Source organism: Nodosilinea sp. FACHB-131, from assembly GCF_014695395.1.
GTDB lineage: Bacteria > Cyanobacteriota > Cyanobacteriia > Phormidesmidales > Phormidesmidaceae > Nodosilinea.
Genome location: NZ_JACJOF010000041.1, coordinates 1 through 56,798 on the forward strand (window position 1 = coordinate 1; position 56,798 = coordinate 56,798).

Below are 56,798 nucleotides of genomic sequence, written 5' to 3' on the forward strand. Positions count from 1 at the left end.
GGTTACATGCTGATGAGCCAGGTTAGGCTCTTGCCCCCAGAGCAGGGCGGCACTATTCCCGCGATCGCCCTAACGGCTTATGCTGGAGAGCTTAATCAGCAGCAGGCGCTAGCTGCTGGTTTTCAGCGGCACGTCACCAAGCCGGTTGAGCCTCAAAATCTGATTAGGGCCATTACGTCACTTAGGCCCCTTCTCCGAGCACATCTATAGGGTCAATCAGTTGAATCAGGAGTGTTACACAGCTGACTAAAATCCATGTTTCCCTTAAAAGCGTTCACGGTTTCTCTTTGAGTGCGTTAGGAACCTCTTCTATCAACTTCGCTTGAGGGAGCATAATTAAAGGGATTGTAATGAGAACAGAGCAATACCAAAGCGAGCACAAGTTGAGGTTTGTGTTCAATGGCCTTAAACGAGTTGAGGGTAGGGTGGGTTGATTAGTTGTCTGCGTGCCTAGCTAGCCTATCTGTCTCACGCGCAGCTATTCGATCAAGCTTTGCTGAGCCAAATTTTGCTGACTGGCCATCGCATTTGCCCGAGGCTAAGCTTGTGTCGATTTTGCGGCGGCATTATGCCGACCCTCATCGTTCGGGGCGAGGGCGTCTAAGTCAGCTTTGCGCTTTGCGCCTGCCTCCAGTGCTGCTGCCTCGCGGTCTACGTTTTCATACTATGCAGCCCCAAGTGCTTTAATACCGTCGGCCAGCTCTGCCAGCGTGGGCTGAGAATGCTTGCGTGTGGTGATGGATCCACATGCCTATGATCTTGCGAATGCGTCTTCAATGCGCTCTATGGGTGGCCTTGGGGAAAGAGAAAAGCCCGCCTGCTCGGTTGTGGGCTGTGAGCAAATTTACTTGCCTCTATGGCAGCCAAAGCGAGAAATTATGAGTCGCGGGTGTAGCCCTTTGGTATATGTACTTTTTTGATGCCGACGATGTAGCGACTGAATGAGTTGATGGCTCGGTGACATATATCGGGTAAGGCACTGGCTGATGACTTGGGCATTAACAGAGTGTAAATGAAAGTGACGATCGCAGAACTTACAAACAGAGCTTTTAGAAAGAGGTAATTGTCATGGCTTGGAAAAAGTTGAGCGATATTAGCGTAGGAGATGCTTTTGTAATGCCAAAAGGCGAATTTTACAATCACCTTTTAATTGCTGTTCATGACAACGGCGATTGGACAGTAAGGTCGAAGACCTTGCAAGGCAACCAGCAGGAAAGTTTGTGGAAAGCGGAAGAGCTTACGAGCGATGAGTGGTTTTGGGTTGAGAGAATAGGTTGAGTCGAGGGAGACATTTACCGCCTAGGCTATTTGGCCCATCCCCCGCTGCCGATCCCACTAAGCGGGGCACCATAAGCGCACAGCGGCGATCGCATGTTTGCGTAGATGCAAGTCTCAACCCCCACCGGCACCGCTGGCCGGTGGGGGTTTTGTTTCGAGTGTCGATTAGCTATTCACCCAGCCCAGGTCGTGGGCCTTGATCATAGGGTCGCTATGGGCCACAAGCCACCCTTCCGTTTCCCAGCCAATCAACTTGGACTCTTCACCACTAGCCTGGTCAAACAACGCCTCTAGCTCTTCCAGTTCCGCAAGGTTGCCTGTGCTAGTCGTGATAATATCAATGGCTCTTTGGTGTAGGGCGCCGACTCCTATGCGTGGTTCTTCAGACTAGGTAATCATGGCGGTGATTTGAGGATTGGGCGAATCTCAACAGGCACTATCCCACCGCCCATCCCTCAGTTTTTTCTGCCTTCATGCGATCGTATTGGGATGACATGACTAGGCCATCTAGTTCTCTCATCAACGCTTCAGCAGTACCCGTGTCCCCATCATTCGCAGCTTGAGTGTAGGCGTCTAGCAAAATGCGAAATTCGTTGATTATCATTTGCCACCCTTCTTAGTACAGCGTCAGGTTGATTTCTCCGACTATGGGGTAACACTCGTAATTATTGAGCAGCCACGACCAAACGGCAGATTTTCTGGGGCACTAAAGCAGACTCAACTGCCGCACCTTGGGATAACCCACTTCGACCGGCACCGCTGGCGATCGCCTTCCTAACCTGGGGCACCATAGGCCGACAGCGGCGATTGCCATATCACAATAGATAGCACTCTAAGAGTGAACCCCCACCGGCACCGCTGGCCCGTGGGGGTTTTGTTTTGGGCGGCGGCTGAATTAGATAACAATTAGTACATTTATGCCTGCTTGGCCGCTTAAGGCCCAAGCTAAAAGCAGCAGGGGGCATTGTTGTAGAAGAGAGTTAAGCATGGAGATTGTTGCCAATGGCGCGATCGCGGCGGCGTATTTCATCATTCCCCTAACGCTGTTGCCGCTGCTGCTCAAGGCCAAGCGCGATATTTGGCTCAACCTGCTGCTGATGATGATGTTCATCTTTAGCTGCGGCATCGGCCACACCCTCAGCGCCATGAACCTGCACAACGCCCTCTGGCACTGGGTAACGGCGGGCATCTCGTGGGCGGCGGTAGTGGCCTTACTGCGAAGCCAAACCCGCCTGCGCTACCTGGGCGAAACGTTTAGCTTGCTAGAGGCCACCTGGGAGCAGGCCCTCACCGGCAAGCTGCTGTTCGAGCGCACAGGCGACGACCTCAAGGTGCTCAAGCTCAACCCCGCCGCCACGACAATCACCAAAAACTTGCTCCAGCCAGGTGAGCGCCTCTGCGAAAAAATGCCTATTCATCGGCAGCAGGTCTACCCCTATCGGGTGTCGCTCATCGACCTTTACCTGGCAGCCCTTGAGTCGGGTGAGCCCAAACGGCTGGAATACCAGTACAAAGGCGAAATTTCGGGCTGGTACATGACCCTAGTGACCCCACTCTCCCCAGAGTTGCTCTACATGACCTTTACGGAGGTGAGCGGTGTGATCCACGACCCGCTCACGGGCCTTTACAACCGCCGCGTGCTGGAGATGGAGATAGAAGCTTGGGAGGTGTGCCTCTTCATCGACCTCGATCGCTTCAAGCTGATCAACGACCAGCGGGGTCACTACCTGGGCGATGAGCTGCTCAAGGCCGTGGCTACGGTATTGCAAGACCATGCGCAAACCCACAACGGCATTGCGGTGCGCAACGGCGGCGACAAATTTTTGCTGCTGCTGCCCGCCCCCAACGCCGACTCTACCGAACCCTGTCCCATCCCGGCTGCGATCGCCGAAGACGTGCTGAGCGATGTTCTCGCCATTGAGGTTGAAGGAGCCAGCATTAGTGTCTCTATTGGCGTTGCCAGCGGCACCATCAACGCCTTTGACGTTGATGCCCCGATTAACCGACTGCTGCAAGCCGCCGAGACCGCTATGCGCGAGGCCAAACGCAACCGGCGCTCGAACTTGCCTCAGCACCGTATACAGGTGTGGAATAGCACCCTGGCTCGACGACGGCTGCGCCAAATGACCCTAGAAGCGTACCTAGAACAGCGCAGCAGTGAGCTGGAGTTTTGGCTCGCCTACCAACCCATCTGCCACATGCAAACTGGCGCCATTGTCGGGGCCGAAGCCCTAATTCGATGGGATTCGCCCCATCTGGGTTCGGTAGCGCCGTCGGAGTTTATTCCGGTGGCCGAGGCAACGGGGCTGGTACACCGGATTAGCGACTGGGTGCTTTGCCACGCCCTAGAGCAGCTAGCCCAGTGGCAAGAGATCTCGACTGAGTTCAATCTTTCCATCAATATCAGCCCCCTAGAGCTGGAAGACGACGACTTTTTAGACCGCATCATGCAGCGGGTAGCGGGGGCAGGTATTGCCAGCAACCGCTTTGGTATTGAAATCACCGAGCGGGGCATCTACAGCAACCTGGAGCGCTACCTGCAAAGCCTGCAAGAGCTGCGCGCTATGTCGCTGCGGCTCAAGGTCGACGACTTTGGCACGGGGCAATCGGGTCTGGCCCAGCTCTTGCAGTTTCGCTTTGATGAAGTCAAAGTCGATCGCTACTTTATTCCCGCCAACGCTCAAAATTTAGAAAAAGTGGCGATCTGTCGGGCGATCGCTAACCTGGCGGAGGGCGTTAACTTTGACCTGGTGGCCGAGGGCATTGAGCATGCCGAGCAGCGCAATCTCATGCTGGGGCTGAACTATAACTACGGTCAGGGCTATCTCTTCTCGAGGCCAATGACGGCGCAGAACCTGACGACGCTGCTACGGGAGGGGACGTGTTTGGCTGCAGGGGGTCAAGTGAGTAGGTGAGTTGACATCGATAAGCCGAGTGCTCAATGGCCTTAACCTACTAAGGCTTGTGGGTTGGATAGTTGTCTGCGTGCGCAATCAGCCAATCTGGCTTACCCCACGCCTGTACTCACGAAAGAGCTGCCGCGAGATTGTGATGCTGCTTTGCGGCGCGGGGCAACTAGACTGGGCCATTAAGCGGCTTGATCAGGTGCGTACCATAGTAAAAATGTGGCAAAACTTTCTAGCTATCCACCCGGATCCGGATAATATACGGAAAGTTTCCAGCAATTTGGCGAATTGAGGCAGATATCCCGAAGGTTTATACCTATCCACCTTGATAGGGGCAACATGTGGAAACTATCTCTCTAATAAGATTGTTAGGCGTCGCGAGGCGGGCCGTTGCCCCCCGAACTGTACCTCGCCTTCGATAGCTTCCTCGGCCCCACGGATGCCAGCTTCTTCTGGCCGCTATTCGGCGATGACGGTCCGGTCGAAATGAACTAGTTCTTTCGCGGAGACGATCTGTTCTCCAAGAGCTGGTTTCGGAGTGCCTGTTCTTTGGAGATAATAGCTGTGGGCCTCAGTATATCTCCTTGGATAGAGAGAAGAATCTATACCAGGTGGTATAGCTATGAATGCAATTTAATAGTAGGTTTCTATGCCTGCAATTGAGCAGTCAGGACTGGCAGCCTTGGTACGAGAAACGCGACAGCGGCTTGACCTCTCACAAGTCAAATTTGCTGAAAAGCTGGGAGTTTCCTTTCAAAGTGTGAATCGTTGGGAAAACGGACGCACAAAGCCGATGCCAATTGCATTGAAGCAGATCGAATTGCTACTGCAGCAGATGGGGGAACAGGGCACAGACCTGCTGGCTCAATACTTTAGGAAACCGCAGCAATGACAAGTTCAGTGCAGCGTAAGTCTGCCAACTCCATTTTTGCGAACGGTGGCGAAATGGGTGAGTTGATGAGATCGCTCGATTGGTCGCAAACACCCGTTGGGTCAGCGCAGTCTTGGTCACAAAGCCTCAAATCACTGGTCAAGACCTTACTCACCTCGCGCTATCCCATGGTGCTGACTTGGGGAGCCGAGTTCACGCAGTTTTACAACGATGCTTACTCCCAGGTAATTGGGGATAAGCATCCAGCTGCCTTAGGAACGGACATCCGGGAAACACTGGCAGAAGCCTGGGATACGCTCGGACCCATGATTCAACGGGTCATGGCAACAGGGGTCGCAAACTGGACTCCAGCACTGCCGCTGGTTCTAGAACGCGCCGGGTATCGAGAAGAGTCTTACTTTAGCGTCTCCCATGCCCCTGCTGAAGATGATGAGGGGCAGATTGTGGGCATGCTGGCGGTTTGTAGCGAGGTGACGCAGCAAGTTTTAGGAGAACGGCGACTCCGCCTGTTGCGAGATCTGGCTGCCCAAGCGGGTGAAACACGCAGTGTGCAGGACACGTGCCAGGATTTGATGACGGCGATCGCGGCGCATGCCTTAGACGTTCCGTTTGCACTCCTTTATCTAAGAGAGTCGGAGGGTAGGACGCTCACCCTACAAGGGACAGTAGGTTTAACAGTAGACGACCAGCTTTGTCCCCATTCGATCGATTTAGCGACTGATTCAGCAACCCGTCACCCACTTTGGTCGTTTGCGCCAGCAGCGGCTGGTGAGACTGTTCTAGTGGAAGCATTGGATCACCACATGACAGTACCCGGAGGTCCGTGGAATGAGCCAGTTCACACCGCTCTGATGATGCCGATTGCCTCCTCAAGTCAAACTGCGCCGTTAGGGGTTTTGGTGGCTGGCGTGAATCCCAATCGGGCGCTCGATGAGGGCTACCGCTCATTCTATGAGTTGTTAGTTGGACAGGTTTCCGTATCGATCCGCAATGCCCAGGCGTATGAGGAAGAGCGCCGTCGTGCCGAAATGTTAGCCGAACTTGATCGGGCAAAGACCGCCTTTTTTTCTAACGTCAGCCACGAGTTTCGTACCCCTTTAACGTTGATGCTCAATCCTCTAGAGGAGGTGCTGCAAAGTAACCAGTTGCCACCTGCTGAACGAGAGCAAATTACGCTCGCCCAGCGCAACGCCCAGCGGCTACTCAAGCTCGTCAATACACTGCTTGACTTCTCGCGGATCGAAGCCGGACGCGCACAGACACGTTTTGAACCCACAGATCTCGCCACTTATACCGTTGAATTAACCAGTTTATTTCAGTCTGCAATTGAGCAAGCAGGACTGCGATTGATCCTGGATTGCCCCGCTTTGCCCCAACCCGTAGCTGTGGATCGCGATATGTGGGAGAAGATTGTGCTGAATCTACTCTCGAATGCGGTTAAGTTCACTTTTGAGGGAGAAATTACGGTTTCACTGCATGCAGTGGGCGATCAGGTGGAACTGGTCGTGCGCGACACAGGCCTGGGCATTCCTGAAGCCGAGCTGCCCCGATTATTTGAGCGATTTCATCGAGTTGAAGGGGCCCGGGGACGTACGTTTGAGGGCACTGGGATTGGGCTATCGCTGGTGCAAGAACTGGTGCATTTGCACCAAGGCACGATCGCAGTTAAGAGCACCCTGGGTCAGGGCAGCACGTTTCGAGTCCAGTTACCAATCAATTCAACGCTTGTTGTGCCCACACAGAGCGTTGGCGCAGCCTCAGCTTTAGAGATTCACTATCCCGACACTCAAGCTCAACCGACGGATGGTGCAACACCCTATGTGCAAGAGGCATCCAGCTGGTTGCGCGGGAACGATAGAGTAGATGCGCCTTCCTCCCCCCTCTCCCCCTCTTCCTCGGCTTCCTCACCCGCTCGCATCTTTCTCATCGATGACAATGCTGATATGCGAAATTATCTGCACCGCGTCTTGGGCGAGTTTTATCAGGTTGAGGTGTTCACCGACGGATTAGCCGGACTTAACGCTGCCCTCGCTTCAACTCCCGATTTAGTCCTCAGCGATGTGATGATGCCCGGGATGGACGGGTTCGAGTTGCTTAAGCAATTGCGACACAACCCACAAACCCGCGAAATTCCAATTCTGTTGCTGTCTGCCCGTGCTGGAGAAGAAGCGGCAGTCGAAGGGTTAAGTGCCGGAGCTGATGACTACCTAGTCAAACCCTTTAGCGCCCGCGAACTGTTGGCACGAGTCGCTGCAAATGTGGAACTGGGGCGAGCGCGTCAGGCTGCGGCTCGTCACCGCTTCGACCGGGTATTGTCTTCTATCTCTGATTTTATTTACACCTTTGATTTGGCAGGGCGGTTTACGTATGCCAACCAACCGCTGCTTGACCTCTGGCAAAAACCATTGGCAGACATTGTCGGTAAGACCTTTTCTGACCTGGATTATCCACCCGAATTAGCCGATCGCCTTCAGCAGCAAATTCAACAGGTCATCACCACACGCCAATCGCTCACAGACGAAACATCCTACACCAGTGCTTCGGGTACAAGGGTCTATGAATACATTTTCGTGCCACTCTTAGATGCAGGTGGCGCAGTCGAAGCTGTGGCAGGTACGGGGCGTGACATTAGCGATCGCAAACAAGCTGAAGCCATCATCACCACTGACCTTGAAAATACTCGGCTCTTGCGCGACTTGAGCGCACGACTGATCGTTGAAGACAATATTCAGGTGCTTTACGACGAAATTATGGCGGCTGCCATCACGCTGACACGCGCTGATGCCGGTACCGTTCAGCTCATAGACAACGCGACGCAAGAGCTAGTGTTGCTTGCATCACAGGGCTTTGACCAAACAGTAACTGACCATTTTGATCGAGTGAATGCCAGTTCAAACACCTCCTGTGGCCTTGCCTTGCTCGGGGGTACCCGCGCCTTCATTGATTTTGATATGCCAGAGTGCGCCGACCCCTGTGGTGCTTTACGGGTACATGTCAACGCGGGCTATTGCTCTGCCCAGTCCACGCCACTGCTCTCCCGTTCCGGCAGACCAATTGGTATGGTTTCCACCCACTGGCGCCAGCACCACCGTCCGACTGCACGAGAACTCCGTTTTCTGGATCTGTTAGCGCGTCAAGCTGCCGATCTGCTTGAACAGCGCCAGACTGAAGCGGAACGCGGACAAGTTTTAGAACGCGAACAGGCCGCACGCAAAGAAGCAGAACGAGCGAACCGCATCAAAGATGAATTTCTCGCCGTGCTGTCCCACGAGTTGCGCTCACCTCTGAATCCGATCTTGGGTTGGACCCAGTTGCTGCAAACCGGCAAACTCACTCCCGCCCGTCAAATGGAGGCCTTAGCCACGATCGAGCGTAACGCCAAACTACAATCACAATTGATTGAGGACTTGCTCGACATCTCCCGCATCATGCAGGGCAAGCTCACGTTAACAGCGGCTCCAATTAATTTGGCCTTTGTCATTGCTGCTGCCGTTGAGACTGTGCAGTTAGCGGCAACGGCAAAAAATATTCAAATCACGCTTGATCTTGACCCAAACGTTGCTCCGGTTTCGGGCGATGCGGCCCGGCTGCAACAAGTCGTCTGGAATCTGCTCACCAATGCGGTCAAGTTCACAGACTATGGCGGGCAGGTGACGGTCCAGCTGAGGCAAGTTACTGCCGAAGGCAGTTTGAGCCGTGCGATGGCCCAAATTCGAGTCATCGATACGGGAAAGGGGATCAGTCCGCAATTTCTGCCCCATGTGTTTGAGTATTTTCGGCAAGAAGATGGTTCTACGACGCGCAAATTTGGCGGTCTAGGGTTAGGTCTAGCGATCGTGCGGCAAATTGTGGAACTCCACGGCGGTACAGTAGCGGCCGAGAGCAGCGGTGAGCATCAAGGTGCAACCTTTATCGTGCGGCTACCAGCCCTGCAGCAGGCAACGCCAAACCTCCCTAAACAAAACCAGCCTCAATCCGCTTCAGAAACACGGTTAGACAACGTGCAAATTTTGCTCGTTGAGGACGATACCGATACACGTGAGTTTCAGACTTTCCTGCTAGAGCAGCACGGGGCAACCGTAACAGCTGTTGCTTCAGGTGTAGAAGCATTGCGAGCCTTGGAGCAATTTATTCCAGATGTCATGGTCAGCGATATTGGTATGGCAGAGATGGATGGCTACGGGCTAATGCAGCAGATTCGCTCGCGTCTACCCGCTCAGGGCGGGACGGTGCCAGCGATCGCGCTCACGGCCTATGCCGCCGATATTGACCAAAGAAGAGCCCTCGAAGTTGGCTTTCAAACCCACTTGACGAAACCGTTGGAACCAGAACGATTTGTCAGCGAGATTGTAACCCTGCTCAAGCCCAAGCGAGTGTAGAAACTGTGCCTCGTCACAAGCGGTGCCACTTTGGCTCGCTCTACTAGCTCGAGCTGCGAGTGTCAAGTAAAGACAGGGTAGTCTCGGCTAGTTGCCTGCGCGCATAACTAATCCACAGGGGGGCTGACATAGCTGAGTGCAATGTCGACAAATTTTGGAACGTTTCACGAAAGAGCTGCCGCGAGCTCGTGATGCTGCTCTGCGGCGCGGGGCAACTATCCTGGGCCACAGAGCAGCCTGATCGAGGTTCCTCCCAGGTGTCGGGGTCTTAGCTTTCCTTCCATTAGACCGAAATAGTCCCGGGTTGATGTGAAGGTAAAGATAATTGGTGCGATCGCGGCTGGATTTGAAGGGCTGGCTATACTGAATTTTTTCTGCCTAATCACCCTTATGAGGCAATTAGGCAGACGATTTTCCATCTAATTCCCCCTGGAGGCGGATTAGGCTGACAATTTTCCACCTAATCACCCCTGTAGGGATATTAGACAAGAATTTTCTCTCTAATAATGAGTTAGGCGTATTTTCTAATTATTCTTTAACTAAGCCCTAATTAAAATTATGCAGATTCATGATTACGTAAAACGGGGAGATTTCACAGGAGTAGCGCAGCAGATAGCTAGCGGCGTTGATGTTAATGCTGTAGAAGCATATTCTTTGCAGACCCCATTAATGTGTGCAGTAGCTAGTGCAGATGCAGACATCCATATGGTTCTATTTCTTGTAGATAGCGGTGCTGATGTCAACGCAGTTGGGGGGGAATCTCAAGATACAGTGCTTAGCTTAGCACTGTATGCAGGAAACTTAGATAAGATTCGGTTCCTTCTAGATGTTAGCTCAAACATTCACTACCAAAGACCAGGTGGCTATGATGCGCTGATTGATACTATGCATGGTCGAGACATCTCAAACGATGAGAACTTAATACCAGTTTTAAATTTGTTAATTGAGAGAGGTGCCAAAGTCAGTGGTGTCAGCAGTTATGGAGAGTCTGCACTTGGAGGTGCCTCAGGAGCAGGGAGATTTGATGCTGTCAAGGTTTTACTAGCAGCAGGTGCGGATCCTACTCAACTAGAATGGACTAAGTTAATGTATGAAATTGCCCTAGGAAGTTTAGACGGAGTAAAGGCGTTAATTGCTCAAGGTGCTGATCTTTGCGCGCGTGACTATTGGGACAGAACACCTTGGCTCTTAAGCCTTCAAGTAGGCGACTTGAAGAAAGCAAAGTTTCTCCTTCTGTCAGGAGCAGATCGAAGCGATCGGGGACCTTGTGGGAAAGCACCACTGATGTACCCTATCACACATAATAGAGCCAACATCCTAGAATGGTTGATTGAAGAAGGATTTGATATTGAAGCTACGGATGACTTTGGTACTACCCCTCTCATGGTGGCAGCAGAATGCAATGCTACTGACTGTGTAGATATCCTTCTCAAGAATGGTGCAAATCCATCTCGTGTCAACAACAAAGGTGAAGCAGCAATTAAGTTGGCTAGTAATCTTCACATTGTAAGGATGCTTGTTCAAGCTGGTGAAGATCTTAGCGATATTGGTTATGAGGCTCGTCAGCTTCTTCTAGAAATTCATCATGGTTTGCCACAAGTATCCCATGAACAATATTTAACGGGAAAATATCGACGATTTGGCAAGTCTAATCCAGAACTAATGAAAGTCGATTTTTGGGAGGCAATGGTTCGTTGTGGCACGACTGCCTATGCAGCACGAGTTGCCTTTGATGACACCGAAAACTTGAGTCAACCGGTGTGGTGTCATCAACGATTTGGCGGAACAATTACAGAGTTGCAAGATGGGAGAATTGTAGAAATAGCTGGCGAGCATGAAGACTCTTATGATTCTGACTTCTGTATATATAACGATGTTGTAGTTCATCAGGGTAACGGCATCTTTAAAATTTTTGGTTATGCTAAGGATATTTTCCCTCCAACTGACTTCCATACCGCGACATTAGTTGAAAACTATATATACATTATTGGAAATTTAGGTTATCAAGGTGAAAGAATCTATAACGAAACACTAGTTTATCGACTTCGCTGTGACACATTTAAGGTAGAAAAAATTGAGACAACTGGAGATAAACCCGGATGGATCAGTCGTCATAAAGCTTGCTACAAAGAACCCAACAAAATACATATCGCTGGCGGCAAGATTGCTATCTTGATGAGCGACGATGAGGAATATATTGAAAACTTATTAGATTACACTTTAGACTTAACGAACTTGAGATGGAGTCGCACAGCTGCCTAACCAACGCTTGCACCGGACGGTTTTGTAGTCCGCTTGGTTGCATTCTAGACGTCCTGCCGTCGGTGAAGCTAGCCGTTAGCCAGCAGTCCTTGAGCAAAGCATCAGCTAAACAACAACAGTGGAGCAAAGGTGTATTGTTTCCAGTGAATTTTCTTCCCCAATCAACTGAGCGACTGGTTCTACGTCGGTTTGCAGATCTCGATCTAGATAATTTTCTTTCCTACCGACAAGATTATCAAGTCGCTCGATTTCAAAGTTGGTCGATGTTACCTTATAGTGAAGCGAAATCCTTCATCAAGGAAATGCAAACAGCAGTAATGGGAATACCAGGTGAATGGTTTCAAATCGCGATCGCCCGCAAGCAATCCAACTTGCTCCTGGGTGACATTGGAATACAGATTTATACTGAGAATCCGGCAGTCGTAGAAATTGGTTTTACTTTGGCTCGTGAAGAACAAGGTAAAGGATATGCACAAGAAGCCGTTCAAGCTCTGGTTTGTTCAATATTTGAACTTGGATACATTAGCCAGATCGTCGGTATAACTGATATGCGAAATGAACCGTCTATTAATTTGCTTAGACGCTTGGGAATGCATTTAGTGCGATCGGATGAGGTGGAGTTCAAGGGAGAATTGTGTATTGAGCAAACATTCGAGTTAAGAAGAGAAGATTGGTTACTGCACAAAGCAGGCTAACCCTACGTTGGAGCGGATGAAATCAAACTCTTTGTACGGAATTCAAGATTACTTACCACCGCCAAACTTGGTCGTTAACCTGTTTGCGCTTCGGGTTTTGATAGCCCTTGCAGAATTCTTGAGGAGTATTCAAGATTTGGCTATTGAAAAATAGCCTGTGTGGTAAGTGCGAGCGTCGATTTTATAGTGCGATCGCAACCTTGTAGGGTGCGTCATGACGCACCTTTGATTATGAGGTGTAGCCACAACCAAAATGACTGACAAATAAAAATAACAACCCTATTCTGAATATGTGAGCAACAAACCTATCGCATTGCTAAGGTAACCAATGAGCACTCCTGAATCGAATCTTCCTTTCCAAGTCACGCAAACCGTCTCGCGCGGTGGCACGACCATCGAGCTTTTAGAATACAAGCCACTGGCAGGCAGCGAAAACTTTGCCATTGCTGAGCAGCTTTACACGCTTAATCGGGCGGGAGTACATCTGCGACAGTTGCGTATCCGCCTCGACAACGATGCCGTTCGCACTGAACCTGGAGCGCTGCAATTCCTCAAAGGTCGGATCAGCATGGAAAGTTCGACGGGCGCAGGCAGTGGCGTTGGTAGCTTCATGAAAGGCGCAATCGCCGCTGCCCGTACAGGAGAAACCATTTTCAAGCCGCTCTACCGAGGCACAGGCGAAATTTATCTGGAGCCAACCTTTGGGCACTACTGGCTGATGCAGCTTAACAACCAAACGCTGTACGCCGATCAAGGTTTGTTTTGCTGCTGCGAAGATGCAATAAAAGTCGAGGCACACAAAGTCGAGAGCTTCTCGGCACGAGTGGCAGGCGGAGAAGGTCGCTATCAAACCAAAGTCAGCGGTGCAGGCATTGTCGTCTTTCGCATTCCCGTTCCTCAATCTGAAATTCTTTCCCTGTCGCTCAATAACGAAACGCTTCAGGTAGACGGTTCATTTGCCCTGCTGCGTACTGAAGGCGTACGATTCAGCGTCGAGCGAGCTTCTAATTCGTTTTTAGGAGCCATTACCAGCGGGGAAGGGGTGCTGCAAACATTTCAAGGAACTGGCAAAGTGTGGGTTGCTCCCACTCAGCCAGTGTACGATCGCATGAGCTTTCCAGCCGCCGCTCCAACGATGCTAGCCACTCGATAAACATAAGTGCGATCGCAATCTTGGGCGTTGCTGAATTGAAATATGATTCCTCGATCGCAATGCTTTCTAAGAGGGCGAACAACCGTTCGCCCCTACGCCCCTTCATCTTCATGTTCAGCAATGCCGCATAATTAATGCGCTGAATTACCTGCCGATTGGTGGCAAAGCGATCGCTCGGCAGATGTTGGGTGCTTGCTAACCGAGCGGTATTGTGGCTGGGCTCTTGACTAGCCCAATGCCGCTAATCATCATTATTTGAGCCTGACTGAGCAAAAGCTGTCGGCCCTAGTGAACTGCGTGTATCAGCCTAGCGCCAGAGGACAAAAGGGTTAATTGCCGGTATTGTCGGCATGGTCGAGAGGGGTAATTGTTGTGATTAAGTTGCTGGTTCGTCTAGCTATAGGGGTGCTGTTTGCCCTCTTTGGGCTGTTCAACTACGTCACAACCGTGTCAGAAAATCCAATCACAGGAGAACGCCAGCGCGTCGCGTTAACCCCTCAAGAAGAGGTTGTTTTAGGCCAGCAGGGCAGCCAGGAAGTGGTGCAATCGTTTGGCGGACTGCACGCAGATCCGGTCTTGCAGAGCTATGTGGATCAGGTGGGCCAACAGGTGGTGAGCCGTTCCGCTGCGGCCCAATCGCCCTACCCTTTTGAGTTTTACCTGTTGAATGACCCCGACACCGTCAATGCCCTAGCTTTGCCGGGAGGACAAATTTTTGTCACCACTGGTCTGCTCCGCCAGCTAACCGCAGAATCTCAGTTAGCAGGGGTGTTGGGCCATGAGATTGGCCACGTCATTGCCCGCCATGGCTCAGAGCACCTGGCCCGGCGGCAGCTAGGGGTGGCTTTAGTCAACGCGGTTGGGGTAGCGGCCAGCGATGATCCCACCAGCGGTCAGCAGGCAGCGATGATTGCTCAGGCCGTGAATCAGCTCATCAATCTGAACTATGGGCGGCAGGATGAGCTAGAAAGCGATCGCTTGGGCTTTGACTTCATGACGGCCGCCGAGTACAACCCCGAGGGACTGGTGGAGCTGATGGAGATTTTAGATCAGGCGAGTGAAGGGGGCCGACCGCCAGAGTTTCTCAGCAGCCACCCCAATCCGGGCAACCGAGTTGAACGTTTAGAGGCGCTCATTCAAGAAACCTATCCCCAGGGAGTGCCCCCAGCTTTAGAGGAGGGCCAACAGAACTTTTCTGAAACCGTGCCGCCCCGTTTAAGCTAACTCCGTGAGGTCAAAATATGGACTACGTACAGCTGTATTGGATTCTTGTGGGGGTTATGGCTCTGGGGGCTGTGGGTGAACTGATTCCTGGCATGCCAGGATCGAGCCTGATTCTGTTGGCAATTTTGATTTGGTCAGTCATCACCCAGTTCGCAGGGATTGGCTGGCCCATCTTGATTGTGTTTGCCATGCTGATTGCCAGTGCCGCTATTGAGTTCTTAGCGGCCTACTGGGGCGCTAAGCAGTTTGGGGCTAGCAAGTGGGGCCAGCTCGGGGCATTGATTGGCCTAGTGGTTGGAATTGTGGGACTGCTGCCTGCCTTGCCGCTAGGCGGCCCCATCTTAGGAATCCTGATTGGTCCCTTTATAGGAGCCTTTTTAGGAGAATACCTGACCCGAAAAGAGCGCGACGGGGAGTCTAAAGCTAAAGTTGCCCTGAAAGCTAGCCTAGGCACGGTAGTCGGCTCTCTGCTAGGCAACTTAATTGACGGACTCCTGGCAATTGTAGCCGTTATTGTCTTTGTTCTGAGCACCTGGCCCCTGGTAGCAAGTCTGCCATAGTGCTTTTACTTAATGTTCACGGTCTTCAGCTACTGGCGTTGCTGATTCCAGGCATGATTACCCCACCCTGCGGGAAGAGCAAGCTATACATCCCCAGCCCTTCTCCCAACGGAAGAAGGGAGCCGAACGTCTTGTTCCCTCTCCTTTGGGGAGAGGGCTAGGGTGTAGCTTGCTGTCCGCAGGGTGGGGCAATTTTGACGAGTCATACACTCATCCAGCAACGCCCAAATATATTCGTCCGAAATAGACAAATGTGCTGAAATCACACGACCCGTACTAGCGAGTGAAGGAGGAATAGTTGCCTGCGCGCGCAGCTATCCAGTCAATACAAAGGAACTAAATTGCCCCAAATCGCAGACTCGCTACTTTGGGGCCTAGTCGGTGTACATGGGCGTTCTTAGTCCGCCGCTGAGCAAGAGGTTATTTATCAGTTTTGCCATTCTCGCTTCAATAAAGAGAAACATCGCATATCCCAAAACTGATCTTTCCAGAAGCCATATTCTCTCAAAATACCCTCCTCGAAAAACCTCAATTTTCTAAGTACTTGGAATGACTGTTCATTACCAGGGATAACAAACGCTTCGAGCCGATTAAGGTGAAGTTTTACAAATCCGTATTCAATCATTGCATGGAGCGCTTCTGGCATATACCCCTGCCCCCAATGATCCCGCCTTAACTCGTAGCCTATAATTGCACGTCTACTACCTAAGTGAACAGCATTATAACCACAAGTACCAATCAAACGATTAGTAGACTTTAATGCGATCGCCCATCGGATACCTTCATTTGTTGCAAACTTTTCGTTCATCCGGCTTATAAATTGCTCAGCTCGCTCAACGGAGGTAAATGTCGCCAGGTCATAGTACTTAGTTACTTCATCATCAGAAAAGACTTCAAAAACATCCTTTGCATCTGATGGAGATAATTGGCGCAAGCAAAGCCTTTCGGTCTCAAGCTGGGGGAATAGTTTGATTAACTCTTGTGTCTCCATCATGGCCTCTACAAACTTTTTCCCAACCGATGACTTAAGGGCTAACGTAGAGCTATCGGGCCCATGCCGTTAGAACTCCGCTTGAGCGCCGGATTAGGCCTCACGTGGCGGTTATTTCGATAACTTTCTGAGTCATGGAAGAGTGTCCTTCCCGACTTCAAATGAAGTCCACTCGATGTTCCACTTCGCAAATATGTCTGAACACTGTTTCATACCCAGTTTATTGTAGAAGGGAATAGCTTCGTCATTCACGTTGGCGAACAAGACTATCTCCTTCTCTCCGCCGGCAAGCTCATGTGCTGATTCCACGAGCAGTTTTCCGATACCTCTACGTTCGTAGCGTCTATCAATTCCGAGGTCTGTTAAGAAGAGCCAGTATGCAAAGTCAGTTAAGCCAAAGCATACTCCGACAACTTCATCATCTATGTTGCGCGCAATCAGGCTGACTTGGACGCTCTTGACAAGTACGCGGATGCGTTCATTGAACCTTTCTTTCGGATACTGCTGGCCAAGATTAGTTCTTGCGAGGAATGAGATATACTCATCTGCCTCTATCAGTGCATGCTTGATATAAATGCGTTCACCTTGGAGGTCAAACGTCCGATCAAACTCGATGCGTGCTGTTTCCGCCATCTCTACTCCGTCGGGTCGAAATGCCGCAAGCTTGGTGCGAATGACAGTTGTGTTCCTCAGCGTGGCCGTGCCGGCGAAGAGGTTCGTGAGGCATAACTCGTTATCGTAGGAAATCATTCCACCTAACTCCCTAATCCGGGTGATTAGGAGAAAAATTCAGTATAACCAGCCCGGCAAATCTGCCGAAGATCGCACCAACTATCTTCAACCTTCCACTAACCCAGGCCTAATTCGGTTTCATAGCGAGATCGGCCGTCGGGCGCTCTACTAATGATCAGGTGAAAGCGATTAGGAGAGTAGCCACCCCGCTGTAAGCCAGCGTCCCGCGATCGCAGGCATCCTAGGCCCAGTCATGAGTGGCATGCTGGCTTAATAGTTCAGGGCTGCGATCGCCTTCTTCTTCTGCTCCGGGCTCACCTCCAGATACCGCTGCAAGCTAGCCAAGCTGCGGTGGCCGCTGATCTCTTGAATCACCCGCAGGGGCACCCCCGCATTACTCAAATTTGTTAAGGCCGTGCGCCGGAAGCTGTGAGTGCTAATACCTAGCCCGTCCAGCCCGGCATAGGCCAGCGCCTGGTCGAGCAGCCAATCAGCTGACGACCGCGCCAGCCTACCGCGCCCGTGCCGACCGGGAAACAGGTACTCAGCCCCACCGTTGTCGTATTCAACTAGCAGCACCGCCAGTTTGAGGTGGATGTCGATCTGCCGAGTCGCCAGCTTGCCCTTCGTCGCTTTAGCCGGGAGCACCAGCACGTCGCCCTTAATGTCGCTGGCTCGGAGTGAGATCGCCTCACTTACCCGCAGCCCACAGTAGAGCAGGATGCCGAACAGGGCTTTATTTCGGGGAGAGTCCATTGCCGCAAACAGCCGGGCAATTTCGTCGTGAGTTAATACCTTCGCCTGGCCATTAGTGCTCATCGGATCCGTGGTGTGCCTGCTTTGCTTTACTAGACAGTACTCACATTTCGTATAGTAGAATTCACGAGTTTACAAGGCTTTCCGGGTGTTGGGTCGTGCGATCGGTTTTCGTCTCAGGTGAGACAGCTGGAAAGCCTTGATTTTTCGTTGCGGCGTCTCAGGGCTGGAATGGTGAGACGGAATCTGAGTTATTGAACTCCAATAGCGCTGAGTCATTTCTATGCGCGCCGCTATCCCACATCCGGCTAGCTAAATTTAATATTTATACAAATGACTAATTACACAATTATATAATTGTGTAATTAGTTTATTTACCCTCTGAGCTTTTGCATTTGGCTATAAATCCGGCGCAGCTTGCCCGCTTCTTTACGTTCAGCTAACCTTTCTGAAGCTTGGGAGACAACCCGAGTTTTCAGTTCAGAATCCTCTTGCAGGATGAGGTAACAAGCCTCTAGCAACGTCTCTATCGTCAAATCTTGGTCTTGGACAAAGCGCTCAATTTCCTTATCCAGGTTTTCTTCTAGGCGGATGTTGCGCCGGGGTGCGACCTGAATTAACTGTGTTAGCTGGTCTTCCAGGGAAGGTGTTTCAACCCCTGAAAGACCAGCAGTCGCTTTGGGGGGCTTCTGGAGATGCACTGGTTCAGCTGCTACCGCTGGGGAAAGCTCCATCTCCACTGAGTCAACAGCCTGAGAGCCTTGGGCCGGCGACGTTAGGGATGTGTCTCGCGCTACCTTAGGCCGCTGACTGCGAGACTTAATACGAGCCAACATGTCTTGTCCATCGCTCACTTCAGCACCTCTCGAATACGATCAATCAACGATTCAAAGGGATAGGCCAGATCTGGATAGCCCAAATCTTCTAGGAGAACACCTTGGCTGATGGCCTGCTTATATTTCTCTGACTCTCGAATTGAAGGCAGCATCACGTTCTCTCCAATCTCTCCTGCCATTTCCCTAATGACCATGTCACTCTCTTTGGTGCGAGAACGGCCTACCCAGCGATCTCGAAAGGGAATCACGCCTAAAACTTTTGCTTCAGAAGCACCATCTTCGGTTAATTCGCGCACAGCCTCCACTGTACGAATCAGTGAACCATATCCCTTGACCGTAGCTTCACAGGGAATCACGATCTGGTCCGCAGCCCCAATGATGCTTTTGCAAATCTGGCTACGTTGAGGTGGGGAGTCAATTACTACAACATCAAACGAGCCATTGGCGGGTTCTAACCGTTTACCCAAAGCTAGAGCCCCGACCCCAGAACTGGCTAAATACTCCTGAACTTGATCTAGCCCATCATCGGATGGAATGAGGAAGAGGTTTTTGGTTGCTGTCGGATAGGTTGCATCTTCCAGGCTTACCTGTTTGCGATAAAGCTCTAGCAGGGTTGGCTGATCGGCTGCAACCTCATGCTGTAAAAACGTGGTCATGTTGCTCTGGGGGTCTGCATCTACTACAAGCACGGTATAGCCAGCACGAGCAAGGTACTTGCTTAGTAGGACAGCCACCGTGGTCTTACCCTGCCCCCCTGATAGCGAAAGAGACGCGAGTGTCAGCATGAGCTCATCACCTAATTACACAATTACACAATTAGCTAAGGATATAACAGATAAATTAGCCATGAGTATAGCGAGCCTCAACAGGGCTCAAGCCCTTATAGAATAAGAATTAACAAGTGAAGCTCGTTCAAGTCGAAATTAAAGCAGTTGTCAAACTATATTTTTACTTAATTGTATAATTACACAATGACTATTTTATGGGTTAGGCGGAGTATGGCACCGATTCGTATAAAAATAGGCCGTATCTCCTGAAACCTCCATAGAACAGTGGTCGCAAGACTTAGAAGTCCTGAATTTCTGTGCTGGTTACGTCTTTTTATTGCCACTGATCACTAAATGACCACTGCTTTATGCCTCAACCTCCTGCCCTGTTTCCTGAAGACGAAAATTACTTTGCCCTGCTTAATGGACTGAAGAAGCGGATCCGGTCAGCGCAGGTTAAGGCAGTCCTGGCAGTTAACAGAGAACTAATCCTCCTCTATTGGCAGATAGGTCGTGAAGTTCTCGCACGGCAGCAGGCAGAAGGTTGGGGCGGTAAGGTTATTGAGCGCCTGGCTCAAGACCTAAAGCGAGAGTTTCCCGACATGAAGGGTTTCTCGCGCTCAAACCTCATGTATATGAGGGCTTTCGCGGAAGCATGGCCTGACGAGCAATTTGTCCACCAGGCTGGTGGACAAATTCCGTGGAAGCATAATTGCGTCATTCTCGAAAAGGTTAAAACTCCTACCGAGCGTCTTTGGTACATCCAGCAAACCGTTGAAAACGGCTGGAGTCGCAACGTGCTGATACTACAAATCGAGAGCGGCCTGTTTCAACGCCAGGGTGGTGCGATCACGAACTTTGAGCGCACCTTACCCTCGCCTCAGTCCGATCTAATGCAACAGCTAATCAAGGATCCCTATCATCTGGAGTTTCTGCCTCTGGGCAAGAAGTTTCAGGAACGGGAACTGGAGAACGCCCTGGTCGCTCATATCCGGGACTTCCTCATGGAGCTGGGAGTTGGCTTCGCGTTTGTTGGCAGCCAATACTATCTCAACATCGGTGGCGAAGATTTCTATCTCGACCTGCTGTTCTACCATCTGGAACTGCGCTGCTTCATCATCATTGATCTCAAAGTAGGTGAGTTCAAGGCCGAGTATTCCGGCAAAATGAACCTCTATGTCTCGGCAGTGGATGACCAACTGCGCAAGGAACACGATAATCCAACGATCGGTATCATCCTGTGCAAGTCGAAGAATAAGACGATTGCTGAATACGCCCTACGTAACGTCAACACGCCGATTGCCGTGTCGACCCACAAGCTATCCAAACAACTACAGGAAAGCTTGCCGACTGCAGAGCAGCTAGAAATGGAGTTGGAAGCCGCTGTGAAAGAACTGGGAGACGATCAGCCAGATGAGCCGTGAATCCAGCAGCTTTACCTATAGCCCTTCTTGCTAAAGCCAAATCCGGGCTTCTTGCTGTGAGTAAGTATTGCTACGGGTCGTAGCACAAATTCCTTGGGGACATAACCAGTCGCTGCTCAACAAGCTCAACGCCAGAACGCTGATTCAGGTCACCTTGAGAGGACTTGTAGGTAAGGGTTTGAGGTACTTAGTAAACCCTTTAATTTGAATCACCCTATTTATCTATCCACCCGCAGATGATAGAGCAGTAGGAACCGCTCATCGTCCGTCAGCTCAGACCAGCGCTGGCCCTCAAATCGATCGGCTATGAATTGTCGGATCACCTCCCCAGACCAACCCAGACGCCTAATCTGGTGTTGAATCTGCTCATGCAGGGCTGGGTCGTAAGCTGCAGGCTCAGCTTCCTGTGGAAAAGAGGACGCGTCCCCCCGCACCCCCCTTCCCGGAGTAAAAGAGTTTATATCCGACCCCAATTCACCAGCGCAAAGCGCCTTACCCTTCATATCTCTCTCTAAGGGGTGTAATTCCTTGCTTTCTGGGGGTTCTAGCGGTTGTGACATCGCTTCAGCTCTCACCTCTTCACGGGCTAGAAAGCTTGCTGTTAGGGCAATTACACCCTCTTGGTGCTCGGGGTGCCAAAGGCGGAGGTGCTTGTAGAGGGTCTGGTGGCTAACTCTGGCTCTTTGGGCGATCGCCTTGGCTCTCGCCGTAATCTGCTCGGGTAGCTCTCCAGCCTGCTCCAGGTTGGTGTAAGCAGCGCAGATGCGGTGCTGGGCGTCTTCGGTCTGCCGCTGGTTGAAGGGCACTAGGTTGTTCTTGGGGTGGCTGGTGTCACGAGTAGGGGTGGTGCCCAAGGGCCAGTAGTAGCCCTCGACAGCTTTGGCCCAGGCGACGACTTTGCGCTTGATGTCGTGCTGGTGGCGGCAGTATTGCTCGTAACCGGGACAATGTAGGGCGATGCGCAGGGTGTAGTTGATCAGGGCTTGGCCCTGGAGGCCTTCGAAGACACGGCCGTAGCAGGCGATGGTTTTGAGCAGGTGGTTGGTCTGCCCATAGGCGGTCCAGCCTTCGGTGATTTCGAGGTCGAGGTCGTGCCGCCAGCTCTCGACGGGGTGGCTGCGACGCTTGGGCCGCTTGCGGTGGTTATCCCGGCCAATTTTCATCGCATGGCGCAGGGTATCCATGTCTTGGTGGCTGGCTGCACCATCCCAGAGCCAAAAGAACCGGGCCAAGCTGTCGCCGATGGGGTTGAGGTCATCGTCGAGCAGGCAAGAGCCGCTGCCGGGCTGGAGGGGCAGCCGGTGCCCCATGTATTCGATGAAGGTCTGAACGCCGTAGGCTTTGACGTTGGGGAAGATTTCGAGCTGCCCGGCCTGAAGCCGAAATCCTTGTGCTTTGAGGCATTCTTTGAGGGCAACGGCCAGGTTAAAGGTATTAACCAGCTCGGCAAAGGGAAGATACAGGTGCAGGCCCCCACTCCAGCTAGAGCGCAGCAGCAGGGTGCGGGTGATGCCAATGGTCTCTAGGGCAGCCCGAATCTGGGCCACCCCATCAGCGGAGCAGTAGTCGCCGCCGGCATCGAGGTCGAGCAGGGCGTAGCGGGTGTCGTGGGTAAAGCGAACGCCGAGCAGCTGGTTGGCGTCTTGCCAGTGGTTCCAGAGAACGCGGGGCCGCAGCGGATAGTCTTTAACAGTCGTCCAGGCAGCTTTAGCGGTGGCGTCATCCGGCAGGTCGGCGCGGATGAAGTTCCAGGGATAGTGGCCAAAGATTTCACATAGCCGCTGGCCCGTGGGGTCAGCGGGGAGGGGTTCAGAACGGGGAGCCTTACGCGACTCCTCGCCCCATCCTATAGATGCGGTCATGGGGTCTTCTCTCTCCTAAAAAAGAGCAATGAGTATTGCCCCGAGAGAGATCCGGTGTTACCATAGCCGCATAAGGAATTTAGGCGTGGCTCGGGAACTGGTCCTCTCGGGTTTTCGCTTTTTAAAGAGCCGGTGGCATGTGCTGCCGGTTCTTTTTGCCTATTAAGGGTCTGGTCAGGACGCTTAACACTGATTAACGCGATCGCCAGGGGGTCAACCCAGCGGAGCGTCAATCATGGCCGGATCATAGTACAGGTGTCTAAGCCGGGCAAGGCAAACGCTAAAAATTGGGCTTCATGAGTGTTTTGGGGTGGGTATCGGCCTCCTAACGTGCAACAAAAGACTGTGATTACCGCTCGGTTGGCGGTAGTTGCCAAGGCTCTAAACCAGCGTCGCGGAGCTGCTGTTCTAGTTGGGCTACTTGTTTGTGCAGAGCATCGTGTTCTGCGTAGGCTTTACCCCGATCAAAAGTTTGTGGTGTGTAACTACTGACCTTTGAAGCTTTGAAGGCATTCAGGCACAAAAAGTTTGATCCGTTCTGCTGAAAAGTCCCAACCGCCTCAGGCGTCCTGGTGATGCTCATCCGGCAACTACCATCGGGCATTTGAAACCCAGCGACCGCCAATGGGCCGATCGCAACCGCAGCGCGTTTGGCTTTGTCTCCAGTGGTCATCCTGCTACCCGTTGCCACAGCCGAGCAATCTCCGCTAGCAGGACCTGAATGTTTTGGGTGAATGCCCGGTGCTCTGTAGTGTTGGCCTGGGCTTCTAGCTGCCACTGCTCACGCGCTGCCCGCATCTCTGCCCGGTCTGCTCTGGCCTCAGCTAGGAACACCTCAAAACGTTGATCGACCTCGGCTTTATGCTGCTCGGCTCTCTGTGTGGCTTCCTGTTGCTGCTGACCCATGTCGGCAATCATGGCCACGGTGTCGGCAATGGATGCCTCTAGCTGGGTTTGGGTTCGCTGGTCGCCCTCGGTAATGCGCTCACCCCATGCCTCAATGGCGCGGGCATTGCTCTCCACAATTTTCTCGGTGCGGTCTAGCCGCTCGGTACTAGCAGCGTTGGATTCGGCGACTTTGGCTAGCAGGGCTTCTATTCGGTCAAGGCGATCGCTGCTATAGGTCATGCCTTACCTCCCTGCTCAGAATCCATCTTGTCTCTAATGGCACGCTCCACCAGGAAGGCCGCCAGCGTGGTCGGCTTGTTGCCTTCCTTTGCGGCCCAATCCTCTAGATATTCTGCAAGCCCATCGGGCAGCGAGATATAAAAACGCTTTGCCACTATTTTGGTCGTCACTTCATGGCTCCAATATTAAGGGCTGCTGACTGATTAGTAACTCTCCAAAGAAAAGATGACTAGATAGTAACATATTAGTCATTTAAATGTTATCTTTCAGTCAAGACACGAAACGACATAGGTACAGGGCTGGGCCTAGTTGGCTCACTCTTTGCCGTGCCATAACGCGCCTACCCCGTATCCGCAACGGTTCAAAGGATTTTTAGCTATGACCAAACTCGTCAGCCTTCATTCCTTCTGCAAAGAGAACGGCAACCTGCCCAAAACTTCTGTGCGCCGCTGGCTCAATGACAAGGGCTACAGCACCAGCGACGGACTCAGCCCCGCGGCTGTCGAGGCGGCACTCGCGCAGTTCTGCCCCGCGCCTGCACCCGCTGCGCTCGATATCGCTGGCTTGACTATCCATGCCGGCAATCACTGCACGACTATCAACTTACCCAATTACCAAGGGCTGACCGTTGACCTCGGGCAGTTTCGCGAGTCTGAGGCGCTAGTCATTGATGACCCGTTGGCGGTGGCTGAGCAGTTTTTGCAGGCTGCCGACTTGATTCAAGAGGCACTGGCTGATGACATTGCTGCCCGTGAGCAGCGGCTACGGGCCACGAAGCAGGCCCAAGGTGCGATCGCCGCCAAGGCGCAGGAGTTAGCTCTGGAGCAGCGCCTCTACCGCTTACAAACGGCACAGATTGACCAGGCGCAAACCGACGAAACGACCGCCTTAGCCGATGCCCTGGCGCAGCTGCAAAGCCTGGGAAAGCCCGCCGAGGCCGACACCGCCGCCTGATTTTGTTGGCCTTGGCTACGGCTGGGGTTGCGATCGCGCTTTTCATCGCCCACTAAAAGCCCCTAGCCGGTTGGCAGACCAAGGCTGGGGGCATTGCCCGAAAACCATTACGTAAACGGACACCACCATTATGAAACCTATTCACGGGGTATTCGCCATGGCCATCGTTGGCACCGCCATACCCAGCGTTAGTAACCTTGGCAGCTTCGCCTCGAAAGTCACCACCGCCCGCGCCGAAGCCAGTCGTATCGGCGATGACATGACCGAGCTCATGCTGAGCCAGCAAGAACAGGCGCAAAAAAACGAGGTGGCGATCGCTCGCTATCGAGACGGCTGCATCCCGGTAGTGAGTGCTGACCAGCAGCGCTACGTCTCCCTCATGCTCAACACCCCGGTGCTCGACAGCGCCACCAATCACCCCATCCCGGTGGGCTCTATCGTCTGTGATGCCCACGGCAACACAGGCATCATTAACGACGATGACAGCGACCCCAACACCCCAGGGCTCACTCAAAAGATGGCCTTCACCGGCGATAAGTCCCTAGTCGACTGGCGAATGAGCCAGTACCAGGGGGCCGCCTACTACATGCCCTCCAACTAAGCCCAGCAAACCTTTAGAGGCCTAACCCATGACTACCTATTCCACTAAAAAACGCTCAACCCGTAGCCCCAACTCAGGGGCTAAGACCGCGCGACAGCTGCTCTACTGGCTGGCGATCTGCGTGGCCTGCGTCGTGGCAGCTGCCAACCTGCTGCCCTACTGCAAAGCGGTATCCCTGGCCTTAATCAATATCTTTGACCTGCAAGGTCTGGTGGGCTTCTTTGGCAATCGTGCCCTGGCCCTCGTCTCAATCCCCGTTGGGGTCGTGCTGTGGGCCTTTATCCAGACGGCCGAGACATACCCCATTCTGCTGAAGCACGACCGGAAGCTGATGCGCTTGATTGCCCTTGAGGCCGACTCAGCCGAACGGCTCCAGGTGAATGAGGACGACGATCCCGCCCTGGTGCGCCTGAAGGAATGGTACAACCGTTTTCCCCTGCTCAGCATCCGCAGCGCCAACCGGGCCAGCCTGTGCGCTTACATCGTGGATACCTTCCTCTGCTTAACCGTCTTCCCCCCCGTCGAGGGCGGCTTTGGGCAGCTGGTGTTTGTCATCTTCACCGGCCAGTGGGGGCTGATCAACTGGGGCAGTGTGGGGCTGATCGTCACCATGCTGTTCTGCTTTGAAATGATGGTGCGACTCATCTTGTTCCTGGGTCTGCAATGGCACTACATGAAGCGAGCCCACGGCTAGAAAGGCCAAATAACACTGCAAACGGGGCAACGGTGCCCCATCTCTTTAGGTGAAACCATGAGTAACTTAGCGACCACACAACCCCTCTGGATTGACACCGCCGAGGATGCCGCCGAGGGGATGCACAACCCCAAACTCTATATCGGGGGTGGCCTAGCCGGTGGGCTCGTCCTGGGTAGCCTGTTAAATCCACTCACGGGTCTAGCCGCCCTAGCCTATGGCCTCTACCTGGCCTGGGATGCTAACGAGCGCAACAGCGACCAAATCGAGGCCGTCAGCGATGGCCTGGTGGCCCACCTACTCGACAAAAAGCAGCTGCGCAAATACCAAGCCGATGTCGGAGCCGACCAGGTGCAGGCAGAGCTAACCCAGGCGATCGCGCGGGAGCTGCGCCTCTCAGACGAGGCTGAAAAGCTGGCTAAGTCGCTGGGCCTGCTGGGCAAGAATGTGCCTGCTGCCCCGCCACAACTGCCCCCATCAGACCCCGAGGCAGCGCCGACCCTACCTGCCCCCATTGGACCCAGCACCCGCCTAAACGCCCTGCCTGTAACGGCTACCCCAGCCAGTGGCCAGCAGTGGGATGAGGATGAGGTTGCGATCGCCCCCACGGCAACCGGCATCCTGCAAGATTGCCTCGCCTACCCAACGATCCTCATCTACGGCCCCCAAGGGAGCGGCAAAAGTACCCTAGCTCATTGGCTGATTCAGCAACGGCTCGCCGCTGGCCACCACTGTGAGATTCTAGACCCCCATGCCGCCTACGGGGCCTGGAAGGGGTTGCCGCTCTATGGCGCAGGCATGAACTATCAAGCCTGCGACGATCGACTAGTTGCGTTTGCTGACCTGGTGAAAAGCCGCTACCAGGTCTTGAGCAGTAAGCCTAATTTCAACCCCAAACCCCATACCTTGTTGACGGAGGAATTTACCAACTGGGCCCAGCATTGCCCCCACGCTGGCCAGTTTTTTGGCAGCTCGATGAGCGACTTGCGGAAGGTGAATATGTTTGCCGTCTACGTTGCTCATGGCCGCACCTTAACGTCTTTAGGAGGTAAAGCTGGTGTAGCTGAACAACGCGATCAAACCCTACTGGAGATTGAGCTATCTGCGATCGTTGGCCCTGGGGGTAAGGCCATGCCGTCGGGTAAGGCAAACGTCTATTACCCTGGCCAGAAAAACGCCCCGATCGCGGTCGAGGTGCCCACCCTAGAGCTAGAGCAACCGGCTAACAATCAGGGCCTAGAGTCGGCCTACTCGGCTGATAGTTCAGATGATGAGGTCGCCATTATTCGGGAGGTTTTAATCAAGGCGGCTGAGCCGCTACGGGCATCCCAAATCAGGCAAAAGCACCGGGCATTGAAGGATGGTATTGACACCAAAGCTCTAGAGCAAAAGTTAGAGCTGATGGCCATGGAAGGGTTCATCGAGCGCCTTCCCGAGACACCGCCCAGATACGCTGTCTTGTGATGTCTCGCGGCTATCTACGCTGCGAGACAAACCCGCCAAAACCTTTGTCTTGTGGTTGTCTCACCGTCTCGTGATTGTCTCGTGGGTTGTCTCGCGAGATAGTCAGGAGACAGCTACAAGACAGCACCACCCTCTACCGCCGACTGATATTTAGGAGTAAGAAATATGGCTTGGCAATGCCCTTACACTCCACTCGAATTGCACCAGCTCAACCCCCATAACTTTGACTACGGCGATCGCGTTGTGTTGCCCGACGGCCGCACTGGAATGGTGAGCAAGGTTGGCTATAAATATGGGCACGTCGATGCTGATACCGAGGCTGATTGGAAGGGCTATCTGGCAGAACTTCGCCCGCTGGTGACGGAGGAAATCGGCCAGACCAGGGTGCAGCAATTGAGTCTGCTGTAGCGCGAGCGCTTTGCCGCCGTACCGTAATGTCACTGATAAGTAACGGCCCTAGACGGTTGTATTAATGAGTTGACCACTACTTGGACTTCTCTAGAGTCATGCACGATGGACTTTTCTACTGGTTTAGAAGCCTTAGCCCTGAACTACAGGGCCATATAACGGAAACCCAAATTTGTACTACGGCTTGGGATGCCGTGCGAGGCCGTCCGTTGATGATCTGCGACAGCCATCACGCCGCTGCCGCTCTACTGAAAATAGCGCCGCTCCTAAATGGCGCTGCCGTCATGGTTGAGATCAGCGATTTACCGACTGCGCTCGCCGTTGGCCAAGCCACCGAAGCAGTCAAGAAAACCAGCGACAAGCAGTAGACTGCTAAAGAATTTCACCTCTGCCCCTGGCCCACCGCCGGGGGCTTTTTGCTGTCTAGGCCTGCTGCCTAAAATTCAGCCACAGCAGCACGGCAAGGCCACCTAACCAGAGCATGTCTGCTCCTAGCGTGTTGGTCCCGGCATACATCGCCCAATCAGCAGAGTACATAGCAACATCCACTCGACCAGGCTATGGTGCCCAAACCAAAACCCCCACGGCCAGCGTTGTCTGTGGGGGTTTATTGCATCTAGATATGGCACGCGCCCGCTGTCGGCCTATGGTGCCCTGGGCGGTGAGAGCGGTAGCAGGGGTAAGCTATTTGGCGTAAATGGAATTTCACATCTGCCCCTGGCGATCGCGCTAGGGCTTTTTGTTGCCTACGCCCGCTGTCTCAGGTACAGCCACACCAAAGCAGCAATCTCCACCAGCCAAAGCAGGTCAAAGCCTAGACCGGTGTTATTCCCGGCATACATCGCCCAATCAGTGGGCCATTCTCCAGAGCCCCAAGCTGCTTTAGAACGTGAAGGTGGCGCGCAGAGCACCCCAGAAACCGGTGTTATCGGTTTGGGTGCTCAACTTGGCATCGCCGTAGATCAGCGCAGGGGTGATGGTCAAGAACTGATTAAAGGGAATTTCGTAGTAGCCTTCAACAATAAAGGGGTTGTTAGTAGTCCCAAACAGCTGGGGCAACTGGCCACCGTAGACGCCAAGTTGAGCACCCTCAGCCAGGAAGTCATTAAGGCCAAGGCCAGCAGTCCAGCTAAAGTCGTTGCCGCCGTTGTAGGTGGTGTAAGCACCATGACCAGCAACGAAGAACCCACCGAAGTCAAGGTTCAACAGACCAGCATAGGTGTCAGTAGCACCAGGCAGCAGCAGACCACCGAAGTTCTGAGACCCGTCGCTGTGGATATAGGCAATACCAGCATCCAGGAAGCCATCGCTCAGGAAGCTGAGCTGAGCAATGTAGCTCTGGCTAGCAGCAGCAAAGATACCAACACTAGGGTCGAAAGCACCAGGGCCCTCATCGGTTCTGCCGCCAGCGGTGTAACCTGCATCTAGCACGATGTTGTCAGTGAGAGCAAAGCTCAGACCAACACCAGCGCCGTTGGTGCTGCTACCACCAGCGTCATAGAACTGAGGACCACCAGCATCAGCAACGGAGGGACCGTCAAAGGGCACGATGGTGCTGGTTACCCAGTCATCGCCTTGGAGACCACGAGCAGAAGCAGTTACGGTAAGACGGCTGCCAACGGGGAACTGGTAGTAGAAGTCATCAAGAGCGACGTTGTAATCGGTATTGTCAGGGTTGCCGGCGTCACTGCCGCTGGCATTAGCAAGACCACCTAGACCATTGATGGCATTGCCGTTGCCAGATTGCAGGCGAATACGCAAACGGTCGTTGCCGGTAAAGCTGGAGTCAAAATTCAAGCGGGCACGGGCAGAAACGCTGGTGCTCGCCTCACCGGTGACGGTATCGATCGGAGTTACCAGGTGCATGTCAGCCTGACCAACCAGTTTAGTGGTGGTCGAGAATTGCTGAGCGCGGAGGGTAGCGGTTTCAGCTTCCAGGGCGTCGATGCGGCCGCGCAGGATAGCCAGATCATCTGGGAAGAACTCTTCTTGCAGGCGACGGATGATGGACAAGTCGTCAGCTTCGATGCTCACCTGGGTCATCAGGGCGGTGATCACGTCCAAGCAGGAGTTGAGAGCAGCAGTGAACTCAAAGCGGGTCATGCTGCGCTGACCACGAAAGGTGCGGTCGGGGTAACCCTGAAGACAACCGTAGCCGTCAACCAAGCTTTGCAGCGCCTGGAAGGCCCAGTCGGAGGGCAGCACGTCGGTGAGTTCTGAAACGCTGGTGATTTGAGCTAGTTGAACAGAGTCTTGGTCGAAGTCGCCGACCACGAGGATAGCGGCTTCAGCTGCGATCGCAGGGCCAAAGGCGGCCACAGCTGTACCTAGGGCAGCGGGCACAGCCAGCAAAGATTGCCAAAATAACTGAGTCATTTACAGGACTTACGCAAAACAGTTGGTGGGGCGGTAGCAGGGGCATAGGTGCGATCGGCCAGATGGCTTAGTCGGCAGAGCGTTAGCACTCATGGTAAATCCGCCGTTCGGTCGTGGCTCCTCAATAACTATGAACGTTATCCCGTAGATGGAGAAATCAACCTGACGCAGCATCAAAAAGGGTGGCAAATGGTAATCAACGAATTTCGCATTTTGCTAGACGCCTACATCCACGCCTCGAATGACGGGGACGTGAGTACTGCTGAATCGTTGATGAAAGAACTAGATGGCCTAGTCGTGTCATCCCGATATGACCACATGAAGACAGAGAAAAGCTAAGGGATGGACGGTGGGGTATTACCCACAAAAATGCCAAAACAAAACCCCCAGGGCCAGCGGTGCCGGTGGGGGTTTGTCGCATCTAGATATGGCACGCGTCCGCTGTTGGGGTTTATGGTGCCCCTAACGGTGGAGACTTTATAGGGGCAGGGTGCGATCGCCAACGTGGCTTAGTTGGGGGCGCTGACGCGCTTGCAGGCATACTCTGCTCCGTTGGCATCTATAGCCTTACAGTGGACGTTGCCCCACTTAACCACTGTCAGCACATCGCCTTGGGGAGCCTCAAGGGGAATAGTGCCCCGCCCTAGACGTTCGACCAGTTCCGAGGCAGATAGATCCATGCTCGCGGCCAGGGTCTTAAAACCATCCCACCCAGTAGCGGTGGCCAGCAGCTGACGACGCTTCTTTGCAGCCCCATACATCGGCGCACGGGGCTGCAAGTTCGATTTTTGGCGGATTTCTGCACCTCCGGTCAGCCTAGATGAGGTGGCAGCATAAAGTTAACCGCTACCGTCACCACACACACTGCTGAGCGTGGCTTTGGCCGTGGTACCACCGCACCCAGAAAAATTACCGCAATGCAAGACAACACCGCCGACCTGGCCCGCGCACTGAAGCAGATTGAAGTCGCTACCATGGCGATCGCCGCAGCCAACCCGCCTAACTGGAAGCGCCCGCTCGATGCCTATAAGAATGGCTGGGTAGCTGCGATCGGGGCGATCGAGGTAGCTCACGACGACCACGGGCCCACCGTCATCTGGTGGATGGGGCACCATTATACCCGTCGCAGTGGCAGTAACCCCAAGTTTGGGGCTGCGATTTGGTTCAGCCGCAGCGCGGGGAAGGGGGAAGATGGCGAAGCTGCGTATCTGAGGTTGATTACCTTTGCTGATGGCCCTGCCCTCACAGCAGAGCCGCTGCCAGACTACGTGGTGAAGGTGCTCGATCGCAGTAACCAGAAGAGGTAACCCCGAGGGTGCGATCGCTCCGGTGCCTGTCGAGGACGACCTGCCCACGCTGAAGGAGCTGCTGGCCGAGGCTAAGGCATTGACCGCCCGCCCTGTGCCCACGGTGGCCGCAGCTGTCGCTGCACCGGTTGCGATCGCACGGGTCGAGGTCGAGGTGGCCGCTAAGCCGATCGCCGAGATGACCAGCCAGGAGCTGCGTTGGGAATGCCAGAAGCAGGATATCGCCTAGCGGAATGCCCACGGCAAGGGCAAGCACCTGCGGAAGGAGGAGATGGTTTCGGCCCTGTCCTAGGGGCCGCACTGACAGCCCACGGCGTTAAGAGAGGGCACCAACGTAAAAACCCCTGCCAATGTTTCAAGGTCATGGCAGGGGATTACCCAAAGTGATAGGTAATTACATGGTACTTGCAACCGTTCAAAATCCAACCCGCCCCACTGCTAACCGTGGCTCTGGCCGTCGCGCCCGCACCCGCTGGTATCGCGTCGTCACCGCCCACACTGTTGAGGGCCAAACCGTAGTTGACGGCATCAATGTCGAGGTGGTCAGTGGTGGCCACTACGGCTGGGGAGAGCAGGCCGCGATCGCGGCCCACATCGACCAGCACCACCCCGGGCATGAGGTGGTAGACACCTGGCCTATTGCCCGACCGATCGCAGCATAGACCGCTTAGGGGCTGGCGATTGCTGGCCCCACAAAAGCCGTGGGCGGCAAACTACTCCCGATTAGGAGTTAAGCAAGAGGTCGCACCATCTGGCGGACCCTCTCAATCCGCTTCAAAGCATTACCCATGTGCCTCCGACCAATTGACGAGTCGGGGAATAGACTTGCTGAAAACGTGTCGATATACCGCTCCAAGTCATCAACTGTGCAACCTCTACCATTGCCTCCGAGCCATTGATGAAAATCCTTGTGAACACTTTCCTTGATAACAATGAGGTTGTATGGATGATCCGCTAGATGCGGGTAATTTTGGCAGTCATAGACATGATGAGCTGCTAGGTTAATAGGATTTGCAGGGCCGCGTTTTTCACCTGTTATCTGACAAGTTTGTTTGGCAGCTCTTTTAGCCTTTTCCTTTGCCTGTTCAATCAGTATGGGGCGATTTTTACGATCTTCTACTACATCTTGCAATGCTGTAGTAACACGCTGGGATACCAATTCGCACCAGGCACGTCGATGGTGATTGGTTAGAGTTGTTCCCAAGTTGGCTGATACTCGCGCAATGCCCATGCCGCTCAGACAGATGGCGTCCCCATCTTTGATAAAGTGCTTCTCAAGCTGCAGCGGCTCAGCCTCAGTAGCTCTAATCTCTCCCTGAAAAGCTTTATTCAAAACATCTTGGCGATTCCCTAGGCCCAGCAGCTGGCGAGTATAGCGAGGCCGCATGTAGGCATGATCATTAACGAATATGAGTGCGTCCTTACTCTTGACGACCTCAATGAACTTTTTCTCTACTAAGAGCTGCTTTAATTTTTCGTCTCGACCACTCAGCCACCGACGAAATCGGCGGAACAGTTGTCGCCCCTCATTTTCATTAATGTATTTGCATATCTCGTAAGCTCCCTCCGGACTAAACCGTCTTTGCTTAAGAGACTGGTTTGCCCAAGAAAAATGTTCTCCTTCAGTTAATTCCCACTTGTCATCATGAACTTGATCAAAAAAATCGCAGATGTCGTAGATTCGCTGTAGCGACACCTCTAGAGCTTGAGAAAGCTCATTATCTCGAATAGTGCATTTCTCAGTCATGTTCTTTCTAGGAGTATGCCGCCAGTAAACTGTCTCTCATCAGCTTCAAGCGGTTGAACACCTTTCCGTCACCACCCTGGTCAGGGTGGTGCTGGAGGGACAACTGCCGAAAAGATCCTTTGATGTCGTCTGCCGTAGCCTTGTTGGGGTCTAGCTGAAATACTTCCCAAGGACGGAAGTTGCGGAATATATCAATCCCGTTGATGCAGTCCTCACCAATGGCATCACGTTCAGACTCTGGTAGTTCCACCCATTCCCGATAAATTTGCTGCCAGGCTGCTTTGTTGTTGAGCTTCAGCTTGGCGTCAGCGACATAGAGCTTGAAGGTCGCATTTTTCTTAAGCTCGTCATAACTCTTACATCCCAAGGCTTGAGTGACACCGGCTTTTAACTCTGGCAGGCTAAGTTCAGCCTGCTTGAACGCTCCCCCGTTTACAAACTCGGCCAAGCTGAGAAGCACCTGCTCGTCGTAGCCATGCGCTGATGCCAATTCCCGAACCCTGCCCCTAACTGCATTGAAGTTGGGGCGCTTTATCCTGGTAGATTTTGATTTAGCCATACTGGGGGTCCTCTAAGCCAAGGGCTCTTGCCCACTACTCAATACAGTTCCAAAGTGCCCGCGATTCATTCTGAAAAGCACGCGGTCTTGACACAAGATTTAAATACGTCTTCATTGAGTAGTTGCGCCACGAGGCGACCAGTTGAGCTAGTCAATCGCTACAAGCATTGTTCAGCCGTCGCTTCTAGCAGGGGTGTGGGTGAAGTTTCAGGCTCTGCCAAAATAAATCCCACCGGCCAGCGTAGCCAGTGGGAAGTTCTCAGAACGTATCGCAAATATGCTGAGCCTAGATTGCCCCAATTGGTCGAGGCCCACGCAGGGGTAGCCCGATGGCTAAGGCTTGATACCGACTCACTGTCACATGCCAGCCCACGGACTACGGAAACGGCTGAAACCCGCATTCTCTCGTTGACGGGTTGCGGATACAGCAGATAGGCTAGCTGCGAGCGCAGGCAACTACTCAACCCACTAGCCTTCAGCAGTTTAAAGTCATTGAGCACTCGGCTCGATAATCTCCTCAGCTACCTCCTAGCAGAGGCGGTCTAACGACCTCGTTCACCCGCCGCTAAAAACCTATTGGAATCAGCCAGCCAACTTTATACGGTCGGTGTGCAACGGGATTGTTATACAGCGATGCAATAATCCCAAAATTTACCAGTAAATTGTTGTGTTCGACCTGAATTCAGACATCTATTATGCTGATTCATCCGTGCAGAGCATCTGCATAGCCATCTGTCTGTATTCATCCAAGCCCGACCTTAGCGCAAACTCCGCAACATCTACAGCAACAGTGGCATTTAGTTCAATCACATGCTCTGCCATTCTTGACCATGTGTGTCCACCTGCCTCTGCATATGCCGAGATTAACTTATCGAGAGCATCTTGACCAAACGTGTGGTAATAGGCAACAAAATCTTTCGTTGGAACAGTGACAGATGCCTCAGTCCAGTCAATAAATCCGGTTACTTGCGTTTGTGCATTAACCAAAATGTGACCAGCGTGTAATTCACCATGAGTTAAAACCGTTTCTTGCATCCAAACTTCGTCGTTATAAAGCCAGGACTGCCAACGTTGCCATAACGTTTGATCTACACCAAATTCCTTTTTGACGGCATCCATTCTATGCTTCATCTCAACACGGACTTCTTTGGCAGTTTTCACAGGAAGACCTACTGCTCGTACTTTCTCAACGTTAACTTGATGCAAAGAAACGAGTCCCTTCGCTAACGACTCATAAAACTGATTGGGTACGTTCGCCAGGTCAATCTCCCACACATAAGCTTTTGCTTCTGGATCGATCGTACCTGCTGGCACACCGCTTAATGCTCGATAAGCAATCAGTTCATCAGTGCAAATTGTCCATCGTGGCACGTCCACACTGAGGAGTGGAGCAATCAATTCCAGTGTTCGTTTTTCCTTATCTACTGATGGCAGAACATCTTCCCGTCGAGGAAGGCGTAGAATCCAGCGTATTCCATCTACGTCCGTTGCTAACGCCACTTGAAAATCAAGACCGGATTCATTAAATTGAATAGAACTTTCCTCAATCGTTAAACCGTTCTTATGAGCCAATTCCAGCACTTCTTGCTGTGATTTTATATTTTTGATCATGTTGTTATAGACGATTGCGCAAAAACTTGTAGGATTCGCTAGCTATACTACATGATACTACAAAATAGCGATAGCTTGAACTCCGAACACTCGCAATAACCTTCAGGTTATTTTCGCCACACAACATTTAGTGGTATAACGACTCAAATCAGCGGCGGCAGGCAAACTCGAACTCAGCACTAAAGGCTTTCAACTGTCCGCCTGCATTTGAATTGTTAGACAGCTTTTTTCTAAGCTGCTTGCAGAACATAAAACGTATAACCATAGGAGTCGCTGAATTTTTTAAACAGTCGCATCTCTTCTTCAGTTTCATGAATAATTGATTGAGTAATTGGGGTAATTTCGATCTGCTGCATCCGCTCACGAAGCGGTTCATAGTAATTGACCCACCAAGCCTGACTCGGCAGCCGATGGGTAGAAAGTATGCTAAAACCAGACCGATTAGCCTGAACGATATTCTCAGCCTCGGTACCCATCATCGGATAGGCGTTCTGCCAATACGCGAGCGCAGGCTCTGGCACATTATCAGTAAACCAACTCAGCTCTGATATGACGGCAATGCCGCTGTTGGCAAGAAGCGGTCGCCAGATTTTAAGAGCCTGCTCAAACCCAAGATTATAAGCAGCTCCCTCAGACCAAAGCAGGTCAACCGAACCCACTGACCAATCGAGCTGAGCCATATCACCCTGAATCGGAATGATTAAATGCTCGAGACCAAGCTGTTTTGCGCGCTCTCTAAGTTCGTCGATAAAAACCGAAGAGGAATCTACCGCCATGACAGGGCTCTGGTAGCGTTGTGCAAGCAGCAATGCACTAGCACCACTTCCGCATCCTAGATCGGCAATTCGCGGCTTGATCGGTAAGGTCGAAAGATTGCTCAAAATATTGAGCGAAAAGTCAGAGTCACCTGGCCCTTTACGGTCACGTCCACGGTGTAAATCAATCAAAGCGGTAACGTACTCGGCTCGAGTGTCTGTACTCATATGGATTTTTAATGGCTTATAGTCTCAAAAGGCTCTTGCTGTCTAACGGTCCGAATGAGCCGCGCGCCGCATGTGGATAAACGGAGCTTCGACGCCGGTCACCTCGAACCCAAGTCGTTCATACAAGCGTTGGGCACGCGGATTGGCAGGGACGACCAAGAGTGTCACGGGAAGCCCGCGGTCAATACCTTGTTGGATAACATGTTGAACCACGGCGTTGCCAATGCCTTTGCCCTGCATCTCTGGGACGAGCTGTAGCTCAACGATGTGCAGATAATTAGGTGTTGCTTCAAGCCACAATCCCCCAACTGCCCGCCCATGAATATCGATGATCGACACGGCGCACATGCCAAAGCGCCGATTGAAGTCGCCTCGCTGCCACACGTCGTCCCAGCCCCAGGTGTTGTCGATCACCTCGCGCATCGTGGTGCAGTGCAACGCATAGAGGAACTCACGATCCGATTCCGATGCTGAACGAAGCCTCCATTCCATTGTGTCGCTCGTTTATCTGTCTGGCTAACGTTCCTGGTGAGCGGCTGCAAGATCCTTCGCGACTCCACCAAGATCTCTGCATGGTCCGCTCCAACAGGGTTGTGAGGTCCGCCCGTCGCCTATCGCCCTATACCGTGTTCTAGTCTACGTTCAACACTTTGCGGAACACGACCTTATCATCACCCGTCGCATAGAAGTCTCGAATACGTGCCTCCTCCTCGTAGGCGCACTTGCGGTAAAACGCTCGCGTGCACTCGAACTCCGGCAGCCCTGACGTTTCCACCAAAAGCATACGTCCACCGCGTGCCGTCAATGTTTGTTCAACGTGGCGCAGCAGTGTCGCACCGCGTCCTTGTCCCTGGCGGTCAGGTCGAATGGCGATCAATTGCAGATTCCACGTCCGATTAGTCATGCGTTCCGGCTCGCAGTAGGCGACTCCAATCGGTCCGTTGTCGTCGTCGGTGAGCCAGAAACGATCGTTGTCGCTGTCGCCATCGAAGTAATCAGTCAGCATTTCGCTCAGCTGGTCAAGCTCATTCGACTCAAAGCCGATCGCGTCAGCTATCGCGATTAGCGCGATCGTGTCATCGGGTGTGCTCGGTCGAATCATAGTGAAATCCAACGTATTGAGATTGGTAGGTGAATTGCAATGGTTTAGGCTCTTCCTAAGCAAAAGAAACTTTTAGATAGAGCTGCTGAATCATAGGCAATAGCAACAAGAATCTGTAAACTTCGTTAACTGTACTACAAAATACTACAAAATGTAGCTGATTGGTTCTGAATGCTCAAAATAACTTTTAGGCTGCCGCCTTCTGACCAGCTAGCGCCATAACACTAAGTTCAGCCGCGCAGCCCGGCGCGGCTGCTTGGGCATGCACGGTAGCCGAGACCCGGCGTCGGCTACAACGCCTGGTTCGGCGGCGGGGCGATGCGAGCTAGCGGATAACGCGGTACCGGTGAATGGCTACGCCACCGACAAACGTCCTGGCATCCGTGAGCTCAAGCATTACCACCTGCTCACCGAGGCAAAAGAGGGGGGTGCCTATTCCTAGAATGACTGGGTTGATCTTCAGAATCACCTCGTCGATCTCATTGAGCAACGTAGCGGCAAGCCGGCCGCCACCACACAGCCAGATGTCGAGACCCTCCTGCTCCTTGAGCACGCGTACTGAGCCGATTGGGTCGTCAGAAATGAGCTCGACGTCAGGATCCGGACTTGCTGCCATGGTAGTGGACACGACGTACTGCTTGAGGTGCGAGTACGGACTGGTCATCCTAGCTGACGCGCCGACTTCATACGTATCCCGACCCATGATCACTGTGTCGAAGTGACGATTCTCTCCTTTCGCACCCATGACTTCACGGAAGTGCGTAGGGATTGTCTCGGGATACTCCTGTACGATGTGCGGGATGTGCTCGCCCGTCATTGGGAAGAAGTCGAAGGTGCCGTTCTTACGGGCGATGAAGCCGTCGACGGTACACGCGATGTAGTAGATCAGCTTTCGCATCTGATGATTGCTGGGGGAGTGAGCCTAGTTGATGGGAGTTGCCGAACGTTGCTGTCTAGCGGTTATGCGGCTGCCAACATCATAAATCTTCCAGCTTTACATACACTTCTGTCGGATGAGAAATGGCATAAGGGATGTTCCATTGGCGAAACCCTAAACTCTGATACAAACGTGCCGCTATTTCATTCCCTTTTCGATAACTAGTCGCGATGATTTCAACATCAGGATGCAGCTTAAGGCGACGAACCACTTCAAGCATAGTAGCTCGTCCATAACCTTTCCCCTGGTACTTTTCATCGATCATCAGCCGCATAATGAATCCTACACCTGCGGCAAGTTCATACATCGTGAATCCAATCATGGGCACTTCAGGTTGTTCATAACCACAGGCAGCAGCATCGTAGACGCCCAGAGGAAAAAGATTGGGATCAACATACGCTTCTGCGAGAGACTGTGTGTTAGCTGCAACCCAATCCTTCTGCAACTCCGTAACCTGAAGATTTAAGCATTCTCGGAAATTCTCGCGCGTCACTTTGCGTAAATGAACTTTAGCCACAGCCTTACCTAGCCAAAATTGGATTGCTTGCCGTTGTCTAGCTTAACAATCGACCGCTGAGGGATCTTAGGTGGAAAAAACTCAGCCTCAACGCCGAATACGAGATGGGGTAAGCTAGGCCGGCTAGTTGCAAGCGCAGGCAACTACTTAACCTACTCGCCTTCAGCAGTTTGAAGCCATTGAGCACTCGGCTTGCTCGATAATCACCTCAGCTACCTCCTAGCAGAGGCGGTCTAACGGCAAAACGCAGCGGCGGCAGATAACCTTGACCTCAGCACCAGCAGCTTTCAACTGTCCGCTGCCGTGACGTGTTGGACGGCGGTCTCTTTTGTCCAAGCACCAAATCACCTGGGAAAAGCATATCGCGCCTCCAAAGCGTCGAAACCTATCCAATCCGGCTCAATTTCGCCAAAACCAGTTACATCAGGGGTCGATCGTGCTTATTCACTAGAAGCCCGCTTGGGTGAACGGGACTTTTGACATTTGCGGTCATCGGTCAGAAATAGTTTCTTAGAAAATAGAAGATGGAGGGTAAAAGTTAATCGGTTCATCTCCCAATTTTTGTGCATTCATAACTAAAAACGCCTTAGAAGTTCGGTGGATTTTGCTGGCGCACCTGTTGATCTAACTCGTTCAATTCAAACTGGAGGTCAGCAGAGTATTGCTGAATGTGGATTTCATCCCCTTCGATTAAACTTGCTTGCAACTGCCTAATTAAGGTTTCAATGCGTTGACGCAGACTTGGAGCAAACCGCATTCCAAAATCTAACGCTGCCAGCTTCAGTTGCTGTTGCGCTTTTAAAATTAAGGCTTCAGCACGAATACGCTTCTCAAGCGAATCGTAAATCATAGCGTTACTCCAGTGTCTTAAAGAAGAGCGAATTATTTTCTCTTAACCATAACGCTTCAATTGCTTAGTGCATCAAGCCATATAGGACAACGAGTAGTGTGTTCCCTACTTAATAACGACCAAGATAAGCAGCGGCATAACTCGTTATTAGAGAGAAAATTTCCGTCTAATATTCCTATAGGGGTGATTAGGTAGAAAAAGTTAGTATAACCAGCTCTTCAACTCTAGCCGCGATCGCACTAATTATCTTTACCCTCCCCTTGGAACCATTTTTGTCCAATGGCAGGAAAGCTGAGGCCTCGGCACCTGGGAGGAACCCCGATCAGGCCATACAGTGGCATCGGCTAGTTGCCCCGCGCCGCAGAGCAGCATCACAATCTCTCTTTGCAGCTCTTTCGTAAGTACAGGTGTGGGGCAAGCCAGATTGGCTAGTTATGCGCGCAGGCAACTACTCAACTCTCTTAGCGCAACGTTTCAACCGATAGAGGGAGATAGTGTCCGAAAGAGTTCCAAACTACTTGGTTGCAATGATATGAAGATCTACGCTAGGAAGAGCTCGCATCAGCCGCTGTAGAATTGAGCCTTTAGTGAGCAGTTGCCAGCGAGATCGGTGGGTTTCGCCCAAAACAACTTGGCTGATGTGATTTTCGGCAGCAATGCTGGCAATGGCTTTTACCACATCCTCTGACTCTACCCGCAGAAACTCGCCTTCGAATTCCTCGCAGAGCCGTTTGCAGGTTTCGATATGGAGAGCTTCTACCTTAGACAAAAACTGATGGGGATGGGCGACAAATAGCACATAGAAGCGACTATTCATTTGGCTAGCAATGCGCGCCCCTCGTCGCAACAACTGAATTGAGTTGGGATTAGTTGAAACACAGACCAGAGTGCGTTCTTGGATGTTGCAGTAGCTCTGAGCGTTGCCCTCTCGTCCATTTTCTTCAATGTTGTCAGCTACCTCGCGCAGGGCCAGTTCCCGCAAGGCCACCAAGTTGCGTCGTTGAAAGAAATTTTGCAGCGCCTGATCAATCTTAGCGGGGGCGTAAATTTTGCCCTCCTGCAAGCGCTCTTGCAAGGTTTCAGGGGTGACGTCGATAACTACCACTTCATCGGCTTCGTCGAGCAGGCGGTCGGGCACCCGTTCGCGCACCACCACTCCAGTGATTTTGTGCACCAGGTCATTCAAACTCTCCAGGTGCTGAATATTAATTGTGGAAAATACATCAACCCCCGCCGCTAAAATCACCTCTACATCTTGGTAACGTTTTTCCCGTGGAGAGCCGGGGACATTGGTATGAGCTAACTCATCAATGAGTACCAATTGCGGGCGACGGTCAATGATGCCCTGGGTATCCATTTCCATCAGGTTGCGCCCTTGCCAGGTCATTGGTTTCAGAAGGACTTGCTCCAGCCCAACGGCTTTTTCGGCGGTGTCTGTTCGTCCGTGGGTTTCCAACAACCCAATCACTGCATCAAACCCTTCCTGCTTGAGTCGTTGACCTTCCTCCAGCATGCGATAGGTTTTGCCCACGCCAGGAGCCATGCCGATAAAGACTTTGTGCTTGCCTCGGCGAGGGGAAGGGAGGCATTGGGTGGGGTGGTACATGAAGAGGGATACAGGAGTGTGAGAGCGTTTGAACGTTGGCACGTGCTGACGCCGTATTTCAGAGGCTATCTAGGGCCAAATTTAGGGTCAGGACGTTGACGCCAGGCTCGCCGAAGATACCCAGAAAACGACGGTCGGTATGTTGGGCGATGAGCGATCGCACCTCGTCCACCGACAGCCCCTGCACCTGGGCCACCCGCTCCACTTGGGATTCAGCGGCCGTAGGGCTAATGTGCGGGTCAAGGCCGGACCCAGAGGCATAGAGCAGACCGGCAGTGGGTTCAGTTCTCTCACTGCGAAGGCGCTGAGCTTCGGCCCGAATGCGCTCCAAAAGTTCGGGATTATCGGGGGCCAGGTTGCTGCTGCCAGATAGGCCAGTGGGGCTAGCATCGTCTCCTTCACTGTAGGCAATGACGCTGGGGCGACTCCAGAAGTACTCATCGGCGGTGAAGGTTTGACCAATCAACGCTGAACCCACAACCTCGCCCTGGGCATTCCTCAATAGGCTGCCGTTAGCCTGATAGGAAAACGCCGTTTGACCAATTAGGAAAATTAGAAGTGGATACAGAAACGCCGTCAAAATCCAGAGGGTGGCGATGCTGCGGATACTGATAATGAGGTCTTGCATGGGATGGTTGGGGTAGAAATTTGACCGTTTCAATATTGGGGGATTAGAACTTTTCGGGTTGGACAATCACTGTAGCTAGATAAATGGCAAGGCCCACCACAACGATGCCTAACAGGCCGATGGCATAGGCGGTGCCCCGGGGGATATCGGGGCCAGTAGCGCTGTAGAGGGCGGGTGCGATTGCAGCATTAGCCAACAAACCCAGCAGCAAAATCTTGGGAAGAGTAGGTTTCATGAGAAAAACTGTTTCGTGATGGATGATTGAGATAGCCGAACGTCCGAACTCCGAACGTGCCAAAGCCCTAAAAATTCGTAACCGCCGACACCCCCACATCGATCACCTTGATGGCGATAAACGGCGCGATAATGCCGCCTAAGCCGTAGATGAGGATGTTGCGCTGGAGCAGTTGATTGGCGGTCAGCGGGCGAAACTCGATTCCCTTTAGAGCCAGAGGAATCAAGGCGGGGATGATTAGGGCGTTGTAAATGAGTGCCGAGAGTACAGCGGTGCGGGGGCTGCTGAGGCCCATCACGTTCAGAGCACCGATGCCTGTTGCTGCGAACATTGCCGGGATGATGGCAAAGTATTTGGCGACGTCATTAGCCAACGAGAAGGTGGTGAGGGCACCTCGGGTAATTAACAGTTGCTTGCCGATGGTGACCAGGTCGATCAGCTTGGTAGGGTCAGAGTCGAGGTCCACCATGTTGGCGGCTTCTTTAGCGGCCTGGGTGCCGGAGTTCATGGCCACACCCACATTGGCCTGGGCCAGAGCGGGGGCATCATTAGTGCCGTCGCCAGTCATGGCCACCAGCTTGCCCTGCGCCTGTTCAGCCTGGATCACCTGAATTTTGTCTTCGGGGGTGGCCTCGGCCACAAAGTCGTCTACCCCAGCTTCCTCGGCAATCACTGATGCGGTGATGCGGTTGTCACCGGTCAGCATAACGGTGCGCACTCCCATTCGGCGCAGTTGGTCAAAGCGTTCTCGAATGCCGGGTTTGATAATGTCTTTGAGGTAGATGACGCCGTAAATGTCACTGTTTTGGCAGACGGCTAGGGGGGTGCCGCCCAGGCGCGAGACTCGCTCAAAGGCTTGGTCGAGTTCGGCAGGGGCCTGGCCACCTCGCGAGCGTACAAAGCCCCGAATGGCATCTACGGCCCCTTTGCGAATTTCTCCGCCGTCGGGCAGGTCAGTGCCGCTCATACGGGTGCGGGCCGAAAACTCGACCCCCTCAGCCTTGTCTTTGTTAAAGGAAACGGTCGCCCCCAGCTTTTCAGCCAGGCGCACGATCGACTTGCCCTCGGGAGTGGTGTCAAACACGCTGGCGGCTAGGGCCGCTGTGGCAACATCTGTCTGGCTATAGCCGTTGACGGGGATAAACTCTTCTGCCAGGCGATTGCCCAGGGTGATGGTGCCGGTTTTGTCGAGCACCAGGGTGTTGATGTCGCCACAGGCTTCCACTGCTCGCCCGGAGGTAGCTACGACGTTAAACTGCGCCACCCGATCCATACCGGCGATACCGATCGCACTCAGCAGCCCACCAATGGTGGTCGGAATCAGCGCTACCAGCAGGGCAATCAAAAGCGTGATGTCCACCGGGCTGTTGACGTAGTTAGCGGGGGGCGGCAGGGTAGCCACCACAATTAAAAATACCAGGGTGAGCACCGCCAGCAGTACGGTCAGGGCAATCTCGTTGGGGGTTTTGCTGCGCTCGGCCCCTTCTACAAGGGCGATCATGCGATCGATAAAGCCTTTGCCAGGGTCCGAAGTCACCTGCAAAATCAGCTCATCAGAGATAATTCGCGTGCCTCCCGTCACCGAACTGGCCACGTCTGAGCCCGGTTCTTTCAGCACCGGGGCCGACTCGCCGGTAATCGCCGACTCGTCCACTGAAGCCACCCCATCAACGACCTCGCCATCGGCAGGAATCATGTCGCCCGCGATCACTTTGATCCGATCGCCCCGCCGCAGGCTGGTAGAACTCACCTCCTCGGTAGAGCCATCTGACTGCAAGCGCCGCGCCACCGTATCTGACTTGGTAGACCGCAGGGCATCGGCCTGGGCTTTACCCCGACCCTCGGCTACCGCCTCGGCAAAGTTGGCAAATAGCAGCGTAAACAGCAAAATCAGCGTAATTAATCCGTTGTATAGCGCCGCACCACCGTCCGTATCAAGGCCAAACAAATTGGGGTTTACCGTTAGCAGAGCTGTGATCAGCGTGCTAACCCAAACTACAAACATCACCGGGTTCTTGATCATCACCCGAGGGCTGAGCTTGCGAAAGGCATCTGCAAAAGCTCGCTGATACAGGTCAGCCATATTGGCCTTGGGGGTGTGCTTGCGCTGCTGGCGCGGCCCGCCAGGTTGGTTTAAGGGAAGGGTGGCAGGTGTCATAGATTTAAGAAAATTCGTTGGAACGTCGGAGCGTTAAAGGATTAGGAAATCGGGAGTTACCCTAAATTGAAGGCTTCGGCCACCGGCCCCAGCGCCAACACGGGGAGAAAGGTAAGGGCTCCGAGGATGAGAATGGCTCCGGCGGTAACTCCGGTGAATAGTGTCGTATCTGTGCGCAGGGTGCCGACGGTTTCGGGGACGGTCTGCTTACGGGCCATGCCGGCGGCGAGAAATATCAGGGCAACGATAGGTGCGTAGCGACCGACCAGCAGCGAAAAGCTAGTGCTGAGGTTCCACCACAGGGTGGCATCGCCCAGACCCTCAAAGCCAGAGCCGTTGTTGGCGGCGGCAGAGGCATACTCGTAGACCACTTGAGAAATGCCGTGGAAGCCGGGGTTACTAATACCCGCTAGGGTTTCGGGAAAGGTCAGCGTGATGGCGGCGGGAATGAGAATAGCGATCGGGTGAACCAGCAGAATGGCGCTGGCTAAAACGATTTCGCGCTTTTCGATTTTACGGCTTAGAAACTCTGGGGTACGCCCTACCATCAGCCCGGTCAAGAACACGGTCAAAATTAAATACACAAACAGGTAGGCGGTGCCAGTGCCCTGACCTCCCCAGACGATTTGTAAAAACAGGTTGGAGAGGGTCATGAAGCCGCCCGTGGGCATGAGGGAATCGTGCATGCCGTTGACTGCGCCGCACATGGTACCGGTGGTAGCAACGGCCCAGAGCGACGTCAGAAAAGGGCCAAAGCGGGTCTCTTTTCCTTCTAAGTTGGGCTGCGGGTTGCCGAGCACCTGGTTTACTAGCGGGTTACCCTGGTATTCGCCGACGGCGGTAATGACCGTGAATACGGCAAAAACGATAAACACCATCCAAAACAGCAGCCAACCCTGCTTAGAATTGCCAGCGATAATGCTGTAGGTAAAAATCAGCCCGGCGGGAATGACCAGCATCAACAACGTCTCTAACAAGTTGGAAAAGTTGTTGGGGTTTTCGAAGGGGTGGGCGGAGTTGATGCCAAAGAAGCCGCCGCCGTTTTCGCCCAGCTGCTTGATCACTTCAAAGTGGGCCACGGGGCCACGAGCGATAAACTGGGTGGCCCCTTCTAATGTTGTGGTCTGGGCAGGCGCGGCAAAGGTTTCGGGTACCCCGGCAATTAGCAGGGCAATCGCCCCCACAATCGAAATCGGCAGCAAAATACGGGTAAGGGACACAATTAAATCGGTGTAGAAATTCCCCAAAGGTCGCCCCGTCAGCCCGCGAATAAAGGCGATCGCCACTGCAATGCCCGTAGCGGCCGAGGTAAACATCAAAAACCCCAGCGCCCCCACCTGACTGAAATAGCTGTACGTGGTTTCACCCGAGTAGTGCTGCTGGTCGGTGTTGGTCACAAAAGAAATGGCGGTGTGTAAGCCCAGGTGCCAGCTGGGAGCCTTCAATCCTGTCGGGTTTAAGGGCAGCACCCCCTGGAGCATAAAGATGGCGTAGACCAAAACAATCATCACGAGGTTGCTGACTAGCACGGCGCGAATATACTGCCCACCAGTCATTGGGCGGCCATCGAGCACGCCAGACCCCGCAAACACCACCCGCTCTACCGGAGAAGCAACTCGATCAAGCCAGGTTTTCTCACCGAGAAACACCTGGGCCATATAGCGCCCCAGAAGCGGTGCGATAGTGACCAAAATAGCCAACATTAGAGCGATTTGAAGAAAGCCTTGCAGCATTAGACTCAAAAAGTGAGGACAGAAAAGCTAAATGGTGCATCAGAAAATAGGCAATCCCAAGCTACTTCTTGCTTGGGATTAAAGAATTTTCCAAGGCAAGTGAAATAGAAGGATTCATTGCGATTGCAATCAGCTAATCCTTACCTTTAACTATGGGGTTCTCGTAAGCATGAACTCGTCTCCCTACCCAACCGCCCCTAAAAAACTTAAAAACTTTGCCTTCATAGAGCTAATCTTTTGGCCAAATAATGTACAGAACAATTTTATTCTGATGCTTTTTTTGCAAAAAGCAAGGTATGGAAAGCTGTTTACGACGAAATTATATTGAATTATCTAAACCGCAGAAATAGAAGTGTTTAGATATTTAATTAATAATCTATATCATTTGACCTAAGTACTGCCAATTAACTCGAATCAATGCCTAGAATAGATTGACAAATCAACCCATTAAAGGCGTAAAACGTTAGCACGTTCTAACCTTCTAACGCTCCAGCCCACTATGCCCCTTCCTCATTCCCCACCGCATGCGCCGCCTCAAACCCAATTGGCAACGAACCCATTGGCTGATTGCCGCCCTCTTTGTCGTGGTGATTGTGTTGGAATACAGCACGCCACCGCCCTACGTGTTTGGCTATCTGTACATTGGAGCGGTGTTGCTGGCCAGTGGGCAGCTGGGACGGGGGGCGACGCGATGGGTGACGGCGATCGCTATTGCCCTCACCCTGCTCAATCTGGTGCTTCCTGGCCTGGAGCCAACCACTACGGTGACTATTGCCAACCGAGCCATCACCGTTCTGGCGCTGGTGGTAACAGGGTGGCTAAGCGATCGCATTCAGCGCTACGAAAAGGCCATCACCCACCAGCACGCTCAAATCTTGGCTCAGGCCCAGCTGGCCCGGATGCGAGAGGACTTTGTCTCAACCCTGACCCATGATTTGAAAACACCGCTGCTGGGGGCAATAGAGACTCTCCACGCCCTAGATACTGAGCAGTTTGGAGCGGTCACCTCGGCTCAGCGGCGGGCGATCGCCATCATGACTCGCAGCCACGAAACCACTCTGCAACTGGTCGAAACTCTGATGGATGTCTATCGCAACGACAGCGAGGGGCTACGACTTAATCTTACGGCGGTGGATGTGGTGGCTCTGGCGGAGGACACGATCATGCAGCTCACGGCCTTAGCTGCCTCGCGGCAGGTTCGCATTCGCCTGCACCAAGGGGAGTCCGACTTTCGCCAACCCTGCTGGGTCAGGGCCGATGTGCTCCAGCTCCAGCGGGTGCTGAGCAACCTAATTGCCAATGCCATTCACCATTCCCTGCGGGGCAGCCTGGTAGAGGTGGTGATTCGCCATAGGGGAGATGATTGCCTAGTGCAGGTGCTCGACCAGGGTCAGGGCATCGCGGCCAATGAAATGGCCCACCTATTTGGGCGGTTTTACCAGGGCCAGGGCGATCGTCAGGCCAAGGGCACTGGGCTGGGCCTCTACCTTAGCCGCCAAATTGTGGAGGCCCACGCTGGCACCATCTGGGCCACGTCACGCCAGACCCGGGGCGCAGTATTTGCCTTTCGGCTGCCCGCCCAGCCCCCGGTGCAGGATAATAGCTTGATGGTACGCGCCGCTAACTCCCAATGACCGACCAGCCGATCACTATTCTCCTGGTCGAAGACGATGAGCTGTTTCGCCTGGGGCTTTCCATTCGGTTACAGCAGGAACCCACGCTGAGGGTTGCCGCCGAAGCAGAGGACGGCGAAACGGCGATTGCCCTGGTCGATCAGCAGCCCTTCGACGTGGTGCTGCTGGACATTGGCCTACCGGGGATTGGCGGCATTGAAGCCTGCCGCCAGATCAAGCAGCAGCACCCCGACCTGCCGGTGCTAGCTCTCACCTCCCACAACCAGCCCGCTTTGATTGCCCGCCTGATCGAAGCCCAGGCCCAGGGCTACTGCGTCAAGGGCATTGCCGCCGAGGCGCTGGTGCTGGCGATTCGTTCCGTCGCGATGGGAGCTACCTGGTGGGACGCAACTGCCTCCCAGGAAATTCAGGCGGCGTTCCGATCGCCCACTCTAGAACCGCCCCCTGCCGATGCCCCGACCACCCTGGCCGCTCTCACCAAGCGCGAGCAAGAGATTTTAGCGCTGATGGTTGCTGGGCAGAGCAACCAGGAAATTGCCGAGACCCTCTATATTGCTCCTGGCACGGCGCGCGTCCATGTCCACGCCATTTTGCAGAAGCTGGCGGTGCGCGATCGTACCCAGGCAGTCATCCTGGCAATTCAAATGGGTCTAGTGTCGCCCTAGAACAATTGGCATTGCTGAATAGCGGAATTGCTTTGAAAAAATTGAACGAGGTTCTAATAGTTATAGCAATCAGTTCATACCTAGAATCAGCAACGCCGAGAAATTCAATATCGCCAACCCTTCAGCTCCAGCGGCGATCGCACCAATTATCTTTACCTTCACATCAACCCGGGACTATTTCGGTCTAATGGAAGGAAAGCTAAGACCCCGACACCTGGGAGGAACCTCGATCAGGCTGCTCTGTGGCCCAGGATAGTTGCCCCGCGCCGCAACCATGCCGCGACTGCGTCTCTTGCAGAAACCCTCTCCACACAAGGCATGCAAGCCAATCGAGAGTTTTAGCTGCGTTGTGTAGGTAGAACGGCAGGACCAGGCTTTGAGACAACTGGCACAAGCCAGCACAGGCCAAACCTAGTCCACTTTTCAGTCCAACTGGCACAGAGCACATATGCTCAGGGGCTATGAAGTAGGGTAACCGAAGTGCACAAGTCTTCCCGTCTAGCTCAGCCTCTGCTTGAAAATGCTCGGCAGAGTTCTGCCAGAAAATGGACATGACTCGGCAGCATCCTGCTGAAAGTCCATGCGCAATGTCCCTGAGCAGAAATCTGAGCCAAGACGAACAAAACTTTTTCAATCACTCAAGCAGGCTATGAGTCCTTAAAGGAGATGGCTGACCAAATTGGTTGATTAGTTAGCGCTCTCTTAGAAAACATTGCTCATAATCGATGTCTCAATAGACCATCAGGGCTAGAAAAGAAATTAGGAAATACCTGGATTTTAAGGGTTTAGCACTTGAGCATGAGCTAATCGAAAATAAACCTAAAGAGAGTGAGAGTGGTGAGTAGTTGTAAGTGGTCAATAAACCCCAAAATCTGGGGTGTTAGCTTATATTTAATAGCTAATTAGTATTGGTATATCATCCTTTTTATATTGCTATAAATGCCTGGACAGGAGCCAACATGCTTCACTTCAAAGGCTTTTATAGGTTTTCCAGGCCAGTTCAATAGCAAGCGAGTTGCCTTGATTACTTGTTAGGGTTTTGAAAAATATCAATATAAGTTGGCCTTATTGAGATTTTTTCAGAATTCCTATAGCTCTTCTTACCTCTCGCTTTAGCTCTTGCGTAAGGGCTAAAAATGATCTCGGCTTATCCACGTAAATTTTTGGTAATATTATCATGCAAAACATTCCGGACTCCATTGGAGAAGTCATTGAGCAATTCTGTGATTTAATCCATTTAACTCAGCCTGAAGATCGCGCTAAAAATATCTGTCGAGAAGTCAAAAGTGGAGCTGCTCGCTTTTTGGCCCCGGCTCTAGGATTCCAACCACCTCATTCCAGAAAACGGATGAGGAAGGTTGATCAAAAAGCAGCTATGGCCTTTTTGTCGACTAAGTCAGTCCAACTTCTACCCAAGATGTTGGGGTTGATGGATGCGTATTTTGAAGAACGCCACATCAAGCTCTCTATCCGTAACACCTACGGAGGAAGGTTACGAAAGGTTCATGATTTTGCTGCCGAGCAACCCTGGTATCCCGGATACCGAAAGTCGATTCGGTTTCAGGATGAATGCGCTCCGCCACTCCCTGGGTTAGGAGATATGACACATACGATAGTGATGCCTGGGAAATGCAATAGAAAGTGGAGATACCGCCTTACCTCTGATGAAATTATTACACAGCTTCAAGCCGAGCTAGAGGATTTTAGAGCATTTTGCTGTGCGTCTCACTATCTCAGTCGTGCAATTAAGATCTGCAGCGAATCAACAGCTAATAAACACATTGAAACCGCTGAATTATTCCTAGGCTGGTGGATACACTATTACCAACCGGAGATAACACCCAATGACCTATCGTTGCAGCTTTTGATTCCAGTCATCACAGTAGATGAGTTGGAAGATTTGAGCCCCAAAGTACAAAAGCAGAAGTGGCGGGAGGCAAAAGCTACGGTCAAAGCTTGGGTTCACAACTATTTTGAGTTTATGGGGGACCACGTAGGAGCCTACAGCCCCAACACGCGCCTAGGACGACTGCACAGCCTTCAGCGCATTGCTCACTGGCTGTACAGACACGAAGTAGAGTCTCTATCGGAATACAACCAGATTCCCATCTTCCAAGCAATTGCAGATCTCCGTCGCGAATGGAAAGACAAAGCAACTGAGTGGAAACGGCAGAATAAGTCTGTAGCAGATCGCAGTAAGAAGTGGCCTGACACACCGCCTAATACGACAGCGTTGGCTGTGCTGCGCCAAGGCCTCCTCACCAACTTGTGTTTGCGGTGTCGACCTCGATCAGCATGTGGCACACTGCACAAAAACCTATCGCAAGCCAAGTTTTATGCGACGTTCTTGATGTGGGCCGAGCTTGCCTTCGAGCCACCCCGTCGGCAACAAGAGTTCCGTACTCGCCGTATTGCTTTGGCATGCCCTATCACTCGCCCTCGGGAGGTACCACCGGATGGCTTTTACCATCCTCTCCCACCCGCGGAAGTGAGAGAATTGGATGCCGAGGGAAAGCCAAAAGATAACTACCTGTACAAAACCTATTTTCACCACGGCAAGGAGTACCCCAAAGGGATTTGGATCCGCCAAATTACGACTTACAAGACTAATCGCACCTATGGCCAGCAGGACATTATTCTCCCAAACCGAATGATGCCTGACGGCAAGCCGATCTATGACTACCTTGAAAGTTATCTCTACGGCACTTGGTATTGCGGCGGCACTCACGAAGCGGCTTCACTCTACGATTGGTGGGATCCAGAACTGAAGGGACGGCGGGGGCGATGGCTCACCGGTGGGGTGATGGAGTTTCAGCCTGCCCTACAGCACGTTAGCCATCCTAAAGTGGGCGATTGGCCATGGATGCCTTGTTTCCCTACGCCAAATACGGGTCGGGCCTACACTCCCAGTAAGATGTCAAGTTCATTGGCACGGGCCGCCCATCAATGGACGGGGAAGCGTATCGCACCACATATGATGCGTAACATCTGGGCGACCTGGGCTTTTCAAGTAGGTCTTGGGGATAAGGCCGTTCACTCTTTGGCTTATGCGATGGGAACCTCCTACGACATTCTCAAGCGAACTTATGAAAAGTCAACCCCAGAAGATAAACGTCGCCCTATTGAGGAGGCAGTTGATGAAGATCTACTGGAGTACCTCGCTCAAATAGAGGAACATACGACCGATAAAACAGGTGTTGAACTGAGAAAGGTACTACACCTTCTACCGAGACTTTCAAAGGAGGAATTGCAGACAGTTCAAAAAGTCGTCCTTGGAGGATAAGAACAATCTGAGGATAACGGCCGATTCAGACAGGTCGGCCGTTATCCCACTCACGCAAGCACAGGTCCGTCCGAAACCTTATGGCCAGTAGAGTGACGCAAAAACTGCTCACAGAGGAGTCAGTCCCATACTCATAGACCGCAAGCTTTACCCGCCTAACTGGGAGGCGATCGTAGGTCAGATTAAAGCTGAAGTTAATTGGTGCTGTGAATTTGCGGACGGACCTACATTCGTCTGGGGAATTGGTTGAGGAATTCAACTGACTCTCAAGACCTATTCAGCTCTTAATAAATACTGAGGCTTGTTCATAACAAAGTTGTGCTGTGACTATTGATCGGATTTCGATCGGGGTCTTTCTCGTCCAGTAGAATTGAAAGTTTGTGAAATAGCTTGGCAAAGCGTGTCGTGGGAAATGGCCCTACTGGCTCTCAGAAGCACCTCGATAGTGTTTCCTCGAGATAACAGGTCAAACTCCTGGCACAACTGATCCGCAATATTGATAGCTGTGTTAGTTAAGGCGATAGAACGAGGCTTTTTAAGTTCATCGTAGATTAAGGGTTGTCCTCTTGTTCCTTTAGATTTCCTTCGTTTTGGTATAGGCAAGGAATTGTCATCCATAGTTCTCCTTTTAATGGATCTAATAGCTATCCAATGCTCAGCTCTTGTTGCTGAGCCATGGGATAGATTTATTTCAAAAAAGGGAGAGGTGGATTTTTGGGCGATTTTATTTACATTGGCGTCTTGAGATAAATCGCCCAATCAAAAAGCCCATCTTGAGAAGTTCTTTTCTCAAGATGGGCCTCTCTAAGGCGATTAAGCTGTGGTCTACTACAATCTACTTGAGACATCCCAACAGAAAAGACCATCGGAACCAATGGAGCTAGTGATAGGCACCTTCTTACGGGTTCGATGCCCTGTCGACGGCACATTTCCTAACTGGTAGGGAATACCATCTTCCCAGAAAACAGTATTATCCATAAACTCAACTAGCGGGTTGTGCGCTTTAAAGTAAAGCTTCCAGAGTTTGCCAATCTTCTTATGTCGATGAAGTTTACGCAGCGCTAAAAGTGCATATCCTTTCCACTGCATTCCCAACAAGATACGCTCATACTCAACCTCTTTGGGCTCGCCATCATATCTTCCTCTTAAAAAACCAAGCCATTGACGATAGTGATTTCTTGTAGTTTTCTTAGACTCTTTACCAGAATCGATACATAATAAGTTATTCTTAATTTCGATCTCAAAGCTATTAACCAGAGTTTCCAAAAAGAGGTCATCAACAGAATCGAACGGATAGATTATTTTACTTTCTTCAGCCCACTCTTTGATGTAATTTTCACCAGCCTTTAGCAAAAAGTACCAACTTTTATCAGCAATTACATCCAACCTCATATTTCGAAAAGATGCGTCAGGCAAGAGTTTCTCCTGAATCACTCCTCCCTCAGCCATAGGATCAGGCACGGGCAGAGGGTAAATCTGATAGGCTAAAGCCAGTGCCTTTGCATTCCAATACAGTTGCAAGCAACGCATCCAATGTTTAGCATCTTGAGTTTCAAGTGATAGTGACTGCCTATGTGGAATCTCTTGAAGTGCAGCAGCTAATCTCATACAAGGATCGGTATTAGGGTGTTCTGGCGGCAAGATCAAAAGTACAGCAGGAGTATGATCCCGCTGAATGCCTAGATCCCTATCGACTTCTGCAATATGGCTTGTCTGTATTTGTTTATATTCCTGGAAAGGAATGGTTCTTTTTTGCCCTTTAGCATCAATATATTTAATCAAATCACCTTTGGTCGGAACATATTCCATGAACTTATCCTCAGAAAAGTTAGAACTGGTTTTAAGGATAAAAATCATATCTCGCGAGTATTCTATCTCTGATTAGAGCCGACAGCTATCAACGCAATTATGCCTATATGCCGATAAGGGCGATCACTAGGTGCGGTAGGTAATCGTGAAGTTGCAGTCGGGTAAGGCAAGGAAAGACGATTAGCCTAATAATCAGGGCACATTCGGCGGCTTACCATTCCCAACAACGGCGGCTTATTCCCAATAAGCCCTTTTGGTTTTGCGTCAAACCGCCAAAACCCTTGCTATGCGGATAAACTATACTTGCTGAAATTCCAAAAAGAGCAAGTCTTGTATGGTTGACCTAGAACGGATCCAGTTGAGTCTAGGGTCTCCCCAGTTTACGTTGGGTCAGCCGGTGGCCACCAACGAGGGCAATGGCGTGGTGATCGGGGTGAAGTATCGCGCATTGAACTCGCTGCAATACCTGGTGCAAGTCATTGAGGAAGAAGACGAGGAGATCGGTGAGGCGTTCGCCCTTTGGTATGACGAGTCTGCGCTGGAGGAGATGTAGATGCCTAAGCGCGATCGTCACGACCAGGCCGAAATTTGGACGGCGGATCAGTTCGAGCGGGTGATGGGGGAACTCAGCCCGAAGATGCGATCGCTGTTTTCGATCTGCTACTACACGGGCTGCCGGGTAAGTGAGGCGCGGCAACTGCGAGCGGAGGATATGGTGGGGGAGACGCTAGTGCTGCGCAAGGCGACGACAAAAACGAAACGGACACGAGCGGTGCCGATTCATCCCAAACTGAGGGTGGTGCTATCAGCAGCAGATTTACCCAACTGTGGCTATCTGTTTCCGGGGCGGGGCGGCCGGGGGCCGATTACGCGACAGGCTTGTGATGCGGCGCTGCGAAAGGCGTGCGACCGCCTAGGCCTGAGGGGATACAGCACCCATAGCAACCGGCGAACATGGGCAACTCGGCTCGATAAAGCGGGGGTGAGGCTAAAGGCGATCCAAGACTTGGGCGGGTGGTCGTCGATGGCGGCGCTGCAGCGGTACCTCGATGTGTCGGAGGAGGAGAAGGTGGATGCGATCGCGCAGTTGTAGAGTAATTCAGGAGATAGATTTTTTCTTACTCTTGGTCTCCTCGGAGTTCTTGCATAGCTTTCTCGTAATGAAGCGTGAATTCTGAATCCATCACTTCCACTAAGAATTCGCACAGAGTCTGACATATTTCAGCAACAATTTTAGGATCTACTTCATTTGCATTTGGCGTAAGCCATCCATGAGCAAATATGTGGCGAATTGCCGAGGCCAAATAGGCTATGTTGCATGGATCACTTTGAAAATATTTATCCAACTCTTTTTGGTGCGTTGGATTAACTCTTTCATGAATGAAATTATAAAACTTATTGCCTACGTCCAATGTTTTGATTTGGAGCAACGAGTTATCTGCTCCATAAGTCTTTAACGAATTCTCTATGCTAGATACTTTTGTGTCTTTCAGATCTAGTAATGTTTCAAAAGCTGACCAAGCGAGAAATACATGACATAAAGAGCTGTAGCCTATTTCTGTATTAGATGAATATCCTTCTAGTTCTAGCTTTTTGAAGCAATTGGCAACTCTAAAGCGCGCAGCAAAACGATTGATATTTCCTGGATCTGAGCCCAATCCTAAAAGGTCACAAAAGTTTGCGCTACTCGCCTTCATCTGAGCTTGATAGTCAATCCATTTTGATGGAAAGCCTTTCTCATCGTTGCTTATAATCATTAGTCTTCACTTTTATCCAATAGAGCTTGATATTTCCCAGCAGCAGCATCTGTACCCTTGATAATTTGATACGTTATCCCGCTCGCGATCGCAAACTCATCAGGGTTCACAGACTTTATGGTGTCTAGCTTTCAGTCTTTGACCTCCAGCACAAAGAGACCCCGTGACGGGTGCAGGAGGATGAAATCAGGATGCAGGGCTTTGGGGCCTACGGGTACGTTATACCAGAGCAGGTAGTCATCATCGAGCTTGGCTTCGATCCGCTGGGCCAGGCGGTGCTCTCCCCCGGTCATGCGAGAGGCGCAGCTGCTGTAGGAGGGGATGAGAGTAGCTATGGGCTAAAACCCTTTGATTGCCCTCAGTATGCCCTTGGCAGACGATTCCGATGGTGACGGTGCATTGAACTCACAGAATCTTGAGTCAATTGGTGGCGATCGCACCCTAGCCCGCCCCTCAGTAGCTGTGCTAGTTTGGCGGAATGGGGGGGCTATGTGAGTTCCAGATAGGCCCCCCACCAAAAGAGCGTTTCCCACATAGCAGTGGGTTAATCTGCTATGTGGGAGGGGGGCTCTCAATATTCACTGGCGATCGCCCCCACTAGCAAGGGCACCATGGACTCACAGCCGACGCAACAGAAGCTCAGCCAGGAAGAGATCACATGGGATTTTTTGCCATAGGCTGTAAGCAAATGTGCTCTGTGCCAGTAGCACTGAAAAATGGACTTGATTTGGCCTGTGCTGTTCTGTGCCAGTTGTCCCAAAGCCTGATTTTGCCGTTCTATCTACAAGTCACAGCCAAATCTCTCAATTGACTTGGATGCCTTGTATAGAGAGGGCTTCCGCAGCAGATCTAACCATGGAGTAGTTGCGGCGCGGGGCAACTAACCTGGCCACCATACGGGCTGATGGAGTTCCTCCCAATTGAGGGTTGCGGGGCCGTTGAGTCATGGGTACATCGTCGACAGCATTCTCGAAGACACAGCTGCCAGCAACTGCTATTGCCTCAAATCTGCCAACGGTGTACAGGTTAGTCGTATCGTTTCCTTGTTCTTTCAGTACGCTAAAATTTGATTGCATCAATCTCGTTCTAAAGTTTATGCCAACCTTTAAAGATGAAGTTGCACTTGTAACAGGCGCAAGCATGGGGATTGGTCGTGCTACAGCGCTTGAGTTTGTTGCTCGTGGTGCGCGTGTTGTCATTGCTGCTCGTGGAGTTGAACAAGGAAAGGCATTACAAGCCGAGATTATTCAAGCAGGTGGAGACGCGCTGTACGTGCAAGCCGATATGGCAAAAGCGACAGACATCGAAGCTCTAATTTCAGAAACAGTCAATTAT

General features: G+C 52.2%; 54 protein-coding genes and 2 pseudogenes (1 of these 56 running past the window's edge). 27 read left to right on the top strand and 29 right to left on the bottom strand.

Annotated features, from left to right (window positions below; genetic code table 11):
* Together H6F75_RS27915 and H6F75_RS26510 are read left to right on the top strand one after the other, a co-directional pair.
* Positions 1–210 (top strand): annotated as a pseudogene (locus tag H6F75_RS27915) (hypothetical protein); the annotation flags it as partial.
* Between the two features lie 858 nt (positions 211–1,068).
* On the top strand, positions 1,069–1,278 hold the full coding sequence (locus tag H6F75_RS26510; protein WP_190756199.1) for a hypothetical protein: 210 nt from the start codon (positions 1,069–1,071) through the stop codon (positions 1,276–1,278).
* 436 nt (positions 1,279–1,714) lie between these two features.
* Here H6F75_RS26510 and H6F75_RS26515 read toward each other — a convergent pair whose 3' ends face one another.
* Positions 1,715–1,882, bottom strand: coding sequence for a hypothetical protein (locus H6F75_RS26515; protein WP_190756201.1), 168 nt, complete (start codon positions 1,880–1,882; stop codon positions 1,715–1,717).
* Between the two features lie 382 nt (positions 1,883–2,264).
* Here H6F75_RS26515 and H6F75_RS26520 point away from each other — a divergent pair, with 382 nt between their 5' ends.
* The 8 genes from H6F75_RS26520 to H6F75_RS26555 all read left to right on the top strand — a co-directional run bounded on the left by H6F75_RS26520 (position 2,265) and on the right by H6F75_RS26555 (position 15,349).
* The gene (locus tag H6F75_RS26520; protein WP_190756203.1) at positions 2,265–4,193 is read left to right on the top strand and encodes a bifunctional diguanylate cyclase/phosphodiesterase; all 1,929 of its coding nucleotides are present in this window, start codon (positions 2,265–2,267) and stop codon (positions 4,191–4,193) included.
* 640 nt (positions 4,194–4,833) lie between these two features.
* The gene (locus H6F75_RS26525) at positions 4,834–5,076 is read left to right on the top strand and encodes a helix-turn-helix transcriptional regulator (protein WP_190756206.1); all 243 of its coding nucleotides are present in this window, start codon (positions 4,834–4,836) and stop codon (positions 5,074–5,076) included.
* 167 nt (positions 5,077–5,243) lie between these two features.
* On the top strand, positions 5,244–9,455 hold the full coding sequence (locus tag H6F75_RS26530) for an ATP-binding protein (protein ID WP_242020376.1): 4,212 nt from the start codon (positions 5,244–5,246) through the stop codon (positions 9,453–9,455).
* A gap of 558 nt (positions 9,456–10,013) precedes the next feature.
* The gene (locus tag H6F75_RS26535; RefSeq protein WP_199304153.1) at positions 10,014–11,717 is read left to right on the top strand and encodes an ankyrin repeat domain-containing protein; all 1,704 of its coding nucleotides are present in this window, start codon (positions 10,014–10,016) and stop codon (positions 11,715–11,717) included.
* Positions 11,718–11,779: 62 nt separating this feature from the next.
* Positions 11,780–12,412, top strand: coding sequence for a GNAT family N-acetyltransferase (locus H6F75_RS26540; protein ID WP_199304154.1), 633 nt, complete (start codon positions 11,780–11,782; stop codon positions 12,410–12,412).
* Positions 12,413–12,740: 328 nt separating this feature from the next.
* The gene (locus tag H6F75_RS26545) at positions 12,741–13,565 is read left to right on the top strand and encodes an AIM24 family protein (protein ID WP_190756210.1); all 825 of its coding nucleotides are present in this window, start codon (positions 12,741–12,743) and stop codon (positions 13,563–13,565) included.
* A gap of 372 nt (positions 13,566–13,937) precedes the next feature.
* Complete coding sequence (locus H6F75_RS26550) at positions 13,938–14,789, top strand: M48 family metalloprotease (RefSeq protein WP_190756212.1); 852 nt, start codon at positions 13,938–13,940, stop codon at positions 14,787–14,789.
* 17 nt (positions 14,790–14,806) lie between these two features.
* On the top strand, positions 14,807–15,349 hold the full coding sequence (locus H6F75_RS26555; protein WP_190756214.1) for a DUF456 family protein: 543 nt from the start codon (positions 14,807–14,809) through the stop codon (positions 15,347–15,349).
* Positions 15,350–15,776: 427 nt separating this feature from the next.
* Here H6F75_RS26555 and H6F75_RS26560 read toward each other — a convergent pair whose 3' ends face one another.
* The 5 genes from H6F75_RS26560 to H6F75_RS26580 all read right to left on the bottom strand — a co-directional run bounded on the left by H6F75_RS26560 (position 15,777) and on the right by H6F75_RS26580 (position 19,449).
* Positions 15,777–16,343, bottom strand: a complete 567-nt coding sequence (locus H6F75_RS26560; protein ID WP_199304155.1) for a GNAT family N-acetyltransferase — start codon at positions 16,341–16,343, stop codon at positions 15,777–15,779.
* Between the two features lie 129 nt (positions 16,344–16,472).
* Complete coding sequence (locus tag H6F75_RS26565) at positions 16,473–17,090, bottom strand: GNAT family N-acetyltransferase (RefSeq protein ID WP_199304156.1); 618 nt, start codon at positions 17,088–17,090, stop codon at positions 16,473–16,475.
* Positions 17,091–17,342: 252 nt separating this feature from the next.
* Positions 17,343–17,891: a tyrosine-type recombinase/integrase gene (locus H6F75_RS26570; protein ID WP_190756216.1), complete on the bottom strand. Its 549-nt coding sequence runs from the start codon at positions 17,889–17,891 to the stop codon at positions 17,343–17,345.
* Positions 17,892–18,202: 311 nt separating this feature from the next.
* A complete protein-coding gene (locus tag H6F75_RS26575; RefSeq protein WP_190756218.1) occupies positions 18,203–18,562 on the bottom strand; it encodes a hypothetical protein in 360 nt (119 codons plus the stop codon).
* Between the two features lie 116 nt (positions 18,563–18,678).
* Positions 18,679–19,449 carry a ParA family protein gene (locus tag H6F75_RS26580; protein WP_190756220.1) on the bottom strand — a complete coding sequence of 257 codons (771 nt, stop codon included), beginning with the start codon at positions 19,447–19,449 and terminating at the stop codon, positions 18,679–18,681.
* A gap of 350 nt (positions 19,450–19,799) precedes the next feature.
* On the opposite strand from H6F75_RS26580, the gene H6F75_RS26585 reads away from it, so the two are divergent.
* Positions 19,800–20,855 (top strand): PDDEXK nuclease domain-containing protein, encoded by a 1,056-nt coding sequence (locus H6F75_RS26585; protein ID WP_190756222.1) that lies wholly within the window; start codon positions 19,800–19,802, stop codon positions 20,853–20,855.
* Positions 20,856–21,073: 218 nt separating this feature from the next.
* On the opposite strand, the gene H6F75_RS26590 is transcribed toward H6F75_RS26585, so the two are convergent.
* The 4 genes from H6F75_RS26590 to H6F75_RS26605 all read right to left on the bottom strand — a co-directional run bounded on the left by H6F75_RS26590 (position 21,074) and on the right by H6F75_RS26605 (position 24,015).
* The gene (locus H6F75_RS26590) at positions 21,074–22,717 is read right to left on the bottom strand and encodes a hypothetical protein (RefSeq protein WP_190756224.1); all 1,644 of its coding nucleotides are present in this window, start codon (positions 22,715–22,717) and stop codon (positions 21,074–21,076) included.
* A gap of 349 nt (positions 22,718–23,066) precedes the next feature.
* Positions 23,067–23,390, bottom strand: coding sequence for a hypothetical protein (locus tag H6F75_RS26595; RefSeq protein ID WP_190756226.1), 324 nt, complete (start codon positions 23,388–23,390; stop codon positions 23,067–23,069).
* Entirely contained in the window at positions 23,387–23,845 is a 459-nt protein-coding gene (locus H6F75_RS26600) for a hypothetical protein (RefSeq protein ID WP_190756228.1), read from the bottom strand. Before H6F75_RS26600 ends, H6F75_RS26595 begins: the two co-directional genes overlap by 4 nt.
* Positions 23,842–24,015 (bottom strand): hypothetical protein, encoded by a 174-nt coding sequence (locus H6F75_RS26605; RefSeq protein ID WP_199289770.1) that lies wholly within the window; start codon positions 24,013–24,015, stop codon positions 23,842–23,844. Before H6F75_RS26605 ends, H6F75_RS26600 begins: the two co-directional genes overlap by 4 nt.
* Positions 24,016–24,223: 208 nt before the next feature.
* Between H6F75_RS26605 and H6F75_RS26610 the strand changes: the two genes are divergently transcribed.
* The 6 genes from H6F75_RS26610 (at position 24,224) to H6F75_RS26635 (ending at position 28,334) form a co-directional block, all read left to right on the top strand.
* On the top strand, positions 24,224–24,799 hold the full coding sequence (locus H6F75_RS26610; RefSeq protein WP_190756230.1) for a hypothetical protein: 576 nt from the start codon (positions 24,224–24,226) through the stop codon (positions 24,797–24,799).
* Between the two features lie 130 nt (positions 24,800–24,929).
* Positions 24,930–25,400: a hypothetical protein gene (locus H6F75_RS26615; RefSeq protein ID WP_190756232.1), complete on the top strand. Its 471-nt coding sequence runs from the start codon at positions 24,930–24,932 to the stop codon at positions 25,398–25,400.
* Between the two features lie 28 nt (positions 25,401–25,428).
* A complete protein-coding gene (locus tag H6F75_RS26620) occupies positions 25,429–26,094 on the top strand; it encodes a hypothetical protein (RefSeq protein WP_190756234.1) in 666 nt (221 codons plus the stop codon).
* A gap of 57 nt (positions 26,095–26,151) precedes the next feature.
* On the top strand, positions 26,152–27,558 hold the full coding sequence (locus H6F75_RS26625) for an ATP-binding protein (RefSeq protein ID WP_190756236.1): 1,407 nt from the start codon (positions 26,152–26,154) through the stop codon (positions 27,556–27,558).
* A 165-nt stretch (positions 27,559–27,723) separates the two neighbouring features.
* Positions 27,724–27,966 (top strand): hypothetical protein, encoded by a 243-nt coding sequence (locus H6F75_RS26630; RefSeq protein ID WP_190756238.1) that lies wholly within the window; start codon positions 27,724–27,726, stop codon positions 27,964–27,966.
* Between the two features lie 98 nt (positions 27,967–28,064).
* The gene (locus H6F75_RS26635) at positions 28,065–28,334 is read left to right on the top strand and encodes a hypothetical protein (protein ID WP_190756240.1); all 270 of its coding nucleotides are present in this window, start codon (positions 28,065–28,067) and stop codon (positions 28,332–28,334) included.
* A gap of 514 nt (positions 28,335–28,848) precedes the next feature.
* Here the strand turns inward: H6F75_RS26635 and H6F75_RS26640 are convergent.
* Positions 28,849–30,342 (bottom strand): iron uptake porin, encoded by a 1,494-nt coding sequence (locus H6F75_RS26640; protein WP_190756242.1) that lies wholly within the window; start codon positions 30,340–30,342, stop codon positions 28,849–28,851.
* A 189-nt stretch (positions 30,343–30,531) separates the two neighbouring features.
* Here H6F75_RS26640 and H6F75_RS26645 point away from each other — a divergent pair, with 189 nt between their 5' ends.
* The gene (locus H6F75_RS26645) at positions 30,532–30,681 is read left to right on the top strand and encodes a hypothetical protein (protein ID WP_190756244.1); all 150 of its coding nucleotides are present in this window, start codon (positions 30,532–30,534) and stop codon (positions 30,679–30,681) included.
* Positions 30,682–30,851: 170 nt separating this feature from the next.
* Here the strand turns inward: H6F75_RS26645 and H6F75_RS26650 are convergent, their stop codons facing one another.
* Positions 30,852–31,103 carry a hypothetical protein gene (locus tag H6F75_RS26650; protein ID WP_190756247.1) on the bottom strand — a complete coding sequence of 84 codons (252 nt, stop codon included), beginning with the start codon at positions 31,101–31,103 and terminating at the stop codon, positions 30,852–30,854.
* 156 nt (positions 31,104–31,259) lie between these two features.
* Between H6F75_RS26650 and H6F75_RS26655 the strand changes: the two genes are divergently transcribed.
* The 3 genes from H6F75_RS26655 (at position 31,260) to H6F75_RS26665 (ending at position 32,311) form a co-directional block, all read left to right on the top strand.
* Positions 31,260–31,649 (top strand): single-stranded DNA-binding protein, encoded by a 390-nt coding sequence (locus H6F75_RS26655; RefSeq protein ID WP_190756249.1) that lies wholly within the window; start codon positions 31,260–31,262, stop codon positions 31,647–31,649.
* A gap of 22 nt (positions 31,650–31,671) precedes the next feature.
* Positions 31,672–31,878: a hypothetical protein gene (locus H6F75_RS26660; RefSeq protein ID WP_190756251.1), complete on the top strand. Its 207-nt coding sequence runs from the start codon at positions 31,672–31,674 to the stop codon at positions 31,876–31,878.
* 169 nt (positions 31,879–32,047) lie between these two features.
* The gene (locus H6F75_RS26665; protein WP_190756253.1) at positions 32,048–32,311 is read left to right on the top strand and encodes a hypothetical protein; all 264 of its coding nucleotides are present in this window, start codon (positions 32,048–32,050) and stop codon (positions 32,309–32,311) included.
* Positions 32,312–32,379: 68 nt separating this feature from the next.
* Here the strand turns inward: H6F75_RS26665 and H6F75_RS26670 are convergent, their stop codons facing one another.
* The 14 genes from H6F75_RS26670 to kdpA form a co-directional block, all read right to left on the bottom strand.
* Positions 32,380–33,396, bottom strand: a complete 1,017-nt coding sequence (locus H6F75_RS26670; RefSeq protein WP_190756255.1) for a hypothetical protein — start codon at positions 33,394–33,396, stop codon at positions 32,380–32,382.
* Positions 33,397–33,403: 7 nt separating this feature from the next.
* Positions 33,404–33,955 (bottom strand): J domain-containing protein, encoded by a 552-nt coding sequence (locus H6F75_RS26675; RefSeq protein WP_190756257.1) that lies wholly within the window; start codon positions 33,953–33,955, stop codon positions 33,404–33,406.
* A 693-nt stretch (positions 33,956–34,648) separates the two neighbouring features.
* Positions 34,649–35,566 (bottom strand): macrolide 2'-phosphotransferase, encoded by a 918-nt coding sequence (locus tag H6F75_RS26680; protein ID WP_190756259.1) that lies wholly within the window; start codon positions 35,564–35,566, stop codon positions 34,649–34,651.
* A 230-nt stretch (positions 35,567–35,796) separates the two neighbouring features.
* On the bottom strand, positions 35,797–36,549 hold the full coding sequence (locus tag H6F75_RS26685; RefSeq protein ID WP_190756261.1) for a class I SAM-dependent methyltransferase: 753 nt from the start codon (positions 36,547–36,549) through the stop codon (positions 35,797–35,799).
* A gap of 42 nt (positions 36,550–36,591) precedes the next feature.
* Positions 36,592–37,041 carry a GNAT family N-acetyltransferase gene (locus H6F75_RS26690; protein WP_347710715.1) on the bottom strand — a complete coding sequence of 150 codons (450 nt, stop codon included), beginning with the start codon at positions 37,039–37,041 and terminating at the stop codon, positions 36,592–36,594.
* Positions 37,042–37,180: 139 nt separating this feature from the next.
* Entirely contained in the window at positions 37,181–37,651 is a 471-nt protein-coding gene (locus H6F75_RS26695) for a GNAT family N-acetyltransferase (protein ID WP_190756265.1), read from the bottom strand.
* A 325-nt stretch (positions 37,652–37,976) separates the two neighbouring features.
* The gene (locus H6F75_RS26700) at positions 37,977–38,549 is read right to left on the bottom strand and encodes a dihydrofolate reductase family protein (protein WP_190756267.1); all 573 of its coding nucleotides are present in this window, start codon (positions 38,547–38,549) and stop codon (positions 37,977–37,979) included.
* A 79-nt stretch (positions 38,550–38,628) separates the two neighbouring features.
* Complete coding sequence (locus H6F75_RS26705; RefSeq protein ID WP_190756269.1) at positions 38,629–39,105, bottom strand: GNAT family N-acetyltransferase; 477 nt, start codon at positions 39,103–39,105, stop codon at positions 38,629–38,631.
* A 586-nt stretch (positions 39,106–39,691) separates the two neighbouring features.
* Positions 39,692–39,955 carry a hypothetical protein gene (locus tag H6F75_RS26710; protein ID WP_190756271.1) on the bottom strand — a complete coding sequence of 88 codons (264 nt, stop codon included), beginning with the start codon at positions 39,953–39,955 and terminating at the stop codon, positions 39,692–39,694.
* 514 nt (positions 39,956–40,469) lie between these two features.
* Complete coding sequence (locus H6F75_RS26715; RefSeq protein ID WP_190756273.1) at positions 40,470–41,561, bottom strand: sensor histidine kinase KdpD; 1,092 nt, start codon at positions 41,559–41,561, stop codon at positions 40,470–40,472.
* A gap of 58 nt (positions 41,562–41,619) precedes the next feature.
* Complete coding sequence (kdpC, locus tag H6F75_RS26720) at positions 41,620–42,189, bottom strand: K(+)-transporting ATPase subunit C (protein WP_190756275.1); 570 nt, start codon at positions 42,187–42,189, stop codon at positions 41,620–41,622.
* A 43-nt stretch (positions 42,190–42,232) separates the two neighbouring features.
* On the bottom strand, positions 42,233–42,424 hold the full coding sequence (locus H6F75_RS26725) for a potassium-transporting ATPase subunit F (protein ID WP_190756277.1): 192 nt from the start codon (positions 42,422–42,424) through the stop codon (positions 42,233–42,235).
* A gap of 67 nt (positions 42,425–42,491) precedes the next feature.
* The gene (gene kdpB, locus H6F75_RS26730; protein ID WP_190756279.1) at positions 42,492–44,582 is read right to left on the bottom strand and encodes a potassium-transporting ATPase subunit KdpB; all 2,091 of its coding nucleotides are present in this window, start codon (positions 44,580–44,582) and stop codon (positions 42,492–42,494) included.
* A gap of 56 nt (positions 44,583–44,638) precedes the next feature.
* Positions 44,639–46,315, bottom strand: a complete 1,677-nt coding sequence (kdpA, locus tag H6F75_RS26735; RefSeq protein WP_190756281.1) for a potassium-transporting ATPase subunit KdpA — start codon at positions 46,313–46,315, stop codon at positions 44,639–44,641.
* A 524-nt stretch (positions 46,316–46,839) separates the two neighbouring features.
* Between kdpA and H6F75_RS26740 the strand changes: the two genes are divergently transcribed.
* The 3 genes from H6F75_RS26740 to H6F75_RS26750 all read left to right on the top strand — a co-directional run bounded on the left by H6F75_RS26740 (position 46,840) and on the right by H6F75_RS26750 (position 51,897).
* Complete coding sequence (locus H6F75_RS26740) at positions 46,840–47,949, top strand: HAMP domain-containing sensor histidine kinase (RefSeq protein WP_190756283.1); 1,110 nt, start codon at positions 46,840–46,842, stop codon at positions 47,947–47,949.
* Positions 47,946–48,614 (top strand): response regulator transcription factor, encoded by a 669-nt coding sequence (locus tag H6F75_RS26745; protein WP_190756285.1) that lies wholly within the window; start codon positions 47,946–47,948, stop codon positions 48,612–48,614. Before H6F75_RS26740 ends, H6F75_RS26745 begins: the two co-directional genes overlap by 4 nt.
* A gap of 1,177 nt (positions 48,615–49,791) precedes the next feature.
* Entirely contained in the window at positions 49,792–51,897 is a 2,106-nt protein-coding gene (locus H6F75_RS26750) for a hypothetical protein (protein WP_190756287.1), read from the top strand.
* Between the two features lie 828 nt (positions 51,898–52,725).
* Here the strand turns inward: H6F75_RS26750 and H6F75_RS26755 are convergent.
* On the bottom strand, positions 52,726–53,706 hold the full coding sequence (locus tag H6F75_RS26755; RefSeq protein ID WP_190756289.1) for a hypothetical protein: 981 nt from the start codon (positions 53,704–53,706) through the stop codon (positions 52,726–52,728).
* A gap of 397 nt (positions 53,707–54,103) precedes the next feature.
* Here H6F75_RS26755 and H6F75_RS26760 point away from each other — a divergent pair, with 397 nt between their 5' ends.
* Entirely contained in the window at positions 54,104–54,259 is a 156-nt protein-coding gene (locus H6F75_RS26760) for a hypothetical protein (RefSeq protein WP_190756291.1), read from the top strand.
* The gene (locus H6F75_RS26765) at positions 54,260–54,799 is read left to right on the top strand and encodes a site-specific integrase (RefSeq protein WP_190756293.1); all 540 of its coding nucleotides are present in this window, start codon (positions 54,260–54,262) and stop codon (positions 54,797–54,799) included. It abuts the gene before it with no gap.
* Between the two features lie 25 nt (positions 54,800–54,824).
* On the opposite strand, the gene H6F75_RS26770 is transcribed toward H6F75_RS26765, so the two are convergent.
* Both H6F75_RS26770 and H6F75_RS26775 read right to left on the bottom strand, forming a co-directional pair.
* The gene (locus H6F75_RS26770) at positions 54,825–55,463 is read right to left on the bottom strand and encodes a hypothetical protein (RefSeq protein ID WP_190756295.1); all 639 of its coding nucleotides are present in this window, start codon (positions 55,461–55,463) and stop codon (positions 54,825–54,827) included.
* 134 nt (positions 55,464–55,597) lie between these two features.
* A pseudogene (locus H6F75_RS26775) lies at positions 55,598–55,798 on the bottom strand (nuclease-related domain-containing protein); the annotation flags it as partial.
* A gap of 610 nt (positions 55,799–56,408) precedes the next feature.
* Here H6F75_RS26775 and H6F75_RS26780 point away from each other — a divergent pair.
* Positions 56,409–56,798: the 5' portion of a glucose 1-dehydrogenase gene (locus tag H6F75_RS26780; protein ID WP_206754706.1), read on the top strand. Its footprint extends 531 nt past the window's final position; 390 of the gene's 921 nt are visible here — the first part of the coding sequence; its start codon is at positions 56,409–56,411; its stop codon lies beyond the right edge, outside the window.

What these genes read in the sequence shown, in the direction of transcription:
- H6F75_RS26510 (WP_190756199.1), top strand. Translation starts at nt 1,069, where the DNA reads ATGGCTTGGAAAAAGTTGAGCGATATTAGCGTAGGAGATGCTTTTGTA.
- H6F75_RS26515 (WP_190756201.1), bottom strand. Translation starts at nt 1,882, where the DNA reads ATGATAATCAACGAATTTCGCATTTTGCTAGACGCCTACACTCAAGCT.
- H6F75_RS26520 (WP_190756203.1), top strand. Translation starts at nt 2,265, where the DNA reads ATGGAGATTGTTGCCAATGGCGCGATCGCGGCGGCGTATTTCATCATT.
- H6F75_RS26525 (WP_190756206.1), top strand. Translation starts at nt 4,834, where the DNA reads ATGCCTGCAATTGAGCAGTCAGGACTGGCAGCCTTGGTACGAGAAACG.
- H6F75_RS26530 (WP_242020376.1), top strand. Translation starts at nt 5,244, where the DNA reads ATGGTGCTGACTTGGGGAGCCGAGTTCACGCAGTTTTACAACGATGCT.
- H6F75_RS26535 (WP_199304153.1), top strand. Translation starts at nt 10,014, where the DNA reads ATGCAGATTCATGATTACGTAAAACGGGGAGATTTCACAGGAGTAGCG.
- H6F75_RS26545 (WP_190756210.1), top strand. Translation starts at nt 12,741, where the DNA reads ATGAGCACTCCTGAATCGAATCTTCCTTTCCAAGTCACGCAAACCGTC.
- H6F75_RS26555 (WP_190756214.1), top strand. Translation starts at nt 14,807, where the DNA reads ATGGACTACGTACAGCTGTATTGGATTCTTGTGGGGGTTATGGCTCTG.
- H6F75_RS26560 (WP_199304155.1), bottom strand. Translation starts at nt 16,343, where the DNA reads ATGATGGAGACACAAGAGTTAATCAAACTATTCCCCCAGCTTGAGACC.
- H6F75_RS26565 (WP_199304156.1), bottom strand. Translation starts at nt 17,090, where the DNA reads ATGATTTCCTACGATAACGAGTTATGCCTCACGAACCTCTTCGCCGGC.
- H6F75_RS26570 (WP_190756216.1), bottom strand. Translation starts at nt 17,891, where the DNA reads ATGAGCACTAATGGCCAGGCGAAGGTATTAACTCACGACGAAATTGCC.
- H6F75_RS26575 (WP_190756218.1), bottom strand. Translation starts at nt 18,562, where the DNA reads ATGGAGCTTTCCCCAGCGGTAGCAGCTGAACCAGTGCATCTCCAGAAG.
- H6F75_RS26580 (WP_190756220.1), bottom strand. Translation starts at nt 19,449, where the DNA reads ATGCTGACACTCGCGTCTCTTTCGCTATCAGGGGGGCAGGGTAAGACC.
- H6F75_RS26585 (WP_190756222.1), top strand. Translation starts at nt 19,800, where the DNA reads ATGCCTCAACCTCCTGCCCTGTTTCCTGAAGACGAAAATTACTTTGCC.
- H6F75_RS26590 (WP_190756224.1), bottom strand. Translation starts at nt 22,717, where the DNA reads ATGACCGCATCTATAGGATGGGGCGAGGAGTCGCGTAAGGCTCCCCGT.
- H6F75_RS26595 (WP_190756226.1), bottom strand. Translation starts at nt 23,390, where the DNA reads ATGACCACTGGAGACAAAGCCAAACGCGCTGCGGTTGCGATCGGCCCA.
- H6F75_RS26600 (WP_190756228.1), bottom strand. Translation starts at nt 23,845, where the DNA reads ATGACCTATAGCAGCGATCGCCTTGACCGAATAGAAGCCCTGCTAGCC.
- H6F75_RS26610 (WP_190756230.1), top strand. Translation starts at nt 24,224, where the DNA reads ATGACCAAACTCGTCAGCCTTCATTCCTTCTGCAAAGAGAACGGCAAC.
- H6F75_RS26615 (WP_190756232.1), top strand. Translation starts at nt 24,930, where the DNA reads ATGAAACCTATTCACGGGGTATTCGCCATGGCCATCGTTGGCACCGCC.
- H6F75_RS26620 (WP_190756234.1), top strand. Translation starts at nt 25,429, where the DNA reads ATGACTACCTATTCCACTAAAAAACGCTCAACCCGTAGCCCCAACTCA.
- H6F75_RS26625 (WP_190756236.1), top strand. Translation starts at nt 26,152, where the DNA reads ATGAGTAACTTAGCGACCACACAACCCCTCTGGATTGACACCGCCGAG.
- H6F75_RS26630 (WP_190756238.1), top strand. Translation starts at nt 27,724, where the DNA reads ATGGCTTGGCAATGCCCTTACACTCCACTCGAATTGCACCAGCTCAAC.
- H6F75_RS26635 (WP_190756240.1), top strand. Translation starts at nt 28,065, where the DNA reads ATGCACGATGGACTTTTCTACTGGTTTAGAAGCCTTAGCCCTGAACTA.
- H6F75_RS26640 (WP_190756242.1), bottom strand. Translation starts at nt 30,342, where the DNA reads ATGACTCAGTTATTTTGGCAATCTTTGCTGGCTGTGCCCGCTGCCCTA.
- H6F75_RS26645 (WP_190756244.1), top strand. Translation starts at nt 30,532, where the DNA reads ATGGTAATCAACGAATTTCGCATTTTGCTAGACGCCTACATCCACGCC.
- H6F75_RS26650 (WP_190756247.1), bottom strand. Translation starts at nt 31,103, where the DNA reads ATGTATGGGGCTGCAAAGAAGCGTCGTCAGCTGCTGGCCACCGCTACT.
- H6F75_RS26655 (WP_190756249.1), top strand. Translation starts at nt 31,260, where the DNA reads ATGCAAGACAACACCGCCGACCTGGCCCGCGCACTGAAGCAGATTGAA.
- H6F75_RS26665 (WP_190756253.1), top strand. Translation starts at nt 32,048, where the DNA reads ATGGTACTTGCAACCGTTCAAAATCCAACCCGCCCCACTGCTAACCGT.
- H6F75_RS26670 (WP_190756255.1), bottom strand. Translation starts at nt 33,396, where the DNA reads ATGACTGAGAAATGCACTATTCGAGATAATGAGCTTTCTCAAGCTCTA.
- H6F75_RS26675 (WP_190756257.1), bottom strand. Translation starts at nt 33,955, where the DNA reads ATGGCTAAATCAAAATCTACCAGGATAAAGCGCCCCAACTTCAATGCA.
- H6F75_RS26680 (WP_190756259.1), bottom strand. Translation starts at nt 35,566, where the DNA reads ATGATCAAAAATATAAAATCACAGCAAGAAGTGCTGGAATTGGCTCAT.
- H6F75_RS26685 (WP_190756261.1), bottom strand. Translation starts at nt 36,549, where the DNA reads ATGAGTACAGACACTCGAGCCGAGTACGTTACCGCTTTGATTGATTTA.
- H6F75_RS26690 (WP_347710715.1), bottom strand. Translation starts at nt 37,041, where the DNA reads ATGGAATGGAGGCTTCGTTCAGCATCGGAATCGGATCGTGAGTTCCTC.
- H6F75_RS26695 (WP_190756265.1), bottom strand. Translation starts at nt 37,651, where the DNA reads ATGATTCGACCGAGCACACCCGATGACACGATCGCGCTAATCGCGATA.
- H6F75_RS26700 (WP_190756267.1), bottom strand. Translation starts at nt 38,549, where the DNA reads ATGCGAAAGCTGATCTACTACATCGCGTGTACCGTCGACGGCTTCATC.
- H6F75_RS26710 (WP_190756271.1), bottom strand. Translation starts at nt 39,955, where the DNA reads ATGATTTACGATTCGCTTGAGAAGCGTATTCGTGCTGAAGCCTTAATT.
- H6F75_RS26715 (WP_190756273.1), bottom strand. Translation starts at nt 41,561, where the DNA reads ATGTACCACCCCACCCAATGCCTCCCTTCCCCTCGCCGAGGCAAGCAC.
- kdpC (WP_190756275.1), bottom strand. Translation starts at nt 42,189, where the DNA reads ATGCAAGACCTCATTATCAGTATCCGCAGCATCGCCACCCTCTGGATT.
- H6F75_RS26725 (WP_190756277.1), bottom strand. Translation starts at nt 42,424, where the DNA reads ATGAAACCTACTCTTCCCAAGATTTTGCTGCTGGGTTTGTTGGCTAAT.
- kdpB (WP_190756279.1), bottom strand. Translation starts at nt 44,582, where the DNA reads ATGACACCTGCCACCCTTCCCTTAAACCAACCTGGCGGGCCGCGCCAG.
- kdpA (WP_190756281.1), bottom strand. Translation starts at nt 46,315, where the DNA reads ATGCTGCAAGGCTTTCTTCAAATCGCTCTAATGTTGGCTATTTTGGTC.
- H6F75_RS26740 (WP_190756283.1), top strand. Translation starts at nt 46,840, where the DNA reads ATGCGCCGCCTCAAACCCAATTGGCAACGAACCCATTGGCTGATTGCC.
- H6F75_RS26745 (WP_190756285.1), top strand. Translation starts at nt 47,946, where the DNA reads ATGACCGACCAGCCGATCACTATTCTCCTGGTCGAAGACGATGAGCTG.
- H6F75_RS26750 (WP_190756287.1), top strand. Translation starts at nt 49,792, where the DNA reads ATGCAAAACATTCCGGACTCCATTGGAGAAGTCATTGAGCAATTCTGT.
- H6F75_RS26755 (WP_190756289.1), bottom strand. Translation starts at nt 53,706, where the DNA reads ATGGAATATGTTCCGACCAAAGGTGATTTGATTAAATATATTGATGCT.
- H6F75_RS26765 (WP_190756293.1), top strand. Translation starts at nt 54,260, where the DNA reads ATGCCTAAGCGCGATCGTCACGACCAGGCCGAAATTTGGACGGCGGAT.
- H6F75_RS26770 (WP_190756295.1), bottom strand. Translation starts at nt 55,463, where the DNA reads ATGATTATAAGCAACGATGAGAAAGGCTTTCCATCAAAATGGATTGAC.